Below are 56,066 nucleotides of genomic sequence, written 5' to 3'. Positions count from 1 at the left end.
GACCTCGACCTGGTCGAATCCAACGAGGCCTTCGCCGCCCAGAGCCTGTGCGTGCTTCGCGAACTGGGGCTCGATCCCGACAAGGTCAACGTCAACGGCGGCGCCATCGCCATCGGTCACCCCATCGGGGCTTCGGGCGCCCGCATCCTGACCACCCTGCTTCATGAGATGAAGCGGCGCGGCGCGAACAAGGGGCTGGCGACCCTGTGCATCGGCGGCGGCATGGGCGTGGCCATGTGCGTCCAGCGCGACTGACCCGGAGACAGGAGGCCGCGCGCGGGAATCATCGGGTGAGACTGCGCCGGTCCGGCGACGGGTTCCATCGCTGAGTTCAGGCGCGGCGTTCGGGCGGTCGTCTAGCGGTAGGCGCCGTCCCGGAGATTGATTCCGTATTCGACATGAGCCTTCAGCGCCGACAGCATCTGCGACCATCCCATGCAGTTGCCGTAGGAGGCCCTCAGGCCGGCCGGAGTCTGTCGCCACCCGTCCTCTGCGATACGGACAAGCGTGCGCGCACCATCATCCAGCGGCTGGAAGGTCATGGTGACCGTCGTCAGATAACCCGCGTCCACGGCCGGATCGCCGACCTCTGACGCCCCTTCGCTGGCCGCCCAGCGCAATACGATACGGTCGTCCTGGACCACCTCGACCACCTCCACCGGAAAGGTCTCCGGGAATTCCGCGAACGCCCACTGGACCATCGCGCCCGTCTCCAGCCGGCCGACGGCTCCGCCGGTGGTGAAATAGGCGGACAGTTCGGCGGGATCGGCGACCGCCGCGAACACCTCATGCACAGGCCGGGCGATGCGGGTCGCGACTTCGAATTTCAGCTCCACTGCTCCACTCCATGGTTGCCGGCGAGCTTTATATGTTATAGAAATACAACATGTCAAATGACGACGATCTGGACGGTGTTTTCAAGGCCCTGGCCAATCCGGTAAGGCGACGACTGCTGGATGCGATGAAGGGCGGGCCGCGCACCACGGGCCAGCTGTGCGAAGCGGAGCGCGCCCTGGACCGCTGCACGGTGATGCAACATCTGAAGAGCCTGGAAGCGGCCGGGCTGATCATCGTCCGGCGCGAGGGCCGCGAGCGCTGGAACCATCTCAACGCCATGCCGATCAAGGCCGTCCACGACCGCTGGATCGCCCCATACGCCCGCGGGGCGGTGGCCATGCTGGCGGACCTGAAAGACCGTGTAGAGGGTTAGCCCGCCGCCTTCACCGCCGCGACCACATCGGCGACCACAGACTTCACCAGCCTGGCGTCATCCCCCTCGGCCATAACCCGGATCAGCTTCTCGGTCCCCGAGGGTCGCACCAGCAGGCGCCCGGCGCCGACCAGACGCGCCTCTGCGGCGGCGATCGCGGCCTTGACCCCCGCGTCCTGCAGCGGCTTGCCCGCGGTGAAGCGAACATTCTCCAGCAACTGCGGCACCGGTTCGAACTGACGCGCCAGATCGCTCATGGCGCGGCCGCTCTCGACCAGGACCGCCAGCACCTGCAGGGCCGACATCAGGCCGTCGCCCGTGGTGGCGTAGTCATGCAGGATGATGTGGCCGGACTGTTCGCCGCCCATGTTGAACCCGCCCTGGCGCATCCGCTCCATGACGTAGCGGTCGCCGACCTGGGTCCGCTCCAGCGTCAGTCCGGCGGCGTTCAGGGCGCGCTCCATCCCGAGGTTGGACATGACGGTGGCGACCACGCCGCCCCCGACCAGCAGCCCCCGCCTGGCCCAGTCCAGAGCCACCATGGTCATGATCTGGTCGCCGTCGACGACCTGACCCTTCTCGTCGCAGATGATGACCCGGTCGGCGTCGCCGTCCAGGGCGATGCCGATGTGGGCCTTGTGGCGCCTGACCGCCTCGGCCAGGGTCTGCGGATAGGTCGAGCCGCAGTCGGCGTTGATGTTCAGGCCGTTCGGCTCCACGCCGACGGAAAACACCTCGGCGCCCAGCTCGTACAGCGTCGTCGGCGCGACCTTGTAGCCGGCGCCGTTGGCGCAATCGATGGCGATGCGCAGGCCCTGCAGGCTCAGGCCCTTGGGGAAGCTGGCCTTGGCGATCTCGATGTAGCGGGCCTGACTGTCGTCGATCCGCTTGACCCGGCCCAGCTTGTCCGGCGCGGCGAGGCCTGCATCCAGGGCCTCGTCCATCATGGATTCGATCTTCAGCTCGACCTCGTCCGACAGCTTGTAGCCGTCGGGGCCGAACAGCTTGATGCCGTTGTCGAGATAGGCGTTGTGCGAGGCCGAGATCATCACCCCGATGTCGGCCCGCATCGAACGGGTCATCATGGCCACGCCGGGCGTCGGCAGGGGTCCGAAGGTCAGCACGTCCATGCCGGCGGAGGCGAAGCCCGCGACCAGCGCCGGCTCGATCATATAGCCCGACAGGCGGGTGTCCTTGCCGATCACCACAAGGTGCCGGCGGTCGTCGGACGACATGAACATCCGTCCCGCCGCCAGCCCGACGCGCAGGGCCACTTCGGGCGTCATGGGATGGGTGTTGGCGCGGCCGCGAATGCCGTCTGTCCCGAAATAGCGTCTCTCGCCCAAGCGTCTTCTTCCTCTCGTCGCGGTCGCAGAAACCTTGCGAAACCGCTTTTTAGGTGCAAACCGGGGCGCCTGTCGCCTACATCGGCGCCAGACAGCCGGGCTCGGCTTAGACCGTTACCCGTCCGCGCGCAAAGCGTGGAAAGGCAGACTTCCGAGGGACTTATTCATGTGCGGCATCATCGGTGTGACGGGCGTCGGCCCGGCGGTTCCCCGTTTGATCGACAGCCTGAAGCGGCTCGAATACCGGGGTTATGACTCCGCGGGCGTGGCGGCCCTGGTCGACGGGCGCATCGAACGGCGCCGCGCCAAGGGCAAGATTCGCGAGCTGGAAGCGGTGCTGGCCGCCGAGCCGCTGAACGCCACGATCGGCATCGGCCACACGCGCTGGGCCACTCACGGCGCGCCCACCACCGCCAACGCCCACCCGCACAAGGCCGGCCGCGTCGTGCTCGTGCACAACGGCATCATCGAGAATTTCGCCGAGCTGAAGGCGGAACTGGCCGAGGACGGCCGCGTGTTCGAAAGCCAGACCGACACGGAGATCGTCGCCCACCTGCTGGACCGCGAACTGGGCCGGGGCAATGATCCGCTGATCGCCTTCAAGACCGTCCTGGACCGGCTGACCGGCGCCTATGCGCTGGCGGTTCTGATCGAGGGCGAGGACGGCCTGATCATGGGCGCCCGGCGCGGCAGTCCGCTGGTCGTCGGCTGGGGCGAGGGCGAGATGTATCTGGGCTCGGACGCGCTGGCGGTCGGACCCTTCACCCAGAAGATCAGTTATCTGGAAGAGGGCGACTACGTCGGCGTCGACCGGGGCGGCGCGCGAATGTTCGACGTCCATGGCGCTGCGGTCGAACGGCCGATCGTTCAGGTCTCGGCCTCGTCGGCCCTGGTCGAAAAGGGCGAGTACCGGCACTTCATGGAGAAGGAGATCCATGAGCAGCCCGACAGCGTCCAGCACACCCTGTCCCACTACCTGGACTTCGTGAACGGCAGGGCCAGGACCGATTCCGCCGACTTCGCCGCTATCGACCGCATCCAGATCGTGGCCTGCGGCACCGCCTTCTACGCCGGCCAGATCGGCCGCTATGCGTTCGAGAAGCTGGCCAACCTGCCATGCGACGTCGAGATCGCCTCGGAGTTCCGTTACCGCAACCCGGCCCTGACGCCGGGGACGCTGGCCGTCGCCGTCAGCCAGTCGGGCGAGACCGCCGACACCCTGGCCAGCCTGTCATGGTGCAAGGCCAAAGGATTGAAGACCGCCGCCCTCGTCAATGTGCATTCCTCCTCCATGGCCCGCGAGGCCGGCCACCTGTGGCCGACGCATGCGGGTCCCGAGATCGGCGTCGCCTCGACCAAGGCCTTCACCGCCCAGGTCGCGGCCCTGCTGGCCCTGGCCGTCGCAGCGGGCGTCCAGCGCGGCCATATCGATGCGGTGCGCGAGGCCGAACTGGTCAAGGCCCTGTTCGAGGCCCCGCGTCTGATCGCCGAGGCCATGAGTATGGAAGACGATCTGAAGGCCGTCGCCCATGACATCGCGAAGGCGACAGACGTCCTGTTCCTCGGCCGCGGGACCATGTTCCCCCTGGCCATGGAAGGCGCGTTGAAGCTGAAGGAGATCAGCTATATCCACGCCGAGGGCTATGCCGCGGGCGAGCTGAAGCACGGGCCGATCGCCCTGGTCGACGAGTACACGCCGATCGTGGCCCTCGCGCCGCTGGACGAGGTGTTCGAGAAGACCGCCTCCAATCTGCAGGAAGTCGCCGCGCGAGGCGGACCGGTGATCATGATCGCGCCGAAGTCTGCGCCCGACCCGCATGGCGCCGGCATCCGCCGCGTCGACGCGCCGGAGTGCCACTCTCTCATCGCGCCCCTGATCTACGCCGTCCCGGTGCAACTGCTGGCCTACTACACGGCGGTGCAGAAGGGTACGGACGTGGATCAACCGCGCAATCTGGCCAAGTCCGTCACTGTCGAGTGATCGCTTAGGCTGAGAATGCGTTAGGCTGCCCGACCCCGCCGTTCAGGAAACCGCATGACCGCTCACCCCCGCCGCCTCCGCAAGGCCGTTCTGCCCGTCGCCGGCCTTGGCACGCGGGTCCTGCCCGGCACCAAGACTACGCCCAAGGAACTGCTGAACGTCGTCGACCGGCCGATCCTGAGCTATATCGTCGAAGAAGCGCGCGAGGCCGGGATCGAGCACATCGTCTTCGTCACCGGCCGGTCCAAGGGCGCCATCGAGGACTATTTCGATCACCAGATCGAGCTGGAGGCCCAGCTCCTGGCCAAGGGCAAGACCGACATTCTCGACGCCATGATCGCCGAACTGGCGACCGCCGGGGAAATGAGCTTCACGCGGCAGATGCAGCCGCTGGGCCTTGGCCATGCGGTCTGGTGCGCGCGCGACATCATCGGCGACGAGCCGTTCGCCGTCCTGCTGCCCGACGTGATCGTGGATTCCCAGCCCGGCGCGCTGAAACAGCTGGCCGATGTCTATGCCGAGGTCGGCGGCAACGTCATCGGCGTGGAGGCTGTGCCCGAGACCGAGACTCACAAATACGGCATCGTCGATCCCGAAAACCGCGACGGCCGCCACATCCGCATGAAGGGGATGGTCGAAAAGCCGCCGCGCGGCGAAGCCCCCTCCAATCTGTCGATCTCGGGTCGCTACATCCTGCAGCCGGAAATCTTCGGCATCCTCGAAAACCAGCCCCGCGGCGCGGGCGGCGAGATCCAGCTGACCGACGGCATGGCGCGGTTGATGAAGGATCAGGCCTTCACCGCCGTCGAATATGACGGCGTCACCCACGACTGCGGCGACAAGATCGGCCTGCTGCGCGCGAATGTGGCCCTGGCGCTGAAGCGTCCGGATCTTGGCGAAGCCGCCCGCGCGGCTATCACCGCGCTGCTTTGATCACAGACGGCGGGATCAGCCGCCCTGCGGCAGACGCGAGGCCCCTCCGGTGATCTTGCAGACGTTATCGGTGTTGGGGCGCCCGGACTGCTGGCCGGTGGGGGACAGAATCCCGCCCCGGGCGGCGCAGTCTTCACTGAGACGCTGCAACTCGTCATTGTAGCTGTTGGTTGTGGCCGTCGAGGCGCAGCCCGCGGCGGCCAGCAGAAGCAGGGCGGGGGCGAGGATCAGGACGCGCATGGGAGTCTCCTTGCGATGCGTTCCTCTATTTAAGCGCTCAATGCCGCATCCGTTCAATGACATCGATCAGCCGCGCCAGGTCCGCCGGAGCCGACAGACGGTGGTCGCCGCCTTCGATCAGGTCCAGCCGGACGTCGCCGCCCGTCAGGCGCTCGACCAGACGGATGGCATGCGGCCACGGCACCACGTCGTCGGCCCGGCCCTGAAGGATGTGCACCGGCGCGGCGACCGGTATGGCCGCGTCCAGCACCAGCCAGTCGCGCGCCTCCTCGAACATGGCCAGGGTCAGGACGTATGCGCCCAGTCCTTCCTCGTCGATCACCGTCTCCCCGTCGCGCAGGATGGCCTGACGCTCATGGTCAGCCAGGCCTGGCCACATCAGCCGTTCGGTGAAATCCTGCGCCGGATTGAGCAGCACCAGCCCCGCCATCCGCTCGGGCCGCGCCAGCGCCAGCAGCAGGGCGACCCAGCCGCCCATCGACGAACCCACCGGGATGACCGGTCCTTCCAGGCTGTCGATCAGGGCGATGGCGTCCTCGCGCCAGCGGCCGACGGTGGCCTGTCGCCAGTCTCCGCTCGACTGACCGTGGGCGAAGTGGTCGTAGCGCACGAAGGCCCAGCCCCGGTCCCGCGCCGCCGCGTGCAGCGCCAGGGCCTTGGTCCCCTCCATGTCGGAGCGGAAGCCGCCGATCCAGACCACGGTCGGAGCCTCGCCCTCGATCCGGCGGAAGGCGAGCGTCTCGCCGTCCGGACGTTGAAGCCGCTGGATGCCGTCGCTCATGATCCGCCTCTCGCGAAAACCGTCGCGGACTGATAGCGAACCCGGCGTAACGAAGCGAAGGCCAAAGCGCGTGCCCGATCCCAAGACCGCCCCGAAGGTTCTGTTCGTCACGTCCAATCGCATCGGCGACTGCGTCATCTCGTCGGGCGTGATCCGCGAGATCGGCCGTCAGCTTCCCGGCGCCCGGATCACGGTCGCCAGCGGCCGTCCGCCCGCACCCCTGTTCCGCGCCGCGCCCGGCGTAGAGCGGGTCATCATCCTCGACAAGAAGAAGATGGCCGGACACTGGCTCGATCTGTGGAAACAGGTGGTCGGAACGCGCTGGGATCTGGTCGTCGACATCCGCGGCTCGGCGCTCAGCTATCTGGTCCCGGCGAAGCGGCGCGTGGTCTACAACCGGTCGTGGGAGACCGGGGTGCGCAAGGTCGAAATGGTGTCGCGCCTGATGGGTTCGTCAGCGCCGCTGGACCCGGAAATCTTCCTCGACGACCAGGCCCGCACCGAGGCGGCCGCCGTAATCGACCCGCAACTGGCGACGGCCCCGGGACCGATCATCGCCATGGCGCCCATCGCGCATCAGCCGGGCAAGAGCTGGCCGGCCGATCGCTGGGGCGGGCTGGTCGAGATGCTCAAGGCCGAGGCGCGGTTCGACGGCTGGCGCTTCATGCTGGTGGGCGGGCCAGGCGATCATCCGCCTGCGGCCCCCGCCCTGGCGGCGGCGGGAGAGCGCGGCATCGACTTCGTCGGCAAGGGCGACATCCTGGCCTCGGCCGCCGCGATCGACCGGGCGGCGCTGTTCGTCGGCAACGATTCCGGCCTGATGCATGTGGCGGCGGCCGCCGGTCGCCCGACGCTGGGCCTGTTCGGTCCGACCGAGTGGTGGCTGTACGGGCCGTGGGGGCCAAAGACCCGCACCGCCGCCTCCAACGAGACGCGCGGTGAGTTCGCGCCGATCGAGGCCCTGACCACCGAGCGTGTCTTCGACGCCGTGATCGATCTGCATACGGCCTTCATCGGCGCCCGCGACCCCGCCGAACCTTGAAGAGAAGGGCGTTCGCGGTCATATAGGGCCGCTGGAGGGGAACGCGGCGGGCCGTCGCGTGCTCCCACCTGTCAGAACTCCGCTTTTTCTTCCACGCAAGGAACCGACGCTCATTCGCCGTCCGATGAACCAGCCGCCCGTCAAGGACGGGCCCCCCATGAACCAGGATATCCGCGCGCCGCGCGTTCTGTTGATTGATCAGAACGGCGAGAAACAGGGCGTCATGCCGACGTCCGCCGCGCTGGAAGCCGCCGAAGAGGCCGGCATGGACCTGGTTCAGATCGTCTCGACGTCAGAGCCGCCGGTCTGCAAGATTCTCGACTACGGCAAATTCCGCTTCCAGGAGCAGAAGAAGAAGGCCGAGGCCCGCAAGCGTCAGAAGGTCGTCGAGCTGAAAGAGATCAAGCTTCGTCCCAACATCGACACCCACGACTACGAGGTGAAGGCCAAGGCCATGCACCGCTTCTTCGACGAGGGCGACAAGGTCAAGGTGACGCTGCGCTTCCGCGGCCGGGAAATGGCGCACCCGGAACTGGGCATGAAGCTGCTGAACAAGGTCCAGGCCGACTTCGACGAGATCGCCAAGGTCGAATACGCCCCGCGTATGGAAGGCCGCCAGATGATCATGATCCTGGCCCCGAAATAGCGGCCTCAACCCGCTGAACTGGAAACGCCCCGGCTGGAAACGGCGGGGGCTTTCTTGTTTTCGGGCCGGTCGCCCCCCCTTGCCACCGGGACGCCGGGCGATCGATAAAGATGCCGGCAGGGGGAGACTGTGTGCCGTGTTCAAGTCAGGGATGAAGGCGTTCGCACTCGCGATCGCCGTGTGGTGTTGCCTGGGTAACGCGGGCGCGTGGGCTCAAGCCCCGGTTCCTGCATCGGCGCCCCTCGAAGCCTATGGCGCGACGCCCGCCATCGAACATATCCAGCTGTCGCCCAGCGGCGAACTGATCGCCCGCATCATCGTAACGGGCGAAACACGCGCCATCGCCGTCACCCGGATCGCGACCGGCGAGCAACTCTTCGTCGGCGATATCAGCGTCATCAAGGTTCGCGACCTGCGCTGGATTGGCGAAAGCCGGGTCCTGGTGGTCACGTCGCAGACGCGCAACATCACCTCGCTGGGCGTATCGCGGTCAGAACTGTTCTTCGGCCAGGTGCTCGATCTGGAGAGACAGAGGGTGGTCCAGGTGCTGGATCGCACGCCGGATGTGCTGGCGGTGCTGTACGGGCCCGCCTCGGTCCGCAACACCAGCGACGGCGACACCCTGTTCGTGCGCGGCGTCAGCGTCTCGCAGGACCAGGCCAATCTGCACCGCATCGACCTCAGAACCGGGCGTGGCCGCTCGGTGGCCTATATGGACCACACGACCGATGACTATGTGCTGGACGGCGAAGGCAAGATCATCGCCCTGGCCCGCTATAACGAGCGTTCCGGCCGTTGGTCGCTGCACCTGCCCGAGGGGCAGGGCGACCGCGAGGTCTGGGCCGTCGACGCGCCGGTGGACACGCCGACGTTCCATGGCATGGGCCGGACGCCCCGCACCATCGTCATCGCCGCCGATCGGCCGGACCTTGGGTCGGAGGAGGACGGGTCCGGGATTTTGGACACCGTGTTCGAGGTCGACGTGGACACCGGCGTCTGGAGCCGCCTGCCGTTCGACCATCACCCGGACTCCCTCGTGCATCATCCGCAGACCCGCCTGCTGATCGGCGGCAGCCGTATCGAGGAAGACGGCGTGCGGTACGAGTTTCTGGACCCGCAGGCCTCGCAACGGTGGCAGGCCGTCGAACAGGCCTTCAGGGACAAGGCCCCGAGACTGGTGTCCTGGAGCGATGCGATGAACCGGGTCATCATCTTCACCGACACGGCCGAGGCGGGCCAGTATCATCTGGTCGATTTCGATCTTGGCGCCTCCGGCGTCCTGGCGGACGCCTATCCCGCCATTGCGCCCGAACAGGTGGGCGCCGTGCGGTCCATCCATTTCGCTGCAGAAGACGGGTTGGGTATCCCCGGTTACCTGACGCTGCCGCCGGGCGAATCCGAACCTTCTGGTCTGCCGCTGGTGGTCCTGGCGCACGGAGGGCCGGCGTCCCGGGACGTGGCGGGCTTCGACTGGTGGGCCCAGGCGCTGGCCTCGCGGGGCTATGCGGTGCTGCAGGCCAATTTCCGTGGCTCGACCGGTTACGGCCGCGCCTTCCTCGAGGCGGGCTACGGCGAATGGGGCCGCAAGATGCAGACGGATCTGTCCGACGGCGTGCGCTGGCTGGCGGCTGAGGGCGTCATCGACCCCGCCCGTGTCTGTATCGTCGGCGCCAGCTACGGCGGCTATGCGGCGATGGCCGGTCTCACCCTCGAAGGCGACGTCTATCGCTGCGGCGTATCGGTCGGCGGCGTGTCGGACCTTCGCCGCATGGTCAACCGGGAGGCGCGGTATGAGCGCTATAGCGACAGCCAGACCGTACGCTACTGGAACCGGTTCATGGGCGCGGCGCGCCTTAATGATCGAGGCCTCGACGACCTGTCCCCGGCCTACCTCGCGGATTCGGTCGACGGCCCCCTGCTGTTGATCCACGGCAAGGACGATACGGTGGTGCCCATCGAACAGAGCCGTGTCATGGCCGAGGCCCTGCGTCGGGCCGGCAAGCCTTTCGAGTTCGTGGAACTGCCGGGGGAGGATCATTGGCTTTCGCGGTCCGAGACCCGTCGGCAGATGCTGGTCGAGACAGTGCGGTTCCTTGAGGCGAACAATCCGCCGGGCCGGGCTGACTGACAGTTGGCGACAGCGGGACATCGCCTCCCGCGCTTGGGGCCGGGGCGTTTTCGTATCCGCCGCAACAGGCTAAGGCTTGGGCATGAGCCAGACCGAGCCGTCATACGTGAAGCCCCGCGCCCCCGCCCTGATGGTGCTGTTCCTGACCGTCTTCATCAATCTGGTCGGCTTTGGCCTGGTCGTGCCGCTGCTGCCCTTCTTCGCCCAGACACTCGACGCCGAGGCCTGGCAGATCACCCTGATGTTCTCCGCCTATTCGCTGGGCCAGTTCTTCGCCGAGCCGTTCTGGGGGCGGCTGTCGGACCGGATCGGGCGAAAGCCGGTCCTGCTGATGACCCTTGTGGCCAACGCCGTCGGCTATCTGGCGCTGGCTTTCGTGCCCAACATCTGGCTGGCCATCGCGGTGCGGCTGTTCACCGGGCTGGGCGCCGGGAACATCTCGACGGTTCAGGGCTATGTCGCCGACGTGACGCCGCCGGCCGAGCGGGCCGGCCGCATGGGCATGATCGGCGCCGCCTTCGGCCTCGGCTTCATCGTCGGGCCGGGACTGGGCGGGATCCTGACCCAGCCGCAACTGGGCCGTCTCGGCTATCAGCTGCCGATCTTTGCGGCCTCGGGTTTGGCGGTGCTGGCCGCGGTCGGCGTGGTCCTGTTCCTCAAGGAGAGCCGGGCGAAGGCCGATCCTGCCGCGCCGCGTCCCGCCTTCCTCGCGGGCCTGCACGACGCGCGGGTCAATCCGGTGGTGTCCCGGGTCCTGCTGGTGACCCTGATCTATATGGCCGGCTTCTCCGCCATGGAGAGCGTGTTCGGGCTGTGGGCCGAGAGCCGCTACGCCTGGGGCGCCCGCGAAGTGGGGCTCAGCTTCATGGTCGTCGGCATCGTCTCGGCGCTGAACCAGGGGATCCTGACCGGACGACTGGCCCGCCGGTTTGGCGAGACCCGCGTGCTGGCGACGGGAATGCTGTTGTTCGGCGCCTCGCTGATCGCCCAGGTGCTGGCGCCCGTCGCCTGGTTCCCGGCCTTCACCCTCGACCTTGGCGCCGTCACCCTGCCGATCGTTCAGGGCTGGATCATTCCGATGCTCATGGCGATCGGCGCCTGCGGCATGTCGCTGGCCATGCCGAACATCTCGGCCATGATCAGCCGCGCCACGCCGCCGGATCGGCAGGGCGCGATGCTGGGGCTGAACATGGCTTCGGGCTCGATCGCGCGGATCTTCGGGCCGATGTTCGCCGGTGCGCTGTTTTCAGGGGTCGGCCATGACTGGCCGTTCCTGGTCGGGGCGGCGCTGACGGTTCCGGCGGCGGTCATGGCCGTCAATGCCGGTCGGGCGCTCCGCAGGCGTCAGGCCGAGCTGGTTCCCGCCCCCGCCGGGTAAGGTCGCGCTTGCCGCCACGCCGGCCCGATCCTATTGGTTGAAGGCAATAGGGCGGGGGCCGCGCACCGATGATTCTTCGACACATTTCCTGCTGCATCGTCGCGGCGGGGCTCCTCCTCACGGCCGGAGCGGCCCGGGGACAGGAGACCGCGCCCCTGGCGGCGTACGGCGCCCTTCCGTCGCTGGAGTTGGTGCAGCTTTCGCCGTCGGGCGATCGTCTGGCCTTTATCACTGTGGTCGGCGAACAGCGGACCCTGGCCGTTGTGGACCTGACCACCAACACCTCGCTGGGCGCAGTGGGAGTCGGCGTGATCAAGGTCCGCGACCTTGAATGGATCGACCAGCAGCGCGTGCTCATCACGACCTCGAGCACCGAGAGCCTGCCCCAGATCGGCCTGGACAAGAGCGAACTGTTTCTGGGCCAGGTGTTCAATGTCGCGACCGGGCGGGTGGTCCGGATGCTCAATCCGACCCCCGGCCTTTTTCCCGTGCTGATGAGCGCTGTTCACATCAGGACGGACGATGATCGGTCCGACCTTTTCGTGCGGGCCTTCTCATTCGAGAATTACGGCGCGCTGGATTTGTATCGCGTCGATCCGGACACCGGAGTTGCGCGTCGCGCCGAAGGCATGCCGCACAATGTCGACGACTTTATCCTGGATCCATCGGGGCGCTCGATTGTCCGCAGCACCTATGAAGAACGCGGGAAGACCTGGGGCCTGCTGATCCGACAGGGCGGGCAGTTTCGGGAGGCGTGGCGCGTAGCGGCTCCTCTGGACCCGCCGGGCCTCATGGGGCTGGGCATGGCCGGCGACAGCGTGATCGTCGCTGCGGAACGGCCGGATATGCGTCGCGAGGGCCGCGAGGACGCGGAGTATTTCGACGTCAATCTCGCCAGCGGAGCCTGGCGGCCGGTGCGTTTCGAGTTCGACCCTGACGCCCTGTTGTTCCACCCAGTTACGCAGCGCCTGATAGGGGCCAGCCGCCTGGATGAAGGGGGCCGACGCTATGTTTTTGCGGAGGACACGTCCGCCGCCCTGTGGAGCAGCGTCCAGCGATCCCTGCCGAACGTCGCCCCTTCGATCGTGAGCTGGAGCGACGACCTGCGCACGGTTGTCGTCTTCACCAGCGGGCCCGGCGATTCCGGATCGTACAGATTGATCGATCTGGAAACGGCGGAGATGCGGTCGGTGGGCCGCGCCTACTCGGGCATCGGGCCGAGCCAGGTGGCGCCGGTCCAGTCCATCAGTTTTGAGGCCGCGGACGGGCTGACGTTGCATGGCTACCTGACCACGCCGCCAGGCCGCGACGCCCGCAACCTGCCCTTGGTCGTCCTGGCGCATGGGGGACCGGCGGGGCGCGACGAACCTGGTTTCGACTGGTGGGCGCAGGCTCTGGCGTCCCGCGGCTATGGCGTCCTGCAGGTGAATTTCCGAGGTTCAACGGGTTACGGCCGCGCCTTTACTGAGGCCGGCTACGGGGAGTGGGGCCGCAAGATGCAGACGGACCTGTCCGACGGCGTGCGCCATCTGGCCAGTCAGGGCGTGATCGACCCGGGACGGGTTTGCATCGTGGGCGGCAGCTACGGCGGCTATGCGGCGCTGGCGGGGCCGACTCTCGATCAGGGTGTCTATCGCTGCGCCGTCTCGGTCGCCGGGGTGGCGGACCTCCGGACCATGATCGAATACGCCGCTGATCGAGGCGAACGCCGCGACAACAGCGCGGTGCGATACTGGAACCGGTTCATGGGCGGCGACGGGCCCGGCGATCGGTCACTGGACGCCCGGTCTCCGGCGCGCCTGGCCGACAAGGCCGATGCGCCGATCCTTCTGATCCATGGACGCGACGACAGCGTCGTTCCGATCGCCCAGAGCCGCCAGATGGCGCAGGCCCTGCGACGCGCCGGCAAGCCCGTTTCCTTCATCGAACTGGATGGAGAGGACCACTGGCTTTCTCGCGCGGAGACCCGCACGCGGATGCTGACTGAAACGGTCGCGTTTCTGGAGGCGAACAACCCGGTCGAGTAATCGCGGCGACGCACGACGCGACTTGCATTGGGGTCTGGACGACCAGGATCGCCAGACTCCGCTTGCGTTTGAGGCCCAGCTGGCATAGAAGCCGCGCCTTCGCGTACCGAACTGCCGGGCGAACAGGCATGCCTGGGCAGTTCTCATCAGGGTCTTCCCAACTTCGGGCTCAAGCAGCCCAAAGGGCGGTAACCCACTCAAAAAGAGAGTGAAAATGCCGAAACTTAAGACGAAGTCGGGCGCCAAGAAGCGCTTCAAATTCACGGCCACTGGCAAGGTCAAGGCCGGCGTGGCGGGCAAGCGGCACCGCTTGATCAGCCACAACAGCAAATACATCCGCCAGAACCGCGGCACCTCGGTCATGGCCGACGCCGACGCCAAAAAGATCAAATCCTACATGCCGTACGCCTGATCGGCGCGCGACATCACGATCTGATCCTTTCACCGCATCGAATTTGAACATCGTCCCTCAAGCAGCGAGGCCCCGCGGGCCGAGCGATAGGGACATCCGAGGAAAAACATCATGGCTCGCGTCAAACGGGGCGTAGTTTCCCACGCCAGGCACAAGAAGGTTCTCAAGCAGGCCAAGGGTTTCTACGGCCGCCGCAAGAACACCATCCGCACCGCCAAGGCCGCGGTCGACCGCGCCGGGCAATACGCCTACCGCGACCGCCGCAACAAGAAGCGCTCGTTCCGCGCCCTGTGGATCCAGCGCATCAACGCCGCGGCGCGTCTGGAAGGCTTCACCTATTCGCAGTTCATCCACGGCCTTGGCGAAGCCGGCATCGAGCTGGACCGCAAGGTCCTGGCCTCGATGGCCGCCGACGAAGCCGCCTTCAAGGCGATCGCCGACAAGGTCCGCGACGCGCTGAAGGCCTGAGGTTTCCGGTAACGGAAACCGCAAAAGCCCTCCGGTTCGCGCCGGGGGGCTTTTTGCTTTGCGCCCCAACCGCTAGACGAAGCGCGACATGACCGACCTGAACCAGCTTGAACTCGACCTCATCAACGCCATCGGCTCGGCGGAGACCGCCGCGGCGGTCGAGGAACTGCGCGTGGCGGCGCTGGGCAAGTCCGGCTCCATCTCGGGCCTGCTGAAGGGCATGGGCGCGCTGAGCCCCGACGAGCGGCGCGAACAGGGCCCGGTCATCAACGGCCTGCGCGACCGGGTGTCGTCGGCCCTGACTGCCCGCAAGGCCGAGCTGGAAGCCGCCGAACTGGACATCCGGCTGCAGGCCGAGCGGATCGACCTGACCCTGCCGGCGCGTCCGCGCCGCAAGGGTTCGGTGCATCCCACCATGCAGGTGATGGACGAGATGATCGCCCTGTTCGCCGACATGGGGTTCGCGGTCGCCGAAGGCCCGGACATCGAGGACGACTTCCACAATTTCACGGCCCTCAACTTCCCGCCCAAACACCCGGCGCGGGAGATGCACGACACCTTCTTCCTCAGGCCCGATCCGGACACCGGCGAGCGCAAGGTGCTGCGCACCCACACCAGCCCGGTGCAGGTGCGGACCATGATGACGCAGAAGCCGCCGATCCGGATCATCGCCCCCGGCCGCACCTTCCGTAAGGACAGCGACGCAACCCACACGCCGATGTTCCATCAGGTCGAGGGGCTGGTCATCGACCGCGACATCCACATGGGCCACCTGAAGTGGACGCTCGAGACCTTCGTCGCCCGCTTCTTCGAGGTGGACGGCGTCGACGCGCGCTTCCGCCCGCACCATTTCCCGTTCACCGAACCATCGGCCGAGATGGACATCCGCTGCGATCGCTCGGGCGGCGAGCTGAAGCTGAACACCGGCGACAGCTGGATGGAGATTCTCGGCTGCGGGATGGTGCATCCCAATGTGCTGCGAAACTGCGGCATTGATCCGGACGAATACCAGGGCTTCGCCTTCGGCATGGGCGTGGATCGCCTGGCCATGCTGAAGTACGGCATTCCGGATCTGCGCCCGATGTTCGACTCCGACACGCGGTGGCTGGCCCATTACGGCTTCTCCGCCTTCGCCGCCCCCAACTCCGCAACCGGACTGTCCTGATGACCGACCAGCCTTTTTCCCCCACGGCGCCGACCCGCACGCTCGACCCGCTGGCGACCGCCTTCACCGGCGCCACTTTCGCGCTGTTCGATCTCTATCGCGCCAGTGTCCAGGCCGGCGGCGGGGTGATGATCGAGGGCCGGACCTTCACGGACTGCGTGTTCGAAGGGCCGGCGCTGATGCTTGTCCTGGAAGGCGTCCATTTCGAAAGCACCAATTTCGGGCCGACCGGAGGCGACATGCGCAACATGCTGTTCAAGCCGATGGGCAATGTGGGGATCGGCGCAATTCCGGTGCGCAACTGCACCTTCACCAACTGCCGCTTCAACACGCTGGGGATCACGGGGAACGAGGATCTGCTTCAGATGCTGATCGATAACGTCCCCACGGTCGGCTAGCGGCCAGACCTGAAATCGAGAGACATGAACGCATGACCGACCAGACCCCGACCATGTCCGCCGAGGAAGCCGCTGGCCGCGCCCTGGTGGCGCGCACCAGCTTCGAAAAGGAAGCCGTCTGGCTGCCCCAGCTGGCGGTCCAGCACTGGAACGCAGGCCAGATGATGATCGACGGCAAGACCTTCACCGACTGCATCATCGAAGGACCGGCGGTGATGGCCGTGATGAACGGGACCGTGTTCGACAACTGCGCCATGGGAACGACGACGGACGTCCGCAATCTTCTGTACCGGCCCCTCAGCGTCAGCAAGCTGGCGGGCGTGATCGGCATGTCCAACTGCCGCTTCCTGCGCTGCCGCTTCGTCCAGGTGGGCTTCACCGGGTCAGACGAACTGCTGGAAGAGCTCCAGGGCGGCGTGAAAACCCTGTCTGACATCTCGACGCCTTCCGGAAGTCTCGCGTGAAATTCACCCTCTCCTGGCTGAAGGAGCATCTCGACACGGACGCCGACATCGCGGCCGTGGCCGAAGCCATGACCATGGCCGGTCTGGAGGTCGAGGAGGTCCACGACCCGATCGCCGCCCTGGCGCCCTTCACGGTCGCACGGATCGTTTCGGCCGAACGCCATCCCAACGCCGACCGCCTACAGGTCTGTCAGGTCGAGACGGTCGACGGGGTGAAGGAGATCGTCTGCGGCGCGCCGAACGCGCGCGCGGGCCTGACCACCATCTATGCGCCGATCGGCGCCTTCGTGCCGGGGCTGGGCGTGACCCTTGTCGAGAAGCCGGTGCGCGGCGTGGTCTCGAACGGCATGCTGTGTTCGGCCTCGGAGCTGGAGCTGGCGGACGAGAGCGACGGCATTCTGGAACTGTCCGACGATCTGACCGTCGGAACGCCCGCGGCTGGCGTCTTCGGCGCCGAGCCGGTGATCGATTTCGAAGTGACGCCGAACCGGCCCGACTGGCTGGGCGTGGCGGGCATTGCGCGCGATCTGGCTGCGGCCAGTCTGGGTCAGCTGAGGACGCCGCCAGTGGTCCCGGTGGCGGGCCGCTATCCCTCGCCGATCACCGTGCGCATCGAGGCGCCGGAGATGTGCCCGACCTTCTCCGGACGGATGATCCGCGGCGTGAAGAACGGTCCGTCGCCCGAGTGGCTGCAGCAGCGGCTGACGGCCATCGGCCTGCGCTCGATCAACCGGCTGGTCGATGTCACCAATCTGATCGCCTACGACCGCTGCCGGCCTCTACACGTTTATGACGCCGCCAAGCTGGTCGGCGGCGAGATCGTGGTCCGCGGCGGCCAGGTCGCGAAAGACAGCGGCGAGCACGAGCACCTGATCGCGCTGGACGGCAAGACCTATACGATTGATCCGGCGATCTGCGTCATCGCCGATGCGGGCGGCGAACGACCCATCGGTCTGGGCGGCGTCATGGGCGGCGAATCGACCGGCTGTTCGGACGACACCGTCGATGTCTTCCTCGAGAGCGCCTGGTTCGATCCGATCCTGACGGCCCAGACGGGCCGCACGCTGGCGATCAGCTCCGACGCCCAGTACCGGTTCGCGCGCGGCGTGGATCCGGCCTTCATGGTCCCCGGGCTGGAACTGGCCACGCGCCTGATCCTGGACCTGTGCGGCGGCGAGCCCTCCGAGGTGGTCGTGGCGGGGCAGGCGCTGGCTGATCCGGCGCCATTCGCCTTCGACCCGGCCCGGGTCGGCCAGCTGACCGGCCTGTCTCTGGACGAGGACCGCATCGCTGAAATCCTGACCCGGCTGGGCTTCGAGATCGCTCGCGGCGCTTCGTGGAGGGTGACGCCGCCGTCGTGGCGCCGCGACGTCGAGGGTCCCGCCGATCTGGTCGAGGAAGTCGCGCGCATCCAGGGCTATGACGATCTGCCGTCGACCCCGCTTCCCGATCAGGGCGCGCCGTCGCGCGGGGTCCTGAACCCGCGTCAGGCTCGCGTTCGCCGCGCCCGCCGGGCCCTGGCCGCCATGGGCTATGCCGAGGCCGTCACCTGGTCCTTCACCAAACAGTCGACCGCGGCCCTGTTCGGCGGCGGTGACGACCGACTGCTGGTCGAGAACCCGATCGCGGCGGATCTGGACTGCATGCGGCCCTCGGCCCTGCCCAATCTGATCCAGGCCGCCGCCCGCAACGCCGCGCGCGGCCACGCCGACGCCGCCCTGTTCGAGATCGGCCCCGTCTATCTGGACGACAGCCCGACCGGCCAGCGCACGGTCATCGCCGGCCTGATCGCGCCGCGATCGGCTCGCCATTGGGGCGGCGGCGCCGAGGAGGCCCTGTTCGGCCTCAAAGGGGACCTGATGGCGCTGCTGGAGGAGCTTGGCGCGCCGGTCGGCTCGCTGCAGCTGGTTCAGGGGCAGAACCGCGACTGGTGGCACCCCGGCCGTTCGGCGCGCCTGCAACTGGGCCCGAAGACCGTAATCGTCGAATTCGGCGCCCTGCACCCGCGCGTGCTCAAGGCGCTGGACGCCGACGGGCCGATGCTGGCGTTCGAGATCGTGCTGGATGCTGTTCCCGAACCGCGTGGCGCGAAGTCCAAGGCGCGCGGTCCCGCCAATCTCGCCAATCTGATGCCGCTGACCCGCGACTTCGCCTTCGTGGTCGAGGATGGCAAGGCCGTGGGCGATCTGGTCCGGGCGGCCGCCGGGGTCGACAAGACCCTGATCGCCGAGGTGCGGGTGTTCGACGTGTACCGCGGCCCCGGCGTGCCCGAGGGCATGAAATCGGTGGCGCTGGAGGTCGTGATCCAGCCCGTCGAGGCGACCCTGACCGAGGCCGGGATCGAGGCCCTGTCGGCCCGGATCGTCGCGGCGGCGGGCAAGCTGGGCGCGACACTACGGACCTGAGCCGACGCGGCGGCAATCTCTCGTTAACCTTGCCGCCGCAAGGCTGACGCAAAAGGCGGCGACGGTGGTTCGTCCCGCCTCGCGCTGAGAGATTCGCCATGCATCGCCGCCAACTGATCCTGTCCGGCCTCGCCGCCACCGCCGGCGCCGCGGGCCTGTCCGCCTGCGCCACCAACGGTCAGCCGGGCGACCCCGCCTATCCGATCGCCTCGGACCAGCAGGCTCCGGCCTATACGGCCGACGAACTGATCGCCGCCGGCTCGCGCGAACTGGGCATCGCCGCCGAGGCCCTGGGCAGCGCCATCGAGCGCATCTTCGCGGAACAGGGCGACCGCCCGACCGCCTATATCGCTGGCGAGGAAGCGTCCGGCGCAGCGGGCATCGGCGCCCGCTACGGCCGCGGCGCCCTGCATATGAAGGACCTGTCGGCCTCGCAGGAGGTGTTCTGGCAGGGCATTTCCATCGGCTGGGACGTCGGCGGCAACGCCAGCCGCGTCTTCACCCTGGTCTACGGCCTCTACCACCCGGACATGATCTATCGCCGCTATCCCGGCGTGGAGGGCTCGGCCTATCTGGTCGGCGGCCTGGGCGTGAACTACCAGCGCGCCGACGGCATCGTCCTGGCCCCGATCCGCACCGGCGTCGGCCTGCGCCTCGGCGCCAACGTCGGCACCATGGCCTACAGCCGCCAGCGGAACCTGCTGCCGTTCTAGGTCGCTACCGCCCGGTCTCACTTTCGATGAGGGCGTCGAGTCCCTCGCGCCAGGTCGCATAGCGCGGCCGCCAGCCCAGCTCGGCCTTGGCGCGGGCGTTCGAGAGCCGTTTGCTGTCCAGATAGAAGCGGCGCATCGCGTCGCTGACGGACGGGTCGTGCCAGTCGACCTCGGGCGGGACCGGCAGGCCCAGCCGACGCGCGGCTCCCTCGATCACCACGTCGGCCGGCGCGGGCTCGTCGTCGCATAGAATATAGGCAGCGCCGGGCCGGGGCCGCGCCATAGAGGCGAACAGGCCCGAGACTGCGTCATCGACATGGATGCGGTTGAACACCTGACCCGGCTTTCTCACCAGCCGGGCCGTGCCGTCGCGCAAACGGTCCAGCGGCGAGCGGCCAGGGCCGTAGAGGGCAGGCAGGCGGAAAATCTGCACCGTCAGCCCCATGCCCTGGGCCGCGTCCAGCCAGTCGCGTTCCGCCCGCACCCGCCGCGCACCTTCCAGGCTGGCGGCGTTCAGCTCGCTGTCCTCCAGCGCCCAGCCCCCGCCCCGGTCGCCATAGACGGCCGTGGAGGAGACATAGCCGATCCAGTCGGGCCACGATCCCGACGCGGTGATCGCGGGCGCGAGCGCCTTCAGGCCCGGGCAGCCGTTGGGCTCGGGCGGGGCGGTGACAAGGATGGACGATGCCCGGGCGACCGCCGCTGTCAGGGCTGCGGCGTCGGCCGGATCGATGGCGACGAAGCCTTCCGTCATCAGGGTGTCGCGGGTTTCGGGGTCGCGGCTGGTCAGAATCGCCCTGCCGCCGCGCCGAACCGCCTCACGCGCCGCCGCCTGGCCCAACCAGCCGCCGCCGAAGACCAGCAGGGATGAGGGGTCGTCCGACATGGAGGCGTCTCAGGCCGACCGGGCTTGAACCGGCGCCCTGGGCGGGGCGGTCAGGGTGAGTTCGGTCTGCACCGCCCTGGCCCGCTTGCTGTTCCAGCTGGACACGCAGGGGACCTTGCTGAGGTCGGCCCGGTCGGCGTAGCGGCGGGCGATTTCGGTCACGTCCTGCATCAGGCCCTCGGCGAGGGTGATCGGCTTGAGGCCGAGTTCGCGGAACTGGTCGTTGGCGACGACCAGTTCGTTCTCGTCGGCTTCCTGGCGCGGATTGGGGACGTTGTGGATTTCAGCGCCGGTCATGTCAGCGATCATGGCGGCCAGGTCGCGCACCCGGCGGCTTTCGGTCATCTGGTTCAGAATCTTGACCCGCTCTCCCGATTTGGGCGGATTGGCCAGGGCCAGTTCGACACAGCGCACCGTGTCCTGAATGTGGATGAACGCCCGCGTCTGCCCGCCCGTGCCGTGCACGGTCAGCGGATAGCCGACCGCCGCCTGCATCAGGAAGCGGTTCAGCACCGTGCCGTAGTCGCCGTCGTAGTCGAACCGGTTGATCAGCCGCTCGTCCTGTCGGGTCTCCTCGGTCTGGGCGCCCCAGACGATGCCCTGGTGCAGGTCGGTGATCCGTACGCCGTCGTTCTTGGCGTAGAACTGGAACAGCAGGGCGTCCTGGGTCTTGGTCATGTGGTAGATCGAGCCCGGGTTCGGCGGGAACAGGATCTCCTGCTCTGCCGGGCCGAAGTCCGTGTCGACGGTGACCTTCAGATAGCCCTCGGGGATGCGCAGGCCGGCCGTGGTGTAGCCATAGACGCCCATGGTGCCCAGGTGGGCCAGGTGGACGTCCTGCCCGCTCTCGACGATGGCGGCGAGCAGATGGTTGGTGGCGTTCAGATTGTTGTCGACCGTGTACAATTTATGCCGGGCCGACTTCATCGAATAGGGCGCGGCCCGCTGTTCGGCGAAATGGACGACACTGTCGGGCTTCCAGTCGCGGATCAGCGCGACGAGGCGGTCGAACTCCTTGCCGACCGTCATGTTGACGAACTCGATCGTCTTGCCGCTGACGTCCTTCCAGGCGGCGATGCGTTCGCCCATCGTCCGGATCGGGGTCAGGGACTGGACCTCCAGTTCGTTGTCGATATTGCGCCGGCTCAGGTTGTCGACGATGCAGACGTCCCAGCCGCGCGCGGACAGATGCAAGGCTGTCGGCCAACCGCAGAAACCGTCGCCGCCCAGAACAAGAACCCGCATTCGACCATCCCTCGTGATTTCGACATCCTGCCTACCGGATGGCGGCGCGGGGTCAAAGCTTGACCTTGTAACGCGCGAACGGGCGGATCGGCCTCAACCGCTCCGGCGCGCCCGCCAGTTCTCGCGGCTCTGGCCCCAGCGGTCCATGGTCAGTTCGTGGAACGGCGGCGGCAGCCGCGTCGGGCCGAGGTTGCGGGAGCCGACGCGGTTGGCCAGCCGTTGCGACGGGATGTTGTCCGGATCGATGCAGTGGATGACCTCGGTCCAGCCCAGCACGTCGAAGGCGTAGTCCAGAGCCGCCGTAGCCGCCTCGACGCCGTAGCCCTTGCCCTGTGCGTCGGGATGCAGACCCCAGCCCACCTCGGTTCCCGGCCAGCCATGAGGCTGCCAGGGTCCGATCCGGCCCAGCCACAGGCCCGTGCGGCGCTCTATCAGCGAGAACATCGAGACGCCCGTCAGGCTCCAGGCCCCGGCCATGGTCATGAAGCCGCGCCAGGCGACCGCCGCCGGCTGGGCCCCGCCGAGGAATTTCGCCGCCTCGGGATCGCCCATCATCTCGGCCCAGCGGGGAAAGTCCTCCAGGGCGATGGGACGCAGGGTCAGGCGTTCTGTTTCAAGCACTGGTCCGGTCAAAGCAGATATTCCCGTTCGAGTTCATAGTGGCTGCCGTCGTGGGTCAGGACGCTGGAGTAGAGACCGAACCGGTCGATCCGGATCGGTGGCGAACGCAGCAGATTGTGCCCCGCGATCCAGGCGCCGATCCGGTCCGGATTGGCGTGCGGTTTCAGGTAGGCCAGCGTCAGATGAGGGCGATAGTCGCGGCGCTCGACGGGGATATGGGCCCGTTCGGCGGCGCTGCGGGTGCGTCCGGCCAGCACCGACAGCCGTTCGTTGGGCTCTACCCCGGCCCAAAGGGTCTGGGTGCGATGGCCGTCGCCGAAAGCGCCGACGCCCTGCAGGGCGATCTCGAACGGTCCGCCCGTCGCCGCCCGCTCCAGCTCCACGGCCAGGTCGTCGGCGCGGCGGCCGTCCACCTCGCCATAGAAGGTCAGGGTGATGTGCAGCTGTTCGGCCGTCCGCCATCTCGCGCCGGGCAGGCCGGTCTGGCGGCGCGCCAGGGTTTCGGCCGCGTCGTCGGGAACGGACAGGGCGGTGAACAGGCGGATCATGCGACCCTTGGTAGCGGCTGGGAACGCCGGCCCCAAGTCCGGTTTTCCTTGCGGAAGGTGCGGGGCGGCCCGATATTTGTGCATCGGCCGGGATCGCCCGGTCAAATGGAGGATCGATTTCGCCATGAGCGATTTCAGAAACGGTTATACGGCGCCCGCGACAGCCGACATGTCTGTGGACGCCGGTCTGCGCAGCTTCATGCTGGGCGTCTACAACAAGGTGGCCGTCGGCCTGCTGGTGTCGGCCGTGCTGGCCTTCATCACCGGCTCGTACCCGCCCGTTCGCGACCTGATGTATCAGATCACGCCGGACGGACGTCTGGCCGGCTTCACCCTGCTGGGCATGATCGTGGCCTTCGCGCCGCTGGTGGTCCTGCTGGGCTCCAATTTCGTGATGAAGAACCCGACGTCCGGCGGCGCCAGCGCGCTGTACTGGCTGATCGTGGCACTGATCGGCGCCTCGATGGGCACGGTGGTTCTGGTCTATACGGGCGCGTCCGTGGTCCAGACCTTCCTGATCACGGCCGCCGCCTTCGGCGCGCTCAGCCTGTTCGGCTACACGACCAAAAAGGACCTGACGGGTTTCGGCAGCTTCCTGATCATGGGCGTGATCGGCCTGATCATCGCCATGGTCGTCAACATGTTCCTGCAGAACTCGATGATGCAGCTGATCATCAGCGTTCTGGGCGTGCTGATCTTCGCGGGCCTGACCGCCTACGACACCCAGCGGCTGAAGATGACCTACTACGCCCTCGGCGGTAATCAGAACGCCATGGGCGTGGCCACCAGCTACGGCGCGCTGAGCCTGTACATCAACTTCATCAACATGTTCCAGTTCCTGCTGGCGCTGTTCGGCGGCCGCCGCTGATGTAGCGGTTGTCGCGGGTGTATCGCCCCGGCGGCTTTCGGCGTGAAACCTCGATAGCCGCGACAATCAAGGAAAAGGCCCCGGTGCGAGCCGGGGCCTTTTTCAATCGACGATCGTGAATTTCCGGCTGTCGAAGACCCGCAGCACCTGGGCCAGCTCCCGCCCCCGGCGCAACACATGGCCGCCTTCTCCGATGACCGCCCACTGGCCCTGTTTCAGGCGCAGGGCCGGCCGTTTCTCGATGCGGTAGAGAGGCGCGTCCCCCGACCTCCGAAAGACGGCGAATTCGGCCACGTCGCGGTGGCCGACCATGGCGTAGTCGCGCCATTCGGCGGCGGCGACCATCCGGCCATAGACCCTGAGAATCAGGTCCAGTTCCTTGCGGTCGAAGAAGACCGGACCGGGCAGGGACTGCAAATCAGCTGCGTCGCTCATCAGCATCAGGTTACGCTGACATTCGCGAAACGCCAGACTCCCCCTGGCCGTGCACCAGCGTCTTCAACGAACACTGTGTCGGCAAGAGCAGCCTGCCGCACAAATCGCACCGAACATGAAATCGCCTCGCTTCCGCCCATCGCCCGCCGCCTTGCGGGGTGAAGTCTGGGTCATCGGCTCGCTGGAGTTCGGAGCAGTTCCGGATCCTGAACAGCCCCCCCAGCCCCTCCTGGATTTCTCCACCAAGGGCTCCGGCGGGCCGATGCTTCCTCCAAAGCGAGACGCCCGCTCCGCCACCCTCCCCCCTCCGGCAGAGCGGGCGTTTTGCTGTCCGGCGTCGGGTTGGATCAGGGCAGGCGGATCTCGACCGTGTCCTCGCCGCGTGTGACCGACAGGGTCCGTTCCCCCGTTCCGTCCATCGCCTGCGCCAGCGCAGCCAGGTCCGCGATGGGCTGACCGCCGATCGAGCGAATCATGTCTCCGGCCTGCAGATCGGCGGCCGCCGCGACCGACCCGCCCTCGACGGAAAACACCTGCAGCCCGTCGCTTGCCAGACGAACCGCCGCCCCGCGAGCGATCACGGCGTCGGCCCCCGCGATGACCGGACGGTCGCCCGGCGCCTCGACGGTGATGGTTGTGCGGCCCTCGCGGCCGTCCCGCAGATAGACGATCTCGACCTGGGTTCCCGGAGCGGCAATGCCCACCGTGGCGGCCACCGTACCGGCGTTCGACACGGGACGATTCTGGATTCGGGTGATCACGTCGTCGCGGCGCAGGCCGCCCCGCTCGGCCGAAGAGCCCGGGGCGATGTCCTCGACCACGGCGCCGCGCACGATGCCCAGACCGAAGGCGCGCGACCGCTCGGCGTTCAGCGAGCCGAGGATGACGCCGGTGGTCCCCCGTTTGACCTCGCCGCTCTCGCGCAACTGGGCCACGACATACATCAGGATGCGGCTGGGCACGGCGAAGGCGATGCCGTCGTTGCCGCCGCCGCCGCCCGACAGGATGGAGGTGTTGATGCCGATCAGCCGGCCCCGGCTGTCCAGCAGCGGCCCGCCCGAATTGCCCGAGTTCACGGCCGCGTCGGTCTGGATATAGTCCTCGATCCGGTCGCCCATGCCCGAACGGCCCAGACCCGAGATCACGCCCATGGTCAGGGTCTGGTCCAGGCCCAGCGGATAGCCGACCGCGAAGGCCAGGTCGCCGGTGCGCAGCGAATCGGAATTGACCACCTCGATCTGCGACAGGCCCAGCGTCCTGTCTCCGGCCTCGATCTTCAGCACGGCCAGGTCGGTGGCCTTGTCGGTGCCGATCAGGATGGCGTCGAAGATGCGGCCGTCAGTCATGTCGACGGTGAATTTCCGCCCCCCCTCGACCACGTGATTGTTGGTGACGACAATGCCTTCGCGCGCGTCGATGATGGCCCCGGACCCGCTGGACACCGGCTTGGGTTCGTTTTCGCCCGAGCTGGGGCCTTCGGACTGGCCCAGTGTCGTGACCTGGACGACGGCGGGCAGGGCGCGCTCGAGGCCGGTGGCGAAGGTGAAGACCCCGCGCACGGCGTCGAACGGCACCGGCGACTGCTGGGCCGCGGCGGGCGAGGCCGCCAGCAGCGGAATCGCCGCGGCGAGCGCCAACATGGACAGTCCGCCGGCCCGAAGATTGAAACGCCGCATCGCTGGATCCCCCGTCATGGCCCGACCCTAGCGCGGGAAACGGCGGGTTGTCGAAGCCAAACCTAGAAGGCGCTTTCGCCCGTGATGGCCCGGCCCAGGATCAGGGCGTGAACGTCGTGCGCGCCCTCGTAGGTGTTGACCGTCTCCAGATTCATGGCGTGGCGCATGACGTGCATCTCGCCGGTGATGCCCGCGCCGCCGTGCATGTCGCGGGCCTCGCGGGCGATGGCCAGGGCCTTGCCGCAGTTGTTGCGCTTCATCATCGAGATGGCCTCGGGAACCCATGCGCCCTGATCCAGCAGCCGGCCCAGCGCCAGCGCGCCCTCGAAGCCGAGGAAGATCTCGGTCTGCATGTCGGCCAGCTTCTTCTGCACGAGCTGGCGCGACGACAGCGGGCGGCCGAACAGCATGCGCTCGCCGACATAGTCGCGGGTCAGGTGGAAACAGGCCTCGGCGGCGCCCATGGCCCCCCAGGCGATGCCGTAGCGGGCCTTGTTCAGGCAGGAGAACGGGCCGCGCAGCCCTTTGACGCCCGGCAGCAGGTTCTCTTCCGGCACGAAGACGTCGTTCAGGCCGATATCGCCGGTGATCGAGGCGCGCAGGCTCAGCTTGTCGCCGATCTTGTCGGTGGTGAAGCCGTCCATGCCGCGCTCGACGATGAAGCCGCGGATCACGTCGTCCAGCTTGGCCCAGACCACGGCCAGGTCGCTGATCGGGGAGTTGGTGATCCAGTATTTGGCCCCGTTGAGCCTGTAGCCGCCCTCGACCTTGACCGCCTTGGTCTTCATCGAGGCCGGGTCGGAGCCGCCGTCGGCCTCGGTCAGGCCGAAGCAGCCGACCAGTTCGCCGGCGGCCATGCGGGGCAGGAAACGCATCTTCTGCTCTTCCGAGCCGAAGGCGTAGATGGGGTACATGGCCAGCGAGGACTGGACCGACATGGCCGAGCGGTAGCCGCTGTCGACCGCCTCGATCTCGCGCGCGATCAGGCCGTAGGCGACGTGGCTGACCGAGGAGCCGCCGTACTGTTCCGGCAGCATGGCGCCGAGGAAGCCCATCTCGCCCAGCTCCGTCATGATGGCCCGGTCGAAGGTCTCGTCGCGGAAGGCCTCGACCACGCGGGGCAGCAGCTTCTCGCGGGCGTAGGACCGCGCCGCGTCCTGGATCATCCGCTCGTCGTCGGTCAGCCGGCCCGACAGGTCCAGCGGGTCGTCCCAGCGGAAGGTCTTGTGCGAAGCGGAGGCGCCGTCGGCCATGGGTCGTCTTTCCTGAGCGGGTTTCGGGACCTTGCGCGATCGTGAGCGGAATTGACCGCCGGCCCCCTGTTCTGACGCGCGGTTTAGGCCAGAATGGCGCCGACGGGTAGTGGGCCGGCTCGTCGCAAGCTAGACTGTCGCCATGATCCGCACCTTGAATCGCCTGTTCCTCGAACACCCGCGCGAAGTGGAGGAGAGCTATCTCCACCACATGGCTGCCTCTTCGCGTTTCGGCTTCCGCCTGCTGAAGCTGGCCGGCTGCGCCTTCATGCACGCGCTGGTGCCCGGTGTTCACAAGGCGACCGTGTCCAGGGCGGTCTGCTGCATGGCCGAGGAGCTGGACGGACGGGCCCGCGAGGCGCGCGAGTGCCGCATGCGCGACGCCGGGGTCTGGGACCCGGGCCTCTGACCAACCCCGCTGTGACCTACGGCCCCCTCTACGGCGTTCGCGTCCTGGATCTGTCACGCGTGCTGGCCGGGCCGTGGGCGACCCAGATGCTGGCCGACCTCGGGGCCGAGGTGATCAAGATCGAGCGGCCCGGCGTCGGCGACGACACCCGCCATTGGGGCCCGCCCTTCACCACGAAGACGGACGGATCGAAGGGCGACGCGGCCTACTTCCTGTGCGCCAACCGGGGCAAGAAGTCCGTCGAGCTGGACCTCGCGACGCCCGAGGGCGCGGCGGCCATCCGCGAGCTGGCGAAGACCTGCGACGTGGTGGTCGAGAATTTCAAGACCGGCGGGCTGAAGAAGTACGGCCTCGACCAAGCGGCCCTGTCGGCGGTCAATCCGAAGCTGGTCTATTGCTCGATCACCGGCTTCGGCCAGGACGGGCCGGACGCGCACCGCGCCGGCTACGACTATATGATCCAGGCCATGGGCGGGCTGATGTCGATCACGGGCCAGCCGGACGGGGCGCCGGGCGCCGAGCCGATGAAGGTCGGGGTGGCGGTCGTGGACCTGTTCACCGGCCTGTACGCCTCCAACGCCATTCTGGCGGCCCTGATGCATGCGCGGGCGACGGGGCAGGGCCAGCATGTCGACATCGCCCTGTTCGACGTTCAGGCCGCCATGCTGGCCAATCAGGCGACCAATTTCTTCGTCTCGGGCAAGGCGCCGACGCGGATGGGCAATGCGCATCCGAACCTGGCCCCCTATCAGCCCTTCCCCTGCGCCGACGGCATGGTGGTCATCGCCGTGGGCAATGACGGCCAGTTCCGGGCGCTTTGCGGGGCGCTGGGGGCCGAGGGGATGGGCGCCGATCCGCGCTTCCTGACCAACGCCCTGCGCATCGAGCACCGCGCGGCCTTGACGGCCGAGCTGTCGGCGCTGACAGCGGGCCAGACCATGCACGGGCTGATGGCGTCGCTGGAGGCGGCGGGGGTGCCCTGCGGACCGGTCAATACGGTCGATCAGGTGTTCGACGAGCCGCAGGCGAAGCATCGCGGGCTGGAGGTGACGCAGGCGCGCGCCGATCTGGCCGGGCCGGTGCGGACGGTGGCCTCGCCGATCCGGATGTCGGCGACGCCGGTCGTCTATGACCGGGCCCCGCCGGCGCTGGGACAGGATACGGAGCAGGTTTTGCGCGGACTGCGGAAAACATAGTCCGGATGGTCCGGATAGTCCGGCTGACGGGTCGGCGCTGCTGCTGAATTCGATTGTCAAAGACCGACCCGAAGAGGTGCGGCCATCGAACCATACGGCTACGTCAAATCTGGACGCAGGCTCTATGAGCCAACGAGAAATCCCAGGCCGATGGCCGCGAGGAGCGCGAGCGGGCCCGCCTTGCGAACGGGTTTCGGGTTGACAGGATCGGCGTCCTCGATCCGTTCGGCTCCGCCCCGCAGCCGTTCCAGCAGCGTCCGCGCGGCGGCCGCCTGATCGTTCGGCACGGACATGTTCACCCCGCCGAGGGCCTGCAGCACCAGAGGATTGGTCTTCACATGCTCGGCCCCGCCCAGCACGGGATCGTAGCCGTCGGCGCGCAGGCGGGACGCCGCGATCTCGGCCTCGTAGACATCGGCGAAACGGGCGATCTCGATCATCGTCATCATTCCCAGATAGGGATGATTCACGGTCGGGCCAGCACCGGGTCAGCCGGCGATGCGGCGGAGCAGCGCCTCGACAAGCGGGTAAAACAGCATCGCCCCCGCGATCAACACGATCGGCAGGATGTCCAGCCAGGCGGGATTGGCGCCCTTGTACCCGGATCCGTGAAGGCTGCGGGTCAACTCGATCGCAAGCTGGGATTGCTCGTCGGACCCGCCGGGATATCCCTCGGCGAACGCGCCGTCATAGGCCTGCTTCAGAAGCGCATAGGCCCTGGCGGCCTGACCCCTCTTCACAAGCAGCTTGGTGTAGGTCGGCGCCTTGTAGCCGCTGCAATCCAGCGTCGCGGGGGACATCCGGTGCAGCCTGAGAAAATCGGCGGCGAGCGCCGCACATTCCGGATCGAAAAAGCGTGCGACCTCGATCCGCAACCCGATCGCTCTCCTACAGGTCCAGCAGCGCCCGGGCCGGGTCTTCCAGCAGTTCCTTGACGCGGACGAGGAAGGTCACCGCCTCCTTGCCGTCGACGATGCGGTGATCATAGCTGAGGGCCAGGTACATCATCGGGCGGATCAGCACCTCGCCGTTCACCGCCATCGGGCGCTGGACGATGTTGTGCATCCCCAGGATGCCCGACTGCGGCGCGTTCAGGATCGGCGTCGACATCAGCGAGCCGTACGTGCCGCCGTTGGTGATGGTGAAGGTGCCGCCCTGCAGCTGGTCCAGGGTCAGGTCGCCGTCGCGGGCCGCCTTGCCGAGGGCCGCGATGCCCTTCTCGATGCCCGCCAGCGACAGTTGGTCCGCGTCGCGCAGGACGGGAACGACCAGCCCCTTCTCGGTGCCGACGGCGACGCCGATGTCGTAGTGGTTCTTGTAGATGATGTCCGTGCCGTCGATCTCGGCGTTGACGGCCGGGATCTCCTTCAGGGCCGCGACGATGGCCTTGGTGAAGAAGGACATGAAGCCCAGCTTCACGCCGTGGCGTTTCTCGAACGCTTCCTTGTACTGCGCGCGCAGGGCCATGACGTTGGTCATGTCCACCTCGTTGAAGGTGGTCAGCTGGGCTGCGGTGTTCTGCGATTCCTTCAGGCGGCGCGCGATGGTCTGGCGCAGGCGGGTCATCCTGACCCGCTCCTCGCGCGGCTGGTCGGGGCGCGGGGCGGCCGGCGCGGCCTGGGCCGGGGCCTGAGCGGCCGGAGCCGGAGCGGCGCCGATGGCGGCGACGGCGTCGGCCTTGGTGATGTTGCCCTTGGGCCCGGTGGCGGCCAGCGCCTTCGGGTCGAGGTTGTTCTCGGTCACCACGCGCTGGACGGCGGGCGACAAATGCGGCGCGTCGCCGGCCTTGATCTGGGCCGAGCCGGCGTTGGCCGAGCCGCCGGAAGCGGGGGCGGCGGCGGGCGCGGCGGCCGGGGCGGCGCCCTCGCCTGAGGCGGCAATGCTGCCGATCTGCTGGCCGGGGGTCACGGTCGAACCGGCCTCGGCGACGATGGTCAGGACGCCGGCGGCGGGAGCGGAAACCTCGACGGCGACCTTGTCGGTTTCGATCTCGACCAGCATCTCGTCCTTGGCGACCGTGTCGCCCGACTTCTTCAGCCAGGTTCCCATCGAGCCCTCGGCGACGCTCTCGCCCATGGTCGGGGTCATGATCGGGACCGCGCCGCCCGGGGCGGCGGCCGGAGCCGGGGCTGCCGGGGCGGCCGGCGCGGGCTCGGCGGCGGGGGCCGGAGCCGCTTCAGCCTTCGCGGCCGGCGCGGCCTTCGCCTCGGGCTTCGGAGCCTCGGCGGCGGGCGCCGCGGCGGCGCCTTCGGTGACCACGCCCAGCACGGCCCCGGGGGTCACGGTCTCGCCGTCGGGGGCCTTGATCTCGGACAGGACGCCGTCGGCGGGCGAGACGACCTCCAGCGAGACCTTGTCGGTTTCCAGCTCGACCAGGACCTCGTCCTTCTTCACCGGATCTCCGGCCTTCTTCGTCCATTTGCCGATGGTGGCTTCGGTGACGGATTCGCCGAGGGCGGGGGTCAGGATGTCGGCCATGGGACGGGCTCTCTCAGGTTCGTTCGTTTGTCATCCCGGAAACCGTCAGGTTATCCGGGGCGGGTTCAGGCGAAGGCGTCGGTCAGGAAGGCGTCGAGTTCTTTCAGGTGCCGGCTCATCAGGCCGGCGGCGGTCGAGGCCGAGGCCGGCCGACCGACGTAGCGGGCGCGCTTCGACTTCACGGAAAGCTTCTCCAGCGTCAGTTCGATCCACGGATCGACGAAGGTCCAGCCGCCCATGTTCCTGGGCTCTTCCTGGCACCACACCAGTTCGGCGTTGGGGAAGCGGGCCAGTTCGGTCATCAGCGACTTCATCGGCCACGGATAGAACTGCTCGAGACGCATCAGATAGACGTCCTCGCCGCCCTTGCCGTCGGCGACGTTCTTCTCGCGGCGGTCCAGCAGGTCGTAATAGACCTTGCCCGAGCACAGGACGACGCGGCGGATGTCCTTGTCGGCCTTGATCTTGATGCCGGAGACTTCGGGCCGTGTCTGGGCGTCGTCGTGCAGCACGCGGTGGAAGGAGCTGCCCTCGGCCATGTCGGCGATGGTCGAGACCGCCTTCTTGTGCCGCAGCAGGCTCTTGGGCGTCATGATGATCAGCGGCTTGCGGAACGGCCGGTGCATCTGGCGGCGCAGGATGTGGAAATAGTTGGCCGGGGTGGTGCAGTTGGCGACCTGGATGTTGTCCTCGGCGCACTGCTGCAGGAAGCGTTCGAGACGGGCCGAGGAGTGTTCCGGGCCCTGCCCCTCGTAGCCGTGCGGCAGCAGCATGGTCAGGCCGCACATGCGCAACCATTTGCGCTCGCCCGAGGTGATGAACTGGTCGATCACGACCTGGGCGCCGTTCACGAAGTCGCCGAACTGGGCCTCCCACATGACCAGGGTGTTGGGGTCGGTCAGGGCGTAGCCGTATTCGAAGCCGAGGACGGCCTCTTCCGACAGGGCGGAGTCGATGACCTCGAACTCGGCCTGGCCTTCGCGCAGGTGGTTCAGCGGGACGTAGCGGGCCTCGGTGGTCTGGTCGACGATGCCCGAGTGGCGCTGGGAGAAGGTGCCACGCACCGAGTCCTGACCCGACAGGCGGACCGGGAAGCCTTCGTCCAGCAGCGAGCCGAAGGCCAGGCTCTCGGCCGTGGCCCAGTCGATGTTCTGGCCGGTGGTGATCATTTCCCGGCGGCCGTCGATGACGCGTTTCAGCGTCTTGTGCATGTCGACGTCGTTGGGGATCTGGGTCAGGCGGTGGCCGAGATCGGCCAGCTTCGCCGCGGGCACGGAGGTCTCGCCGCGGCGCTCGTCGCCCTCGGGCAGGCCGATGCCCTGCCACTGGCCGTCCATCCAGTCGGCCTTCTTCGCCTCGAACGCCTTGCCGGCCTCGAACTCGGCGTCGAGGAAGGCCTCGAAGCGGGCGACCTCGGCGTCGACGGCGGCCTGATCGATGACCCCCTCGGCCACCAGACGCTTCGAATAGATCTCGCGCGTCGAGGGCAGGGCGCGGATCTTCGAATACATCAGCGGCTGGGTGAAGGTCGGATCGTCGCCTTCGTTGTGGCCGAAGCGGCGGTAGCAGAACATGTCCACCACCACGTCCTTGTGGAATTTCTGGCGGAACTCGGTGGCCACCTTGGCGGCGAAGACCACGGCTTCGGGGTCGTCGCCGTTGACGTGGAAGATCGGCGCCTGAACCATCAGGGCCACGTCCGACGGATAGGGCGAGCTGCGCGAGTTGCGCGGGCTGGTGGTGAAGCCGATCTGGTTGTTGACGACGAAATGCATCGTCCCGCCGGTGCGGTAGCCCTTCAGCCCCATCAGGGCGAAGCATTCGGCCACGACGCCCTGACCGGCGAAGGCGGCGTCGCCGTGGATCAGCAGGGGCATCACCTTCGACCGGTCCAGCGCCTTCTCGGCAGCGGCGTCGCCGCCTTCGGCGCGGGCCTCGCGGATGTCGAAGGCCTGTTTGGCGCGCGCCTTGCCCAGCACCACCGGATTGACGATCTCGAGGTGCGACGGGTTGGCGGTCAGGGACAGGTGGACGGTGTTGCCGTCGAACTCGCGGTCCGATGAGGCGCCCATGTGGTATTTGACGTCGCCCGAACCCTCGATGTCCGAAGGCACGGTCGAGCCGCCCTGGAACTCGTGGAAGATGGCGCGGTAGGGCTTGCCCATGACGGCGGCGAGGGTGTTCAGCCGCCCGCGGTGGGCCATGCCGAAGACGACCTCGTCGACACCCAGGGCGCCGCCGCGCTTGATGATCTGCTCCAACGCAGGAACCATGGCCTCGCCGCCGTCCAGACCGAAGCGCTTGGTGCCGGGGAAGCGTTTGTGCAGGAAGCGTTCGAAGCCCTCGGCCTCGATCAGCTTGTTGAGGATGGCCAGCTTGCCTTCCCGGGTGAACGCGTTCTGCTCGAACTTGTCCGGGCCTTCGAAGCGCGCCTGAAGCCAGGATTTCTCCTCGGGCTCGGCGATGTGCATGAACTGGATGCCGATGTTGCCGCAGTAGGTGCGGCGCAGGATGGACAGCACCTCGCGGATGCTGCCGGTCTGCAGGCCCAGGACGCCGTCCAGATAGATGGGGCGATCCAGATCGGCCTCGCTGAAGCCGTAGAATTCGGGCGTCAGTTCGGGGTTGTTGGTGGCCTGTTCGATGCCCAGCGGGTCGAGCGTCGCCTGCAGGTGGCCGCGCACGCGGTAGCTGCGGATCAGCATCAGGGCGCGGATCGAATCGTGAGCGGCGGCGCGGATCGCCTCGGCCGAGACGGCGGGGGCGGGGGCCGCGGTCGGAGCAGGCGCGGGCGCGACGCCGGGCTTCTTCGGATCGGGTTTCGGCCCAACCTTGGTCTCTGGCCAGCGGCCGTCGAAGACGGCGGAGGCTTCCGTCGGCTCCTGAACGACCGAACGGCCCCACGAGCCGGCGGCGCCCGAGGCGCGAACGCTCTCGGCGTTGTCCCGCAACTGGTCGAAGAAGGCGCGCCACTCGGCGGAAACGGACGCCGGATCGGCGGCCCATTTCTCGTGCAGGTCCTCGATGAACGAGGCGTTCGAGCCATAAAGGAAGCTGGTCTCGGCAAAGACCTGGTTCAGCCGACCGGCATCGTCCGCCATCGTATCGTCACGTCCCTTGGAGCGGTGCGCGCACGCCTGCGTACAACCGGCGCCGCTGATATAGGCGCTGTTTCCTTATCGGTCATGACCGAATGGGGGCGAAAGGGTCGAAATTCGCCCAATTCGGGTGAAATTCGTACATTCATTGTCCCGCCACTGAGACACGAATTCAGCCCTTGAGGACCTCCACCAGGGTCGTTCCGAGGCGCGCGGGCGAGGGCGAGACACGAATGCCCGCCGCCTCCATGGCCGCGATCTTGGACTCGGCGTCGCCCTTGCCGCCCGAGACGACGGCGCCGGCGTGGCCCATGGTGCGGCCCTTGGGCGCCGTGCGGCCGGCGATGAAACCGACCATCGGCTTGCGGCGTCCGCGCTTCGCCTCGTCGATCAGGAACTGGGCCGCGTCCTCTTCGGCCGCGCCGCCGATCTCGCCGATCATGACGATGGACTGGGTCTCGTCGTCGGCCAGGAACAGCTCCAGCACGTCGATGAATTCGGTGCCCTTGACCGGATCGCCGCCGATGCCGACGGCCGTGGTCTGGCCGAGGCCCTCGTTGGTGGTCTGGAACACCGCCTCATAGGTCAGGGTGCCCGAGCGCGAGACGATGCCGACATTGCCCTTCTTGAAGATCGAGCCCGGCATGATGCCGATCTTGCACTCTTCGGGGGTCAGGATGCCGGGGCAGTTGGGGCCCAGCAGCCGCGACTTCGACCGATCCAGCCGCGCCTTGACCCGAACCATGTCCAGCACCGGGATGCCCTCGGTGATGCAGGTGATGAAGGGCACCTCGGCCTCGATGGCCTCGAGGATGGCGTCGGCCGCGCCCGCCGGCGGGACATAGATCACCGAGGCGTCGGCGCCCGTGGCTTCCCTGGCCTCGGCGACCGAGGCGTAGATCGGCAGGCTCTCGCCCTCGGACCCGTGCCAGATCTCGCCGCCCTTCTTCGGGTGGACGCCGCCGACCATTTTCGTGCCGTAGTAGCGCAGCGCCTGTTCGGTGTGGAAGGTGCCGGTCTTGCCGGTCAGGCCCTGGACGATGACCTTGGTGTTCTTGTCGACGAGGATGGACATTGCGCTCTATTCGTTTGTCGAAGGGAGGAGGCGGATTTCCGGATCAGTGATCCGCACGAGTGCGACATTGAGAACCCCAGTCGCAGGATTGTAGACCATTCGCAGAAGACCTTTGCCGTTCCTGCTCCATTCGCGACCCTCACGGGGATCGCCTTCCGAGAGCGCCGGTCCGAGATCAGCGGAATAGTCGAGATCTGCGGCCAAGGCCGCGATTTCGGCTCGCCAATCCCCCTCAGGATTTCCGAGTTCCACCGAACAGGCCCGCTGAGCGGGGCGAAGTACTGGTCGGTCGCTTTCCGACCGCTGCTCCGAAGTGCTGTCTGTGCCTGTCAGCATCACCCTGGCAGCACCCACGCCGTAGCCCACGCCCCATTGCGGGCCGTCGGCGGTCGCGCGAAACAAAAGCTCGGACCATCCCTTTTCGGCCGCCAATGAGGCAAGGGCGGCCCGATCCATGTCGGTGTCTACGCAAGCAACTCTGGCCAAGCTTGCTGCCGTGCCGGATCGCGCCTGCGGCTCTGCGCACGCAGCCGTCGCGAGCCCGCACATTGCAATGGCCAGCAGCAACCGCATCACCCCACCGCCGCGACGATCTTCTGGGCGGCGTCGTCGAGGTCGTCGGCGGCGGTGATGGCCAGGCCCGACTGATTGAGGATGGCCTTGCCTTCCTTGACGTTGGTGCCCTCAAGGCGGACGACCAGCGGCACCTTCAGGCCCACTTCCTTCACCGCCGCGACCACGCCCTCGGCGATGACGTCGCAGCGCATGATGCCGCCGAAGATGTTGACCAGGATGCCCTTCACCGCCGGATCGGCGGTGATGATCTTGAAGGCCGCCGCGACCTTTTCCTTCGACGCGCCGCCGCCGACGTCGCAGAAGTTGGCGGGCTCGGCGCCGTACAGCTTGATGATGTCCATCGTCGCCATGGCCAGGCCGGCGCCGTTGACCATGCAGCCGATGTTGCCGTCGAGGGCGACATAGGCGAGGTCCCATTGCGAGGCCTCGATCTCCTTGGCGTCTTCCTCGGTCTCGTCGCGCAGTTCCTTGATGTCCGGGTGGCGGAACAGGGCGTTGCCGTCGAAGCTGACCTTGGCGTCCAGCACCCGCAGGTGACCGTCGGTCATGACGATCAGCGGATTGACCTCCAGCATCGACATGTCGGTGTCGACGAAGGCCTTGTAGAGGATGGGGAACAGGGTCTTGCCGTCCTCGGCCGCCGCGCCGGTCAGGCCGTAGGCGCCGTTGATCTCGGCCACGTTGGCGGCGGTGACGCCGGCTTCCGGGTCGATGTCGATGGTGACGATCTTCTCGGGGGTGTCGTGGGCCACCGCCTCGATGTCCATGCCGCCCTCGGTCGAGACGACGAACGAGACGCGCCCCGTGCCGCGGTCGACCAGCAGGGAGCAGTAGAGCTCGCGGTCGATGTCGGCGCCGTCCTCGATATAGAGGCGGTTGACCTGTTTGCCGGCGTCGCCGGTCTGGGCGGTCACCAGGGTGTTGCCCAGCATTTCCTTCGCATTGGCCACGACCTCTTCGATCGAGCGGGCCAGGCGCACGCCGCCCTTGGCGTCGGGGCCCAGTTCCTTGAACTTGCCCTTGCCGCGGCCGCCAGCGTGGATTTGCGATTTCACGACATACAGCGGGCCGGGCAGCTGGCGGGCCGCGGCCTCGGCCTGATCGACCGAGGTGATCGCCACGCCCTCGGCGACCGGCGCGCCAAAGCCCTTCAGGACCTGCTTGGCCTGGTATTCGTGAATGTTCATGGGAGGAGCCGCCGCAACGCTGGGGAAGAGTTGCGGCGCTTATAGGGGCTGCGCCTTCGCAGGCGCAACCGTGGTCTCGTTCCCTTACTCCACCCAGTCCTTCTTCAGCGTCCGTGAGGCGCCGATCAGCAGCAGGGACGCCAGCAGATAAAAGCCCATGCCGGTGTAGATGGCCCAGCGCAGGCTCTCGTCGCCGAAGCGCGGCGCCAGCAGGTCGCTCATCCAGCCGAAATAGTAGAAGCCGACGGCGATGCCGAGCAGGTTGTTGATCAGCAGGAACAGGGCCGAGGCCGTGGTCCGCATCGGCGCGGGCACCAGATGCTGCACCGCCGCCGTGATCGGGCCCAGCCACACCAGGTTCAGCCCGGTCGGAATGAGGAAGATCAGGAAGGCCATGGTCAGCGCCGCGACGCTGTTGCCGCCGCCGCCGGGCAGGACCTGCTCGATCACCCAGCCCGAGTTCATGGCGAGGATGAAACAGGGCGCCGAGATCAGGAAGGCGATGGCCGGCACCAGCGGATAGGCGCCCTTCGACCGTTTGCCCATCTTGTCGGCGACCATGCCGCCCAGCCAGATGCCGGCGATGCCGCCGACCAGGGCGATGCCGGAATAGTACCAGCTGACCTGGGTCAGGGTCAGGCCGAAGCTGCGCATGAAGAACAGCGGCAGCCAGCCGGCGACCCCATAGCCGCACACCGACGATGACGCGGCGCCCAGCGCCAGCAGCCAGAAGCTCTTCTTCTTCATCACCACCGAGGCGGTGGATCGGGAGATGAAGACCGACAGGCCGATCACCGCCAGCAGGCCGCCGGCGAAGAGCCAGACCGCGGCCGGCCCGGCGAGGCCGGCGCCGAGGCCCAGCTTCACCGCCCAGGCGGCGGCGGCTCCGGCGAGGATGAACAGGGCGAGGGCGACGTAAAGCCCGACCTTGCGCGAGGCGGCCGGGCCGGCGGCGGCGGCGGCGATCGCCGCGTGGGCGGCGGCGCTTTCCATGCCGCCCCGCTTCGGATCGCGCACGGTCAGGCGCAGCACCGGCGCCAGCAGCAGGCCAAGCAGGCCCACGACGATGAAGGCCGTCTGCCAGCCGAATTTCGCGGCCAGCAGGCCGCCGACCAAGGTGCCCGCAGCCGTGCCCAGCGGAATGCCGAAGGCGAAGCCGGCCAGGGCGCGCGCCCGCTGATGCGGCGGGAAATAGTCGGCCACCAGCGAATAGGACGGCGCCACGCCGCCCGCCTCGCCGATCCCGACGCCCATGCGGCACAGGAACAGCTGGGTGAACGATCCGGCTACGCCGCACAGGGCGGTGAAGCCGCTCCAGATGGTCAGGGCTGCGGTCATGATCCAGACCCGGCTGAACCGGTCGGCCAGCCAGGCGATCGGGATGGCCAGCGTCGAATAGACCGAGGCGAAGGCGATGCCGCCCAGCAGGCCGAACTGCTGGTCGCTGAGCTGGAAATGGGCCTTCAGGGGCGCGGCCAGGATGCCGATGATCTGCCGGTCCAGGAAGTTCAGCATGTAGACCAAGATCAGGATGGCCAGCACATAGTAGCGATAACCGGGCCGGATCGAGCTCTCGGCGGTATCCGTGGTCGTCATTGATCTTCCCCCGACGGTCTTCTTGTTGGCTGGGACGGTAGCGGCGCTTTCGGACAGCGCCAAAGAAAAAGGGCGGCGGCTCAGGAGAACCGCCGCCCGTGATCACATGCGATCAGGCTTCAGGATACGTGGCGATCAGAATTTGACCTTCAGCGAGGCGGTAACCGTCTGCGGCGGACCATAGTAGCCGATCAGCGAGTTATCGAAGAGCGCGCCGGGGAAGTTGTAGCCGCCGACCCGATACTCCTCGTCGGTCAGGTTCTTGCCGTACAGGCCCAGGGTGAAGCGGTCGGTCGGGTCGGTCCAGACGATCGACAGGTCAACCAGGGTGTAGGCCTGCTGGTCCAGCACCGGGTTCGGGAATTCGAACTGGCTGTAGTCGCCGCGATAGCTGACCGACGGGGTTACCGCCAGGTCGCCGCCCGCCACGTCGCCAACCCAGGTGAAGCCGAGGTAGCCGGTCCATTCCGGCGCATTCTGCAGCACCACCTGGTCGGAAATGTCCTCATATACGCCAAGCGCCAGGTTGTAGCGCAGGAACTCCTCGAAGTCGGAGTTCAGATAGCCGACCGCGAAGCTGGCCGAAAGGTTGTCGAGGATGCGCAGCTGGCCTTCGAACTCGGCGCCGTAGAAGGTCGAGGAACCCACGTTGTCGACGAAGCTGGCGATGCTGGCGCCGGCCGGCACCTGGGTGGTGACCTGCTGGTCCTGATATTCGTTGTAGAAGATCGAAGCGGCGAACGACAGACGGTCGAGGGCGCCCTTCAGGCCGATCTCATAGGAGTCGACCGTTTCCGGATCGTAGCCGTTGACGGTGTCCGGGGTCAGGATGGCGTCGCCCCGCATGTCGAAGCCGCCTGACTTGAAGCCCTGCGAGTACGAGGCGTAGGTCGTCATGTCGTCCGTCAGGTCGAAGGACAGGGCGATACGCGGCGTGAACTGGGTGAAGTCCTTGGAGTTGGTGTAGTTGGTTCGCAGCAGGGTCGGCGCGCGCGGCGTACCCCCCAGCAGCGGGCTGGCGACGGCGCCGGCGTAGTTGGCGCGGAACACCGTGCCGCGCTTGTCGTCCAGCGTATAGCGGAGGCCGAGGCCAAGGTGCAGGCGCTCGGTCAGGTCGAGGTTGACGTCGGCGAAACCTGCCCAGCTTTCGGTGTTGACCTCGCCGGCGGTGCCGATGACGAAGCCCGCGCCGCCGAGGATGGTGTCGAAGGCGCCTTCCGCATGACCGTCCAGATAGAAGAAGCCCATCACGCCCTGAATCCGGTCGTAATCGAACAGAAACTGGAACTCCTGGGTCAGCTGGTCGTCGGCGTAGTAGGCCGGGATATCCAGCGTCGGCGCCGGCGTGTTGTCGAAGTCGATGACCGTGTCGGTGTCGCCTTCGCGCCAGGCCGTGATCGACTTGAAGGTCCAGTGGTCGTTGAGGTTCAGCTGGAGGGTCGCCGAGGCGCCCTGGTTCATCACCGAGTTGTCGTCGCCGATGCCGGCGTTGGTGTCGTAAACGCTGGGCAGGACAGCGCCGGCCGGCGTCGCGCCCGCCACTTCGCGGTGACCGTGACGGGGGTTGGAATCGTCCTGGACACGATCATAGGCGAGGCGGATCGACATATCGTCGCGGGGTTCCCACTCGGCGCTGACGCGACCGGCCAGGACGTCCTTGTTGTAGTGCTCGGCGCCGGTGTTCAGGTTCGAGCCGTATCCGTCGCGCTGATACGAGGCGATGGCGCCGCCGACGCGGAAATTGTCGGCCAGCGGAACGCTGCCGGAGGCCATCAGGTCGATCTGGTTATAGCTGCCGTAGGCGCCGCGCAGCGTCAGTTCCGGGTCGCTCGACAGGCGGTTGGTGACGTATTTGACCGCGCCGCCGACGGTGTTGCGCCCATACAGCGAGCCCTGCGGGCCGCGCAGGACTTCGATGCGCTGGACGTCGTAGATGTCCAGCACGGCGCCCTGCGGGCGGGCGACGTAGACGTCGTCAACGTACAGGCCGACGCCGGGCTCGAAGCCCCAGAGCGGGTCCTGCTGGCCGACCCCGCGGATGAAGGAGATGAGGGTTGAGTTCGAGCCGCGGGCGACCTGAACGGTCGCGTTCGGGGTCTGCTGCTGCAAGGCGGTGATGTCCGCGGCGCCGGTCTGTTCCAGGCGTTCCTCACCAATGGCCGAGACCGAGATCGGCACGTCCTTCAGCAGTTCGTCGCGACGGCGCGCGGTGACGATGACGTCGTCGACCGAGGTCGCTCCTTCCTGAGGAACGGCGTCCTGCGCCATGGCGAAGGTGGAGAGCGCGCTCCAGGCGGCCCCGGCCAGCAAGGCCGTCTTGACGTAGCGATTCATGATTAGCCCCAATCCTGTGATTTCCAGCCGAGACGCTTTTATTCAGCGTTCAATGATTTTCGGGGAACGTAATCTTTTTCAGCCGCCTGTCAAACGGCGCAGCTTGACCGGCGTCAGCCGTGTGCCGACCTGTGGCGCCGTTGCACAGGCGGGCGAATGGGGCCTAGCTTCAGCATCATGACCAAGCTCGAAGCCCCCGCCGCCAGACGTGGACGCCCTCCCAAGGCCAAGGCGGCCGGTTCGGCCGACACCCGCGACCTGATCCTGGACGCGGCCGAGGACCTGTTCTCCAAACACGGCTTCTATGGCGTGACCATTCGGGAGGTGGCGCGCGAGGCGGGGGTCGATACGGCGCTGGTCCACTACTACTTCGGGGCCAAGCGGGGCCTGTTCGACGCCGTGTTCCTGAGGCGGGCCGAGGTCTGGAACAACGAACGGGTCGACGCCATCAACCGCTACGCCCGCGACGCCGGCGAGGGGGGGATGACGCTGGAAGGGCTGCTGGAGGCCTTCCTGCGCCCGCCGTTCCAGTGGTCGCTGAAGGGCGGGCCAGGGTGGAAACACTATTCCGCCCTGGTGGCCCAGACCAACGCCAACCCGACCTTCGGCGGCGAGACCATGGCGCGGTATTTCGATCCCGCGATCCGGCGGCTGATCGAACTGGTCAAGGTGATCATGCCCGGCGCGCGCGAGGTGGACCTGTACTGGGCCTACCATAACCTGTCGGGGGCCCTGACCCTGACCCTGGGCGAGACCGGGCGGCTGGACCGGCTGTCGGGCGGACTGTGCCGGTCGGGGGATCTGGAGAGCGCCTGCGACTATATGGTGCGGTTCGCGGCGGCCGGGTTCCGGGCGGTGTGTCTGTCCGAATGAGCGTGGGCGAAATCCGTTCTGACGTGGTGCGGTTCTCGATCGACCGGGGACTGTTGCGCGGCCTGGGCGTGGCGCTGTCCGCGGGCGTGGTGCTGGCGCTGACAGGGGCGTTCGGCATGGACGGGACGTCGCTGCAGTTCCGGCTGGGGTACTGGCTGCCGGTGATGGTGGGCGGCGCCCTGTGGGGTCATCTGTGTTCACGGCTCGTCGAGCGTTATCTGGATATGGACCGGCGGCCGTGGCTGGCGGTTATCGCTTTGACCCTCGTCATGTCCGGGCCGCTGGCGATCATGGTCTGGATCGTCACGGGCCTGTTCTTCGACGACGACCGGTCGGTGACGCTGGCGCGGCTGCCCGACTTCCTGGGGCCCGTGCTGATCGTGACCGGAGCGTTGAGCGCGTTGAACGTCTTTCTGGCGCGGACGCCGGTGCAGACCCATGCCGCGGCGGCGGGCGCCAGACCTGCGCGCTTTCTCGACCGCCTGCCGTTCAAGCTGAAGGGTTCGGTCATCCGGGCCGTCCAGTCCGAGGACCACTATCTGCGCATCCACACCGATCGGGGCTCGGACCTGATCCTGATGCGGCTGTCCGACGCCCTGACCGAGCTGGAGGGGCTGGAAGGGGCGCAGACGCACCGCAGTTGGTGGGTGGCGAAGGACGCCGTCCGGGGCGTGAGCCGGGGGGACGGCCGGGCCACCCTGACGCTGGAAGGCGGGCTCGAGGCGCCGGTGAGCCGCCGCTACGCCAGGGCCCTGCGCGAAGCCGGCTGGTACTAGCCCTGCCCATGCCAGATTCCGTGGAAGCTGACCGGCAGGGCCGTGTCGGCGCGCCAGCTGGCGATGGGGCCGTCCTCGATCCGGGCGGCGTCCAGCACATGCAGTTCTGATGCGCGGGCGGGCAGGTTGAGGGTCGGCCCGACCAGCCAGCCGTCGTCCTCGGCTGTGCCGCCGGGGCGCGGCACGAAGACCATCTCATCCATCACATGGTCGGCGCCGAAGTCGAACACCCGGGTCCGGCCGGCGCGCCAGTCGGTGATGCCGATGCCGCTGGCGAAGGGCCGGCCCGGGGTTTCCTCGGCCGTGTGCAGGGTGAAGCGGCGCGGAAGCCCGGCGCGGCGCGGGTCGCTGCGCGGAAACTCCGCCACATGATCCGTGCGCTGAAGGTCGGCGGAACCGTCGGCCTTGAGATGCGCCAGCGCCAGCCGGGCCGGCTCGCCGTTCAGCGGCACGCCGTTGAGCATCTCGCTGGCGCCGCGGGCGGCGAAGTCCATGTCGCGGTGGGCGCAGAGGTCGAAACGGATGTCGTCGCCGTCCGACCATGCGTCGCCGAGGTGGAAGAAGCCGAAGGCCGGCAATTCGAAGACGCGGCGTTTCGACAGGTCATCCTTGTCGATCACCAGCACCTGCGTCCCTTCATCAGGCCGCCAGTCGAAGCCCTCGGAGAAGGGCATGGTCATCCGCGCCTGCACCCAGGGCTGGAGCACGATCACCAGGTGGCGAGCGGTGGCGGTGAAGTCGTGGATATAGCTGGCGCGCGGCAGGTCGATCATGGTGGCGGCCTCGAGCTCGCCCGAGGGCGAGAGGCGCCAGACCATGGCCTGCGACCGGCCCATGCCGAGGTTCCAGACGCGGCCGTCCGGCTCGCGGCGCGGATGGGCGAGGAAGGGCATGCCCTTGAGGTCGGGCCGGTGGGTGACCATGCCGCGCGTCGCCAGCGTTTCCGGATCCATGGCCACGGCGGAGCCGCCTTCCCACAGGGCCCACAGGGCGTCGCCAGCCATCAGGACCGAGGTGTTGGCGGCGTTGACGTCGTCGTTGGAGCCGATCTCGGCGCGTGGGTCGCCGACGGTGCCGAAGCCGGGCATGACCATGGCGTCCAGCCGCGTCTCCTGCCGCCGTTTCGGGGTGTCGACGAATCGGGCGGCCAGCTCGGCCCGACCGTCCTGAATGCGGAAGCGTCGGACAAGGCCGTCGCCGTCGAACCAGTGGGCGGCCGACCGGCCGGGCCGGCGGAATTTGGCCGGCCCGTTGCGGTACAGGGCCCCCTCGAGCCCGACCGGCGCCCGGCCGTGGATCAGGCGCATGGCGGTCGGGGCGAGATCGGTCTCGACATCGGCGGTGGCGAGGCCCCAGTCGGTCGCGATCCGCATCGCGGTCATGGCGCGGACCGTTTCGGGGGTGATGACGGCGGCTGACAGGGCCGCGGCGCCCATCAGGAAACTTCTGCGGGAGGCTTGCATCACAGATCTCCGATCAGCGGATGACGATCGTCTGGGCCGTCTCGCCCGAGACGGGGAAGCGGGCGCGGGCCCAGCGGGCAGGGCCCATGTTGCCGACGGCGTTGTTGGAGAAGGCGTAGGGCTCGGTGGGCATGCCGAACGGGTTCTGGTCCATCTCGCCATTGCCGTTGACGTCGTGGAAGGCCTTCACGGCGTAGTCGCCGGCGGGCAGGTTTTCGAACCGGGCCACGACCTCGCCCGAGGCGGGGACGGCCATTCGGGCGACAGCGGGGCCGCCTTCGTATGCGGCCTCCGAGTCGTAGAGAGCGACCATGACGGAGCCGGTTTGGGCGCCGGTCTCGAAGGTCAGGACGACGCTGGACCCGGCGGGGCCGGTCTGGGTCAGGAGCAGCAGGGCGGAGGCGAAAGCGATCATCGCGAGGTCCTTTCAAACGGGGCCCGACGACCGGGCCGTTTCGATGGACCGACCCTGAGGCGGGCCAGGCGGCCTCGCCATGCGGATTGCGGGTTCGGGCGGCCCGCCTTCGCGAACGACAGCAGGTGTTCGTTCACGAAGCGCGGGCGCCCACGCGTCTCAGACCTTGTCCAGCGCCCCCCATCCGAAATGCAGCAGCGGGGTCATGTCGGCGATGAAGCCGGCGAGGGTTTCGGGCAGATCGGGACTCGAAATCTCGGCGCCGGTCAGGGGACGGCGGGCGTACCACTGGGTGCGTTTGAGGGCGCCTTCCAGCGGGCCGCCGGCGTGGTCCTCATACCCCTTGGGCATGCGTTTGACGGCGAGGCCGGGGGCGAGGCGCAGGCCCTTCGACGACAGGTGTTTCTCGATCGCCAGCCAGGCGTCCGGATCGGCGACCATGGCGCGGCGGACGCGCTCGCTGTTCCTGCGGTCGTAGAGGAAGAAGCCGGCCGAGACATAGGGGCCGCGGCCGTGGGCGTCCTCGACGTCGGGAATGCCCGCCGCTCCCGCGGTCGGGTCGGGCGCGGCCTCGGGGGCCAGCCGCGCGCCCGGATGGGTCGAGGGATCCAGCGGGTCGATGGAGTCGTAGTCGAAACTGTCGGCGGTGACGCGCGACCCGCCCTCGGGCTCGATATGGATATAGGCCATGCCGGGCGACATCTTCAGCCCGTCGCGGGTCAGGACGGCCGACAGGTGGGTCTTGTACGGCGCCTTGTTCTTCGAGAAGCGGACGTCGCGGTGGATGCGGAACTGGCTCCGGTTCGGGTCCCCGCCCAGCGCCAGGCCGCGCGCGGCGCAGGCGGTCGAGGCGTCGGCGATCAGGGCGCCCAGGGCGGGCTTGAGCACATCGTCATAGACGGCGCGGTTGGCGGTGAACCAGTCGCGGTCGTTGTGCGCGGCGAGGTTCGACAGAAAGGCCAGGTCGGCGGGGGCGAAGCCGGGGAAGGCGGCGGGCGAGGCGTCAGGCATGGGCCGCACCCTGACCGGTCGCGGCGGCGCGGCGCAAGCCCCGGCGGCGGTCATGGCCGTGTCGGCGCAAAACACGGTCCGGATGGTCCGGATGGTCCGGATCGACGGCCTCGACGGGCGGACGCGAGGCCGTCGCTGCGGGGGTCCGGGGACGGCTTCGGCGGTCATGGCCGTGTCGGCGCAAAACACGGTCCGGATGGTCCGGATGGTCCGGATCACCGGGCCGCGTCACTGGCCGCGTCACTGGCCGCCTCACTGGTTGCGCGCCCGGAAGGCGGCGTTCATGGCCAGCCGCTCGTTGAAGATCCGCCGCGCCTCGGCCTCTCCGATCTCGGCGTGCAGGGCCGCGCGCACGCGCCGCCAGCGCAGGGACTCCATGGCGTCGCCGCGCAGGATGGCGCGGATCATCCGCCGCCCGGCCAGGTCGCGCAGCTGTTCGTTGGACAGCCGCGCCACGTCGCCGCCGACGCTGTCCGACAGGGCCGCGCCCTCGTCGTCGGGGTCCAGCCGTCCGGGCGGCGGCCACGGCTGGTCGGCCCGCCGCCAGCCCTCCCTGGCCGCCCGGTCGCGCAGGGTGGACCGGCCGACCCGGTGCCGCCGGCAGGCCTCGGCGGCCGGCATGCCGGACAGATAGTCGGCGCGCACGGCGGCCCAGACGGAGTCGGGGGCCGAGCGGGTGGGGCGGGGTGTGGGTGCGTCAGGCATCCGTGGGCTTCTCCGCTGTGAGCGGGGAATCATACGGGCGGTCGGGGGCGTGCGAGGCTGGAGGGGGTGCGGGGCGGCGGAAGAGGCTGGATTCGTTGGGGCGGAGCGGTTTTTCAGGGGTGAGGGAAAAAGTTCGCGCTCTATTTTTTGTCGTCATCCCGGGGCGCGCAGCGACCCCGGGACCCAGCGGCGCGCGCGAGCGCGATGTCGAGAGCGCGGCTGCGTCCGGCATCGCCTTCGGCGCCGCTGGGTCCCGGCCTTCGCCGGGATGACGACAGAAAGAGGCGCGCTTCGTTCGCCGCCCTCACTCCGCCCCTTCGACCCGCCCCACGCGCAGGACGCCGACGGTCAGGCGGTCGATGTGGAGGCGGCGGATGCGGGCCTTGCCGATCGCCAGCGCGCCGATGGCCACCGCCCCGATCGCGAGCGAGCCCACCATCAGCGCGCCCAGCGCCAGGGCGCCGACCGCGACCGCCCCGCCGGCGCCCGCGCCGACGGCGGCCTTGTCGACCTTGAGCGCGCGGGGGGCGGGATGGGCAGGGTGGTGGAAGCGTTTCATTGTGTGCTCCAGACCCGGGAAACCTATCCCTTCTCCCCTTGCGGGAGAAGGTGGCCGAGCGGAGCGAGGTCGGATGAGGGGTACGAGGACGCGTCAACCTCTGTTCAACCGGGCGTGGCGCCGCACAGCCTCGAACAACAGCGCGGGATTGGTCAGTACGGCTTCATTCGCGAAACGCAGGACCGTCCAGCCGTTCGCCGTCAGCCACGCATTCCGCTCCGCGTCGCGTTCAAGGCGCAGCGCATGAACGCCGCCATCCCGTTCGACGACCCACCGGATCGAGGGGCAGGCGAAGTCGGCGATGTAAGGCCCCAGGGGCCGCCGAAACTTCAGCCCTTCCAGCCGTCGATCCCGGAGGAATTTCCAGAAGACCGCCTCGGGCAGAGTGGGATCGCTGCGGCCGCGACGGGCGTTCGGTGGGCTTGAGCATAGAGCAAGCTTAACCGTTCGGGATCGGTGTTTCACCCCTCATCCGACCTCGCTCCGCTCGGCCACCTTCTCCCGCAAGGGGAGAAGGGACCTATATGCGGACTCCATCCCCGGAGCCCCGCCATGACCCGCACCCTCCACATCGACTTCGTCTCCGACGTCGTCTGCCCCTGGTGCGTCGTCGGCCTGGGCGGGCTGGAGACGGCGCTGGCGAAGCTGAAGGCCGAGGGGATCGAGGCGGAGGTGCATTTCCAGCCGTTCGAGCTGAACCCGCAGATGGCGCCCGAGGGCGAGAACATCGTCGAACACATCGGCCGGAAGTACGGCTCGACCCCCGAACAGTCGGCGGCCAACCGGGCGATGATCACCGAGCGGGCGGCGGAGGCGTGGCCGGGGTTCGAGATGCGGATGGGGCCGGACAGCCGCATCTGGAACACCTTCGACGCCCACCGGCTGCTGCACTGGGCGGGGACGGTCGGGGCGGCGGAGCAGCGGGCGCTGAAGGCGGCGCTGTTCACGGCCCATTTCACCGAGGGGCGGGTGATGACGGACGCCGGGGTGCTGGCCGACGCGGCCGCGGCCGCGGGGCTGGACCGGGACAAGGCGGTCGAGGTGCTGGCCGACGACCTCTATGCGGAGGAGGTGCGGGCGGCGGAGGACCTGTGGAGGTCGCGGGGGATCAATGCGGTGCCGGCGGTGGTGGTGGAGGGGAAGTGGTTGATCTCGGGCGGACAGCCGGCGGGGGTGTTCGAGGAGGCGTTGAGGGGGATGGCGGGGGAGGGGTGAGGGTGATCAGAGGATGGCGATATTTGCTGCAGCGATTAGGCGATCCGACCAATAGCGATATGCAAACTCGCCGGTAATGGGCTCTTCCCAAAACATGACATCGCTTGGTGCCTCGAACCGCCCTGATCGATAGACCAGCGCCAAATTCCTCGCCTCATCGAGATTCTCGGAGTTAACGTGGGCGGTTGCATTTCGGACGATCTGGAGATGCCGGGCTTCGTCGCTCGCTAACAGCAGTCCTGACGATAGTTGGGCTTCATTAGTCATGGCTAACGCCATTGAAATAAGCCCGATCTTATTTGGGTCCCCCCATGTCGGCTCAAGATGGGAACCGGCAAGCGGTTGAACATTTACCGTGTTCTGATTTCTAGCTGCCCTACTTGCGATCCACGCAATCTCCGCGTCGGACAACGCGGAGTGCGGACTCGTCGTCACTACGCCTCCTTGCGTTTGCGCCCCTGTGACGGAGTGGATAAGCGCAGCGCGGCAAAAGCCGCACCATGACTGCCATTTCTGCGATAGGAATCCTTCTTGTAGGGCCCAACGCTCCCTGCGACCCAAGAATCGGGCCCCCAAGAGGGAGTCATCGGTTTCAGCATCGATAGCTCGCAAGCGTCTCTCCAGAGCCAGCGAAAGCCGTCTCAACCTCACTATGCTAACTGCAAGGCAGTCAGGACATGAGTGAACCGTTGAGTCCGCTGAGTGACCCGGTTCGTGCCGCCCAAGCAACCAAGAACATACTCACGGTAAGGTCCGTCAGTTTCCTTGGCCTCGTGCGATAGGGCTAAAAGCAGCAACCGCTCTTGAGAAGCCCGAGGATTTACCGCGAAGGCGCCTGCGCTTCGAACGCCGTCAACGTTCAATGGAGTCGCGTACCGATTATAAATCAGGGCCGTCACGAGCGTGTAGAAGGCGTAGGGCTTCATCATGAAGCTTCGGCGGAGGTTGGGGAAGTTTTCAGCGATATAACGGATAGCGTCCGTTATCTGAGTTCTGAATTCGTCAGCTTGTGGGAAATTCACATCGTTCGTCGCGTATATTGCTTTAAGAACGGACGGGGAGCTGCTGGTAATTCCATCTTGGGTAAACTGATAAACTTCCGTGATGAGTTCTTGATCTCCCATACGCACGAGCTGTCTATTCGTGAATACCCCAAACTGGATCAGGAATTCTCCGAGATCGTCGGAAAGCCGGTTAGAAAACCACTTGAACGCACCTTGGTAAGCCGAATGACGCTTTTCGGCATCGTTCAATGGCAGTGTGTAAGCGTTCATACGCCTAAACATCTCGACTATTTCGGCTTGGGTCGCATCCCTTATAACGTCTACACTCACGGTGTAAGATAGAAAGGCGCGTTGAACATCATCTTCTAATTGTGTAAATTTCTTTCCGCCATTGCTATGGCCCGGCAGCAAAGCGAATTCATCATTTATGAAGTCAACGATTGTTGTTACACGCTGCTGTCCGTCGACAATCTCTCTTCGCAATCTCATAGGTGCACCATCTTCTCTAGGAAGATGTTCGTAGAAATATATCTTCGGGAAGGGAAATCCACCAAGTATTGTGTCGATGAAGTAGCTACGAGGAGCGCTTGGCCAAAGACCTGCGCCTCTTTGATAATCCCTGTTTACATGCAAATCCCGCCGATCAATCATATCTTTGATTTCGGCGATGCTATAGTTGTTGTCTCGAATTTGCATCTATCGATTCAATCACGTTGAGTTGGCGGTTCTGATGCATCTGCGAGCCGCATCTTCGCGGAGTTTTAGCCCACAAATCTAGTGGCTCAAACCTTCACCTCCACCACCCCGCCCCCGGCCCGGAACTTGGCGCTCATCTCCGCCATCCCGGCCTCCGCTTCCGCCAGCGAACCCCCGGCATCGTTCTGCGCCTGCGCGTCCCGGCGGATGTCCTGGCTGATCTTCATCGAGCAGAATTTCGGGCCGCACATGCTGCAGAAATGGGCGGTCTTGTGGGCCTCCTTGGGCAGGGTGGCGTCGTGGTATTTGCGGGCCGTTTCGGGGTCGAGGCCGAGGTTGAACTGGTCCTCCCAGCGGAACTCGAAGCGGGCGCGGCTGAGGGCGTCGTCGTGCATCCGGGCCGCCGGGTGGCCCTTGGCCAGGTCGGCGGCGTGGGCGGCGATCTTGTAGGTGATGACGCCGTCCTTGACGTCCTGACGGTCGGGCAGGCCCAGATGCTCCTTGGGCGTGACGTAGCAGAGCATGGCCGTGCCGAACCAGCCGATCATGGCCGCGCCGATGGCGCTGGTGATGTGGTCATAGCCGGGGGCGATGTCGGTGGTCAGGGGCCCGAGCGTGTAGAAGGGCGCCTCGTGGCAGTGTTTCAGCTGCTCATCCATATTGGCCTTGATCTTGTGCATCGGCACATGGCCGGGGCCCTCGATCATGACCTGGCAGCCCTTGGCCCAGGCGATCTTCGTCAGCTCGCCGAGGGTGCGCAGCTCGGCGAACTGGGCCTCGTCATTGGCGTCGGCGATGGAGCCGGGGCGCAGGCCGTCGCCGAGGGAGAAGGAGACGTCGTAGGCCCGCACGATGTCGCAGATGTCCTCGAAATGCTCGTAGAGGAAGGACTCGCGGTGATGCGACAGGCACCACTTCGCCATGATGGAGCCGCCGCGGCTGACGATGCCGGTGACGCGGTTGGCGGTCAGCGGCACGAAGGGCAGGCGGACGCCGGCGTGGATGGTGAAATAGTCGACGCCCTGTTCGGCCTGTTCGATCAGGGTGTCGCGATAGACCTCCCAGGTCAGATCCTCGGCGACGCCGTTGACCTTCTCCAGCGCCTGGTAGATCGGCACGGTGCCGATGGGGACCGAGCTGTTGCGGATGATCCAATCGCGTATGTTGTGGATGTTGCGGCCGGTCGACAGGTCCATGACGTTGTCGGCGCCCCAGCGGGTGGCCCAGACCAGTTTGTCGACCTCGTCGTCGACGCTGGAGAGGACGGCCGAGTTGCCGATGTTGGCGTTGATCTTCACCAGGAAGTTGCGGCCGATGATCATCGGCTCGACCTCGGGGTGGTTGATGTTGTGCGGGATGATGGCGCGGCCGCGGGCGATCTCCTGACGCACGAACTCCGGGGTGACGAAGTCGGGGATGCTGGCGCCGAAATCCTCGCCGTCGCGGATGCAGGGGGCGGTCTGCTCGCGGCGCAGGTTCTCGCGGATGGCGACGTATTCCATTTCTGGCGTGATGATGCCGGCCTTGGCGTATTCGTACTGGGTGACGGGGCGGCCCTCGACGCCCTTGAAGACCCTGTGGTTGGAGGTGTCGAAGCGGGGGGCGAGGTTCTTGCCGCTGGCGTGGCCGTTGTCTTCGGGCTTGACCTCGCGCGGGTTCAGCACGGGGGCGATGTCGCCGCGGTCCAGCTGCCAGCTGGATTTGACCAGGGGCAGGCCGCGCTTGATGTCGATGGTCACGGTCGGGTCGGTGTAGGGGCCCGAGGAGTCATAGATGGTCACCGGCGGCTCATTGGCCGACGGGTGGACGGCGACCTCGCGGAAGGGGACGCGGATGTCGGGATAGATCTCGCCGGCGACATAGACCTTGCGCGAGCCGGCGCGTTCGCCGGTCGGGATGGTCCCCGTCTCCTTCATCACCGCCTCGCGGGCGTCTTTCAGGGCCAGATCCACAGTGGGTTCGGCGGGCGTGGCGGGCGGGGTGACGGCGATGTTCATGGCGGCCTCTGGCGTTGAGGTCCGCCGACGTCGGGCGAGGTGGTCCTGTGGCGTGGACCGGAAGCGTACTCATCCCTTCGCCGGCATGACCCGGATCAGGTTCGACGGGTCAGAGGAACACCTCAATCTCAGCCGCTTTGGCGCGACCCCCCGGAGAACGCGCGGAACCTGCGCCCGCCGACCGCGAGGGTCAAGCGGGCGCAGGGCCGTTGGCGTCAGAACCTGACGGAGATGGCGGCGCGGTACGACCGGGTCTCGACGTCGTCGCGGCCCACGGTGGTCTCGGCGGCGACGGTGAAGCGCCAGTCGTTCCGGATGGCTTCCAGGCCGACGCCGACCTCGGCCCAGTCCTTGTCGTCGCCGCCCAGGGCGAAGACCACGTCGGGGCCCACGCCGCCCACGAAATTGGCCCCGAAGCTGGAGGCCGTGTCCGCCCAGCCATGGACCCAGGCCGCGCTGCCGTAGGGGCGGAAGGTCGGCGACAGGCCGGAGACGGCGACGCCCACACGGCTCTCGATCGCCGTGGTGCTTTCGCGCTGGTAGGTCAGGGCCGGACCGCCGCCGGTTTCCGTGGTCGGACCGTAGTTGATCTTGCTGGCCCGCAGCGAGACGCCGGGGGTGACGGAGACCTGTTCGCCGACCGAGCGGAAGCCGAGGCCGAACTCGCCGCCCATGGCCCGGGCGCTGTCCTCGGTGCGCAGGGTGTAGGTGGTCGGGCCGACGGCGACGATCCGGGTGGTTTCGGTGTCGAATTCACCCATGGTGAACATGCCGTTGGCCAGCCAGCCGTTGTCCGCCTGGTGGTTGATGTAGACCGTGCCGAGGAACAGATCGCCTTCGGCGGCCTGGGGCGCGTTCGCCGTCGCGCCGTCCAGGTCGGTGGTCGAGACGCCGAAGCCCAGCATGGTCTGGCGGTTCAGCGCGGTCTCGAGACCGGCGGCGATGTAGAAGCCGTCGAACTCGTCCTCGCCGCCGCCGGGGAGGGCCGTGGTCATCGGCTCGCCCTTGCCGTCCAGATAACCGGCGGCGATGAAGCCGCGCATGTTCTCAGGCAGGACGTCGGGGATGACGATGTCGTCGCCGGGGTCGCCCATGGGCGAACTGACACCGCCGTCCAGAGAGTCCAGCGCGACCGAGGCGTAGTCGATCGGCCGGCCGAGAACCTGCAGCGAACCATCCATCTCGGAGGCCGAGCCGGTCAGGCGGTCGCGATAGAAGCTGGCCATGCCGTCCATGGCCGCGACGCCCATGGAGGTGCGCAGGGTTTCAGCCCTCGGGGCCCAGGATTCGAGCGTGGACTGGATGGAGGCGGCGGACTGGACGTCCAGCGGACCGTAGATGCCGGCGAACTGGGCGTAGGCGGACCGGTTGTCGTCCAGCAACCGGGCGTAGGCGGCCTGGACCGGCGTGCCGGCCACGACGCTGGCGTAGGAGGCGGCGTCGATCTGCACCTGGACCGCGGTCGGGGTGTAGGTGATGGTCGGCCGAAGGATGGCCGAGATCGGCGCGTTGGAGAAGGTTCCGGTGACGCCGCCGGTGGCCGTCACGAAGGTGTAGCTGTTTCCGTAGGCGACCGGGACGCCCGGCATCATGCCGAACGACACCAGGCCGCCGACATTGGCGGCGCCATTGACCACCAGACGGTCCGAGATTCCGTTGGCGCCGAGATTGATCAGCAGGGCGCCGCCCGAAGCCAGAATGACATTGCCGTTGAAGGTCAGGGTCCCGGTCGTGGTCGTCGTTCCCGGCGAGATCACGCCGGCCATGTTGGTGAAGAAGGGCGCGGTGATCGCCCCCGTGCCGCTGAGCCCGCCGGTCATCATGAAGAAGTCGCCGGGCGTGCGCAGCGCGCCGTCGACGTTGAGCGTGCCGGTCAGCTGGGTGATGTCGATATTGCTGAGCAGATCGCCCGTGGTGGTGATGTTCAGCCCGGCGCCCACGCCCGCCATGGTCAGGCGGTCGATGGTGACGGCGGTGTTGAGGGTGGTCGTGCCGTTGGCCGACAGGGTCACGTCGAAATAACGCGGCGGAGTGCTGGTCAGGCGGTCGCCGTCGGTGTTGACCGGCGTGAAATTGGTCGCGCCCGGGAGACCGTTGAGCAAGGTGGCCGCCGGGAGGGCCGCCGTTCCGACGCCGCCGGCGAGCCCGGCCTGGGATTCGGGCACGGCCCGGACGGTTTCATTGCCGCCCAGCCCGATCTGGGCCTCGACCGACGCGTCATCCTCGCCGCCCTCGGCGAGGGATTCGATCGAGACGACGGCGAGGCCGCTGGAGACGCCGGTGCCGATCGGCTTGACCTCGATCGAGGTCGTCCCCGTCGCCACGTCCCGACATTCGCTGACGCCGCCGCTCTGGAAGCACATCTGGCCGAAGCCGTTGGTATCCGGACCCGTGGGGCCCGCGCCGAGGTCGTTGGGCACGCCGTTCACCAACTGACCGTCGGGGCCGATGATCTGGTAGTTCGGGTCGAGGTTGGTCACCCAGTGGGTGGCGTCCGTCCAGTTGGCGTCGCCCGCCAGCGAGGACACATAGTGGTAGGGATTATTGGCCGCGATCCAGTCCCAGTAGAGATAGAGGGGCTGATAGAAGGAGGCGGTGCCGTAACTGTTGGCGGGCTGGCCGTTGAAGAAGCGGGTGTAGCCGCCCGACAGGACGCCGATCACCACGGGTTTGGCGAAGGTGTTGTCCAGGATCAGCGGGCCGCCGGAGTCGCCGCTGGCGGTGATTCCCTCTCGCGGCATGGCGTTGTCGCGCCAGGCGTTGAAGTCGAACGGGCTGGCCTGGGCGGTGCCGCGGCGAGGATCGTCGAAATCGATCCAGTACAGGTTCTGGGGCAGGCCGGAGGGACTGCCGAACAGGAAGCCCTCGAAATCATCCAGGGAGGCCAGGCCGCCCAGCATGTTCTCGGCGATGCGGCGGCGGAAATCGATGCCGCCCGTCGAGCCGGTCGTGCCGGCGCCGTTGTTGCCATAGCCGGAGAGGTTGACGTGATAGCCGGCGCCTGCGGCCGTGATCGCCGGCGCGGGCAGGGCCGAGAACAGCAGCGACCAGCTGGGGATGTCCCTGGCCACGGTGTCCAGCGAGGCCACGGCGATGTCGCCGTACAGGAAGTCGTTGCCCGGCTGGAGGGTGACCGGATTGTAGGCGACAAAGTTCGAATTGTAGATGAAGCGCGAGGTGTTGGTCTGGTGATTGCCCAGCCAGCCAAGGATGGCGCTGTTGCCGGCGGCGTGGTTGTTGTTGGAGAAGCCGAACGAGATGGGGGTTCCGCCCGCGCCATAGGCGTTGGCCGCCCGGTCGTTCACGCAGTGGGCGGCGAAGATCACGGTGCGCGGGTTGATCAGGGTGGCGGTGCACAGGCCAACGAAGCCGCCGCCCTGGTCGATGACCATCTGGCCGACCCCCGTGATGTTCACCGGATCGCGCGCCGTGGTCGGGGTGCCGGGGCCGGCGATCACGATCTGGGGCGCGAGCTCGACCGCGCCGAAGTTCAGAAACCCGCCGGCTGCGGGATCCGGTTCACCGGACCGGGCCAGGGCGGGCGCCGCCGCGGCCGCCAGGCACAGGCCCGCTACGGAGCCGCACAGCAAGCCCTTGAGACCACGCGCGGCGGATAATTGGTTAATCCCGGTGTGCATATCGACCTCCCCCGTCCGATTGAGGCTGAAATGTGCCCACATCCATGCGTCACAAATCAAGAACTTTCGTGGTCATCCATCCCAAGGTTGCATCGAGGGCCGCAGTTCGCGGTCTCACAATTCCGCGTTCTCAGTCCGGGAAGGCGACCAGGAGGCGGTCCAGCGCGGTCTCGGCGCGAGGCCAGCCGTCCGCGTCCAGGATCAGGCCGGCCACGGCGCCGCGGCGCTCGGCCGAGAGGGCCAGCGCCTGGACGGCGGCCAGCAGGACGGCGTTGAGGGCGACGGGATCGCCCTCGGGCGGAACGCGCAGCCGGGGGCGGCGTTCGCGCATCCAGTTCTGCAGCACGGCGGCGCGGTCGGCCTCGATCCGGCGCAGCAGGTCGGAGTCCTCGACCAGGGCCCAGGCCATCAGCCGCAGGCTCAGCGGACTGGCGCGCAGGGCGGCCAGCCAGGTCAGCAGGCTGATGCGGGCGAAGGTGCGCAGGGAGGCGGTTTC

General features: G+C 67.5%; 53 protein-coding genes and 1 riboswitch (2 of these 54 only partly in view). Of the genes, 22 read left to right on the top strand and 31 right to left on the bottom strand.

The genetic code is table 11. From position 1 onward, the window contains the following. Positions 1 to 255, top strand: the final stretch of a protein-coding gene (locus BrevBR_RS05820) for an acetyl-CoA C-acetyltransferase (RefSeq protein WP_340000268.1). The gene continues 924 nt to the left of window position 1, outside the view; 255 of the gene's 1,179 nt are visible here — the last part of the coding sequence; its start codon lies off the left edge, out of view; its stop codon occupies positions 253 to 255. A 101-nt stretch (positions 256 to 356) separates the two neighbouring features. On the opposite strand, the gene BrevBR_RS05815 is transcribed toward BrevBR_RS05820, so the two are convergent. Next, positions 357 to 836 (bottom strand): SRPBCC domain-containing protein, encoded by a 480-nt coding sequence (locus BrevBR_RS05815; RefSeq protein WP_340000267.1) that lies wholly within the window; start codon positions 834 to 836, stop codon positions 357 to 359. Between the two features lie 50 nt (positions 837 to 886). Here BrevBR_RS05815 and BrevBR_RS05810 point away from each other — a divergent pair, with 50 nt between their 5' ends. Continuing rightward, complete coding sequence (locus BrevBR_RS05810) at positions 887 to 1,210, top strand: ArsR/SmtB family transcription factor (RefSeq protein WP_332641579.1); 324 nt, start codon at positions 887 to 889, stop codon at positions 1,208 to 1,210. On the opposite strand, the gene glmM is transcribed toward BrevBR_RS05810, so the two are convergent. Then, positions 1,207 to 2,556, bottom strand: coding sequence for a phosphoglucosamine mutase (glmM, locus tag BrevBR_RS05805; RefSeq protein WP_340000266.1), 1,350 nt, complete (start codon positions 2,554 to 2,556; stop codon positions 1,207 to 1,209). The genes BrevBR_RS05810 and glmM overlap by 4 nt on opposite strands. Positions 2,557 to 2,722: 166 nt before the next feature. On the opposite strand from glmM, the gene glmS reads away from it, so the two are divergent. Then, the gene (gene glmS / locus BrevBR_RS05800) at positions 2,723 to 4,537 is read left to right on the top strand and encodes a glutamine--fructose-6-phosphate transaminase (isomerizing) (protein ID WP_340000265.1); all 1,815 of its coding nucleotides are present in this window, start codon (positions 2,723 to 2,725) and stop codon (positions 4,535 to 4,537) included. A 54-nt stretch (positions 4,538 to 4,591) separates the two neighbouring features. After that, positions 4,592 to 5,470 carry a UTP--glucose-1-phosphate uridylyltransferase GalU gene (gene galU / locus BrevBR_RS05795; protein ID WP_332641576.1) on the top strand — a complete coding sequence of 293 codons (879 nt, stop codon included), beginning with the start codon at positions 4,592 to 4,594 and terminating at the stop codon, positions 5,468 to 5,470. A 15-nt stretch (positions 5,471 to 5,485) separates the two neighbouring features. Here the strand turns inward: galU and BrevBR_RS05790 are convergent, their stop codons facing one another. Both BrevBR_RS05790 and BrevBR_RS05785 read right to left on the bottom strand, forming a co-directional pair. Further along, entirely contained in the window at positions 5,486 to 5,710 is a 225-nt protein-coding gene (locus tag BrevBR_RS05790) for a hypothetical protein (protein ID WP_340000264.1), read from the bottom strand. A gap of 37 nt (positions 5,711 to 5,747) precedes the next feature. After that, entirely contained in the window at positions 5,748 to 6,491 is a 744-nt protein-coding gene (locus tag BrevBR_RS05785) for an alpha/beta fold hydrolase (RefSeq protein ID WP_340000263.1), read from the bottom strand. A gap of 70 nt (positions 6,492 to 6,561) precedes the next feature. Between BrevBR_RS05785 and BrevBR_RS05780 the strand changes: the two genes are divergently transcribed. The 12 genes from BrevBR_RS05780 (at position 6,562) to BrevBR_RS05725 (ending at position 19,737) form a co-directional block, all read left to right on the top strand. Beyond that, positions 6,562 to 7,533, top strand: coding sequence for a glycosyltransferase family 9 protein (locus tag BrevBR_RS05780; protein WP_332641573.1), 972 nt, complete (start codon positions 6,562 to 6,564; stop codon positions 7,531 to 7,533). A gap of 124 nt (positions 7,534 to 7,657) precedes the next feature. Then, positions 7,658 to 8,179, top strand: coding sequence for a translation initiation factor IF-3 (infC, locus tag BrevBR_RS05775; RefSeq protein ID WP_332641572.1), 522 nt, complete (start codon positions 7,658 to 7,660; stop codon positions 8,177 to 8,179). A gap of 136 nt (positions 8,180 to 8,315) precedes the next feature. After that, positions 8,316 to 10,307 carry an alpha/beta hydrolase family protein gene (locus BrevBR_RS05770; protein ID WP_340000262.1) on the top strand — a complete coding sequence of 664 codons (1,992 nt, stop codon included), beginning with the start codon at positions 8,316 to 8,318 and terminating at the stop codon, positions 10,305 to 10,307. 82 nt (positions 10,308 to 10,389) lie between these two features. Next, the gene (locus BrevBR_RS05765; protein WP_332641570.1) at positions 10,390 to 11,685 is read left to right on the top strand and encodes an MFS transporter; all 1,296 of its coding nucleotides are present in this window, start codon (positions 10,390 to 10,392) and stop codon (positions 11,683 to 11,685) included. Positions 11,686 to 11,753: 68 nt separating this feature from the next. Then, positions 11,754 to 13,712 (top strand): alpha/beta hydrolase family protein, encoded by a 1,959-nt coding sequence (locus tag BrevBR_RS05760; RefSeq protein WP_340000261.1) that lies wholly within the window; start codon positions 11,754 to 11,756, stop codon positions 13,710 to 13,712. A gap of 214 nt (positions 13,713 to 13,926) precedes the next feature. Then, positions 13,927 to 14,124 (top strand): 50S ribosomal protein L35, encoded by a 198-nt coding sequence (gene rpmI / locus BrevBR_RS05755; RefSeq protein ID WP_003166435.1) that lies wholly within the window; start codon positions 13,927 to 13,929, stop codon positions 14,122 to 14,124. A 111-nt stretch (positions 14,125 to 14,235) separates the two neighbouring features. Further along, positions 14,236 to 14,592, top strand: a complete 357-nt coding sequence (gene rplT / locus BrevBR_RS05750) for a 50S ribosomal protein L20 (protein ID WP_332641568.1) — start codon at positions 14,236 to 14,238, stop codon at positions 14,590 to 14,592. A gap of 88 nt (positions 14,593 to 14,680) precedes the next feature. Continuing rightward, entirely contained in the window at positions 14,681 to 15,757 is a 1,077-nt protein-coding gene (gene pheS / locus BrevBR_RS05745) for a phenylalanine--tRNA ligase subunit alpha (RefSeq protein ID WP_340000260.1), read from the top strand. Beyond that, entirely contained in the window at positions 15,757 to 16,155 is a 399-nt protein-coding gene (locus BrevBR_RS05740; protein WP_332641566.1) for a hypothetical protein, read from the top strand. The genes pheS and BrevBR_RS05740 overlap by 1 nt, the downstream gene beginning before the upstream one ends. A gap of 32 nt (positions 16,156 to 16,187) precedes the next feature. Then, positions 16,188 to 16,619 (top strand): hypothetical protein, encoded by a 432-nt coding sequence (locus BrevBR_RS05735; protein ID WP_332641565.1) that lies wholly within the window; start codon positions 16,188 to 16,190, stop codon positions 16,617 to 16,619. Further along, positions 16,616 to 19,024 (top strand): phenylalanine--tRNA ligase subunit beta, encoded by a 2,409-nt coding sequence (gene pheT / locus BrevBR_RS05730; RefSeq protein ID WP_340000259.1) that lies wholly within the window; start codon positions 16,616 to 16,618, stop codon positions 19,022 to 19,024. The genes BrevBR_RS05735 and pheT overlap by 4 nt, the downstream gene beginning before the upstream one ends. Positions 19,025 to 19,122: 98 nt before the next feature. After that, a complete protein-coding gene (locus BrevBR_RS05725) occupies positions 19,123 to 19,737 on the top strand; it encodes a DUF1134 domain-containing protein (RefSeq protein WP_332641563.1) in 615 nt (204 codons plus the stop codon). A 4-nt stretch (positions 19,738 to 19,741) separates the two neighbouring features. Here BrevBR_RS05725 and BrevBR_RS05720 read toward each other — a convergent pair whose 3' ends face one another. The 4 genes from BrevBR_RS05720 to thpR form a co-directional block, all read right to left on the bottom strand. Then, a complete protein-coding gene (locus BrevBR_RS05720; RefSeq protein WP_340000258.1) occupies positions 19,742 to 20,623 on the bottom strand; it encodes an SDR family NAD(P)-dependent oxidoreductase in 882 nt (293 codons plus the stop codon). 9 nt (positions 20,624 to 20,632) lie between these two features. Beyond that, positions 20,633 to 21,868 carry an NAD-dependent epimerase/dehydratase family protein gene (locus BrevBR_RS05715; protein ID WP_332641561.1) on the bottom strand — a complete coding sequence of 412 codons (1,236 nt, stop codon included), beginning with the start codon at positions 21,866 to 21,868 and terminating at the stop codon, positions 20,633 to 20,635. A gap of 93 nt (positions 21,869 to 21,961) precedes the next feature. Beyond that, positions 21,962 to 22,489, bottom strand: a complete 528-nt coding sequence (locus BrevBR_RS05710) for a GNAT family N-acetyltransferase (protein ID WP_340000257.1) — start codon at positions 22,487 to 22,489, stop codon at positions 21,962 to 21,964. Positions 22,490 to 22,497: 8 nt separating this feature from the next. Then, on the bottom strand, positions 22,498 to 23,037 hold the full coding sequence (gene thpR / locus BrevBR_RS05705) for an RNA 2',3'-cyclic phosphodiesterase (RefSeq protein WP_332641559.1): 540 nt from the start codon (positions 23,035 to 23,037) through the stop codon (positions 22,498 to 22,500). A 124-nt stretch (positions 23,038 to 23,161) separates the two neighbouring features. On the opposite strand from thpR, the gene BrevBR_RS05700 reads away from it, so the two are divergent. Beyond that, on the top strand, positions 23,162 to 23,905 hold the full coding sequence (locus BrevBR_RS05700) for a Bax inhibitor-1/YccA family protein (RefSeq protein WP_340000256.1): 744 nt from the start codon (positions 23,162 to 23,164) through the stop codon (positions 23,903 to 23,905). 102 nt (positions 23,906 to 24,007) lie between these two features. On the opposite strand, the gene BrevBR_RS05695 is transcribed toward BrevBR_RS05700, so the two are convergent. From BrevBR_RS05695 to BrevBR_RS05685, 3 genes are all read right to left on the bottom strand, one after another. After that, positions 24,008 to 24,340, bottom strand: a complete 333-nt coding sequence (locus BrevBR_RS05695; protein WP_332641557.1) for a DUF2794 domain-containing protein — start codon at positions 24,338 to 24,340, stop codon at positions 24,008 to 24,010. 347 nt (positions 24,341 to 24,687) lie between these two features. Continuing rightward, positions 24,688 to 26,016 (bottom strand): trypsin-like peptidase domain-containing protein, encoded by a 1,329-nt coding sequence (locus BrevBR_RS05690; RefSeq protein ID WP_340000255.1) that lies wholly within the window; start codon positions 26,014 to 26,016, stop codon positions 24,688 to 24,690. 62 nt (positions 26,017 to 26,078) lie between these two features. Then, positions 26,079 to 27,269 (bottom strand): acyl-CoA dehydrogenase, encoded by a 1,191-nt coding sequence (locus BrevBR_RS05685; protein ID WP_340000254.1) that lies wholly within the window; start codon positions 27,267 to 27,269, stop codon positions 26,079 to 26,081. A 142-nt stretch (positions 27,270 to 27,411) separates the two neighbouring features. Here BrevBR_RS05685 and BrevBR_RS05680 point away from each other — a divergent pair, with 142 nt between their 5' ends. Further along, positions 27,412 to 27,678, top strand: a complete 267-nt coding sequence (locus tag BrevBR_RS05680; RefSeq protein WP_332641554.1) for a DUF6356 family protein — start codon at positions 27,412 to 27,414, stop codon at positions 27,676 to 27,678. Positions 27,679 to 27,689: 11 nt separating this feature from the next. Next, positions 27,690 to 28,874: a CaiB/BaiF CoA transferase family protein gene (locus BrevBR_RS05675; protein WP_340000253.1), complete on the top strand. Its 1,185-nt coding sequence runs from the start codon at positions 27,690 to 27,692 to the stop codon at positions 28,872 to 28,874. A gap of 122 nt (positions 28,875 to 28,996) precedes the next feature. Here the strand turns inward: BrevBR_RS05675 and BrevBR_RS05670 are convergent, their stop codons facing one another. From BrevBR_RS05670 to BrevBR_RS05625, 9 genes are all read right to left on the bottom strand, one after another. Next, positions 28,997 to 29,314, bottom strand: a complete 318-nt coding sequence (locus BrevBR_RS05670) for a hypothetical protein (RefSeq protein ID WP_340000252.1) — start codon at positions 29,312 to 29,314, stop codon at positions 28,997 to 28,999. A 48-nt stretch (positions 29,315 to 29,362) separates the two neighbouring features. Beyond that, positions 29,363 to 29,749, bottom strand: coding sequence for a hypothetical protein (locus BrevBR_RS05665; protein ID WP_340000251.1), 387 nt, complete (start codon positions 29,747 to 29,749; stop codon positions 29,363 to 29,365). A 13-nt stretch (positions 29,750 to 29,762) separates the two neighbouring features. After that, entirely contained in the window at positions 29,763 to 31,352 is a 1,590-nt protein-coding gene (odhB, locus tag BrevBR_RS05660) for a 2-oxoglutarate dehydrogenase complex dihydrolipoyllysine-residue succinyltransferase (protein WP_445214743.1), read from the bottom strand. Positions 31,353 to 31,417: 65 nt separating this feature from the next. Continuing rightward, positions 31,418 to 34,453 carry a 2-oxoglutarate dehydrogenase E1 component gene (locus tag BrevBR_RS05650; RefSeq protein WP_340000250.1) on the bottom strand — a complete coding sequence of 1,012 codons (3,036 nt, stop codon included), beginning with the start codon at positions 34,451 to 34,453 and terminating at the stop codon, positions 31,418 to 31,420. 169 nt (positions 34,454 to 34,622) lie between these two features. Continuing rightward, positions 34,623 to 35,525 carry a succinate--CoA ligase subunit alpha gene (sucD, locus tag BrevBR_RS05645; RefSeq protein ID WP_332638933.1) on the bottom strand — a complete coding sequence of 301 codons (903 nt, stop codon included), beginning with the start codon at positions 35,523 to 35,525 and terminating at the stop codon, positions 34,623 to 34,625. A gap of 6 nt (positions 35,526 to 35,531) precedes the next feature. Beyond that, on the bottom strand, positions 35,532 to 36,098 hold the full coding sequence (locus BrevBR_RS05640) for a hypothetical protein (RefSeq protein ID WP_340000249.1): 567 nt from the start codon (positions 36,096 to 36,098) through the stop codon (positions 35,532 to 35,534). Next, positions 36,098 to 37,288: an ADP-forming succinate--CoA ligase subunit beta gene (gene sucC / locus BrevBR_RS05635; RefSeq protein WP_332638931.1), complete on the bottom strand. Its 1,191-nt coding sequence runs from the start codon at positions 37,286 to 37,288 to the stop codon at positions 36,098 to 36,100. Before sucC ends, BrevBR_RS05640 begins: the two co-directional genes overlap by 1 nt. 84 nt (positions 37,289 to 37,372) lie before the next feature. Continuing rightward, positions 37,373 to 38,884 carry a spinster family MFS transporter gene (locus tag BrevBR_RS05630; protein WP_340000248.1) on the bottom strand — a complete coding sequence of 504 codons (1,512 nt, stop codon included), beginning with the start codon at positions 38,882 to 38,884 and terminating at the stop codon, positions 37,373 to 37,375. Between the two features lie 135 nt (positions 38,885 to 39,019). Next, positions 39,020 to 41,218 (bottom strand): TonB-dependent receptor, encoded by a 2,199-nt coding sequence (locus BrevBR_RS05625; protein WP_340000247.1) that lies wholly within the window; start codon positions 41,216 to 41,218, stop codon positions 39,020 to 39,022. 177 nt (positions 41,219 to 41,395) lie between these two features. Between BrevBR_RS05625 and BrevBR_RS05620 the strand changes: the two genes are divergently transcribed. Next, on the top strand, positions 41,396 to 42,091 hold the full coding sequence (locus tag BrevBR_RS05620; RefSeq protein WP_340000246.1) for a TetR/AcrR family transcriptional regulator: 696 nt from the start codon (positions 41,396 to 41,398) through the stop codon (positions 42,089 to 42,091). Then, positions 42,088 to 42,867 (top strand): LytTR family DNA-binding domain-containing protein, encoded by a 780-nt coding sequence (locus tag BrevBR_RS05615; protein WP_332638927.1) that lies wholly within the window; start codon positions 42,088 to 42,090, stop codon positions 42,865 to 42,867. Before BrevBR_RS05620 ends, BrevBR_RS05615 begins: the two co-directional genes overlap by 4 nt. Here BrevBR_RS05615 and BrevBR_RS05610 read toward each other — a convergent pair. The 6 genes from BrevBR_RS05610 to BrevBR_RS05585 all read right to left on the bottom strand — a co-directional run bounded on the left by BrevBR_RS05610 (position 42,864) and on the right by BrevBR_RS05585 (position 47,485). Beyond that, positions 42,864 to 44,330: a carotenoid oxygenase family protein gene (locus tag BrevBR_RS05610; protein WP_340000245.1), complete on the bottom strand. Its 1,467-nt coding sequence runs from the start codon at positions 44,328 to 44,330 to the stop codon at positions 42,864 to 42,866. The two genes, BrevBR_RS05615 and BrevBR_RS05610, sit on opposite strands and share 4 nt — an antisense overlap. 13 nt (positions 44,331 to 44,343) lie before the next feature. Further along, complete coding sequence (locus BrevBR_RS05605) at positions 44,344 to 44,745, bottom strand: DUF2141 domain-containing protein (RefSeq protein WP_340000244.1); 402 nt, start codon at positions 44,743 to 44,745, stop codon at positions 44,344 to 44,346. A gap of 159 nt (positions 44,746 to 44,904) precedes the next feature. Continuing rightward, positions 44,905 to 45,756 (bottom strand): DUF2461 domain-containing protein, encoded by an 852-nt coding sequence (locus BrevBR_RS05600; RefSeq protein WP_340000243.1) that lies wholly within the window; start codon positions 45,754 to 45,756, stop codon positions 44,905 to 44,907. A gap of 252 nt (positions 45,757 to 46,008) precedes the next feature. Further along, positions 46,009 to 46,461: a hypothetical protein gene (locus BrevBR_RS05595; RefSeq protein WP_340000242.1), complete on the bottom strand. Its 453-nt coding sequence runs from the start codon at positions 46,459 to 46,461 to the stop codon at positions 46,009 to 46,011. A gap of 304 nt (positions 46,462 to 46,765) precedes the next feature. Then, the gene (locus BrevBR_RS05590; protein WP_332638921.1) at positions 46,766 to 47,020 is read right to left on the bottom strand and encodes a hypothetical protein; all 255 of its coding nucleotides are present in this window, start codon (positions 47,018 to 47,020) and stop codon (positions 46,766 to 46,768) included. Between the two features lie 93 nt (positions 47,021 to 47,113). Beyond that, positions 47,114 to 47,485, bottom strand: coding sequence for an endonuclease domain-containing protein (locus tag BrevBR_RS05585; protein ID WP_340000241.1), 372 nt, complete (start codon positions 47,483 to 47,485; stop codon positions 47,114 to 47,116). Between the two features lie 87 nt (positions 47,486 to 47,572). On the opposite strand from BrevBR_RS05585, the gene BrevBR_RS05580 reads away from it, so the two are divergent. Next, positions 47,573 to 48,235 (top strand): DsbA family oxidoreductase, encoded by a 663-nt coding sequence (locus BrevBR_RS05580; RefSeq protein ID WP_340000240.1) that lies wholly within the window; start codon positions 47,573 to 47,575, stop codon positions 48,233 to 48,235. Positions 48,236 to 48,241: 6 nt separating this feature from the next. Here BrevBR_RS05580 and BrevBR_RS05575 read toward each other — a convergent pair whose 3' ends face one another. The 5 genes from BrevBR_RS05575 to BrevBR_RS05555 all read right to left on the bottom strand — a co-directional run. Further along, positions 48,242 to 48,502, bottom strand: coding sequence for a hypothetical protein (locus BrevBR_RS05575; protein WP_340000239.1), 261 nt, complete (start codon positions 48,500 to 48,502; stop codon positions 48,242 to 48,244). Between the two features lie 383 nt (positions 48,503 to 48,885). Next, the gene (locus tag BrevBR_RS05570) at positions 48,886 to 49,935 is read right to left on the bottom strand and encodes a DUF262 domain-containing protein (protein ID WP_340000238.1); all 1,050 of its coding nucleotides are present in this window, start codon (positions 49,933 to 49,935) and stop codon (positions 48,886 to 48,888) included. A gap of 86 nt (positions 49,936 to 50,021) precedes the next feature. Then, positions 50,022 to 51,851 (bottom strand): phosphomethylpyrimidine synthase ThiC, encoded by a 1,830-nt coding sequence (gene thiC / locus BrevBR_RS05565; RefSeq protein ID WP_340000763.1) that lies wholly within the window; start codon positions 51,849 to 51,851, stop codon positions 50,022 to 50,024. A gap of 135 nt (positions 51,852 to 51,986) precedes the next feature. Next, positions 51,987 to 52,095: riboswitch (TPP riboswitch) on the bottom strand. Between the two features lie 52 nt (positions 52,096 to 52,147). Further along, a complete protein-coding gene (locus BrevBR_RS05560) occupies positions 52,148 to 55,570 on the bottom strand; it encodes an autotransporter domain-containing protein (RefSeq protein WP_340000237.1) in 3,423 nt (1,140 codons plus the stop codon). Positions 55,571 to 55,700: 130 nt separating this feature from the next. Further along, positions 55,701 to 56,066 carry the 3' portion of a TetR/AcrR family transcriptional regulator gene (locus BrevBR_RS05555; RefSeq protein ID WP_332639780.1) on the bottom strand. 258 nt of this gene lie beyond the right edge of the window, so only the last 366 of its 624 coding nucleotides appear in the window; its start codon lies beyond the right edge, outside the window — the gene reads right to left on this strand; it ends in the stop codon at positions 55,701 to 55,703.

It is taken from the genome of Brevundimonas sp. BR2-1, assembly GCF_037626195.1.
Lineage (GTDB): Bacteria > Pseudomonadota > Alphaproteobacteria > Caulobacterales > Caulobacteraceae > Brevundimonas.
Note: the sequence above shows the minus strand (reverse complement) of the source record. Positions and strands in the feature narration are given on the sequence as shown.

Bases quoted from the DNA above. Each gene is read 5' to 3' on its own strand.
- BrevBR_RS05685 (WP_340000254.1), bottom strand. From the start codon at position 27,269: ATGGCCGACGGCGCCTCCGCTTCGCACAAGACCTTCCGCTGGGACGAC.
- BrevBR_RS05590 (WP_332638921.1), bottom strand. From the start codon at position 47,020: ATGAAACGCTTCCACCACCCTGCCCATCCCGCCCCCCGCGCGCTCAAG.
- BrevBR_RS05810 (WP_332641579.1), top strand. From the start codon at position 887: ATGTCAAATGACGACGATCTGGACGGTGTTTTCAAGGCCCTGGCCAAT.
- BrevBR_RS05580 (WP_340000240.1), top strand. From the start codon at position 47,573: ATGACCCGCACCCTCCACATCGACTTCGTCTCCGACGTCGTCTGCCCC.
- BrevBR_RS05765 (WP_332641570.1), top strand. From the start codon at position 10,390: ATGAGCCAGACCGAGCCGTCATACGTGAAGCCCCGCGCCCCCGCCCTG.
- BrevBR_RS05740 (WP_332641566.1), top strand. From the start codon at position 15,757: ATGACCGACCAGCCTTTTTCCCCCACGGCGCCGACCCGCACGCTCGAC.
- BrevBR_RS05575 (WP_340000239.1), bottom strand. From the start codon at position 48,502: ATGACTAATGAAGCCCAACTATCGTCAGGACTGCTGTTAGCGAGCGAC.
- glmS (WP_340000265.1), top strand. From the start codon at position 2,723: ATGTGCGGCATCATCGGTGTGACGGGCGTCGGCCCGGCGGTTCCCCGT.
- BrevBR_RS05600 (WP_340000243.1), bottom strand. From the start codon at position 45,756: ATGCCTGACGCCTCGCCCGCCGCCTTCCCCGGCTTCGCCCCCGCCGAC.
- BrevBR_RS05720 (WP_340000258.1), bottom strand. From the start codon at position 20,623: ATGTCGGACGACCCCTCATCCCTGCTGGTCTTCGGCGGCGGCTGGTTG.
- sucD (WP_332638933.1), bottom strand. From the start codon at position 35,525: ATGTCCATCCTCGTCGACAAGAACACCAAGGTCATCGTCCAGGGCCTG.
- BrevBR_RS05695 (WP_332641557.1), bottom strand. From the start codon at position 24,340: ATGAGCGACGCAGCTGATTTGCAGTCCCTGCCCGGTCCGGTCTTCTTC.
- BrevBR_RS05690 (WP_340000255.1), bottom strand. From the start codon at position 26,016: ATGCGGCGTTTCAATCTTCGGGCCGGCGGACTGTCCATGTTGGCGCTC.
- BrevBR_RS05620 (WP_340000246.1), top strand. From the start codon at position 41,396: ATGACCAAGCTCGAAGCCCCCGCCGCCAGACGTGGACGCCCTCCCAAG.
- BrevBR_RS05670 (WP_340000252.1), bottom strand. From the start codon at position 29,314: ATGATCGAGATCGCCCGTTTCGCCGATGTCTACGAGGCCGAGATCGCG.
- BrevBR_RS05700 (WP_340000256.1), top strand. From the start codon at position 23,162: ATGAGCGATTTCAGAAACGGTTATACGGCGCCCGCGACAGCCGACATG.
- thpR (WP_332641559.1), bottom strand. From the start codon at position 23,037: ATGATCCGCCTGTTCACCGCCCTGTCCGTTCCCGACGACGCGGCCGAA.
- infC (WP_332641572.1), top strand. From the start codon at position 7,658: ATGAACCAGCCGCCCGTCAAGGACGGGCCCCCCATGAACCAGGATATC.
- BrevBR_RS05760 (WP_340000261.1), top strand. From the start codon at position 11,754: ATGATTCTTCGACACATTTCCTGCTGCATCGTCGCGGCGGGGCTCCTC.
- BrevBR_RS05715 (WP_332641561.1), bottom strand. From the start codon at position 21,868: ATGCGGGTTCTTGTTCTGGGCGGCGACGGTTTCTGCGGTTGGCCGACA.
- BrevBR_RS05605 (WP_340000244.1), bottom strand. From the start codon at position 44,745: ATGATCGCTTTCGCCTCCGCCCTGCTGCTCCTGACCCAGACCGGCCCC.
- BrevBR_RS05570 (WP_340000238.1), bottom strand. From the start codon at position 49,935: ATGCAAATTCGAGACAACAACTATAGCATCGCCGAAATCAAAGATATG.
- BrevBR_RS05595 (WP_340000242.1), bottom strand. From the start codon at position 46,461: ATGCCTGACGCACCCACACCCCGCCCCACCCGCTCGGCCCCCGACTCC.
- BrevBR_RS05625 (WP_340000247.1), bottom strand. From the start codon at position 41,218: ATGAATCGCTACGTCAAGACGGCCTTGCTGGCCGGGGCCGCCTGGAGC.
- BrevBR_RS05610 (WP_340000245.1), bottom strand. From the start codon at position 44,330: ATGCAAGCCTCCCGCAGAAGTTTCCTGATGGGCGCCGCGGCCCTGTCA.
- BrevBR_RS05680 (WP_332641554.1), top strand. From the start codon at position 27,412: ATGATCCGCACCTTGAATCGCCTGTTCCTCGAACACCCGCGCGAAGTG.
- odhB (WP_445214743.1), bottom strand. From the start codon at position 31,352: ATGGCCGACATCCTGACCCCCGCCCTCGGCGAATCCGTCACCGAAGCC.
- galU (WP_332641576.1), top strand. From the start codon at position 4,592: ATGACCGCTCACCCCCGCCGCCTCCGCAAGGCCGTTCTGCCCGTCGCC.
- BrevBR_RS05650 (WP_340000250.1), bottom strand. From the start codon at position 34,453: ATGGCGGACGATGCCGGTCGGCTGAACCAGGTCTTTGCCGAGACCAGC.
- rpmI (WP_003166435.1), top strand. From the start codon at position 13,927: ATGCCGAAACTTAAGACGAAGTCGGGCGCCAAGAAGCGCTTCAAATTC.
- BrevBR_RS05735 (WP_332641565.1), top strand. From the start codon at position 16,188: ATGACCGACCAGACCCCGACCATGTCCGCCGAGGAAGCCGCTGGCCGC.
- sucC (WP_332638931.1), bottom strand. From the start codon at position 37,288: ATGAACATTCACGAATACCAGGCCAAGCAGGTCCTGAAGGGCTTTGGC.
- rplT (WP_332641568.1), top strand. From the start codon at position 14,236: ATGGCTCGCGTCAAACGGGGCGTAGTTTCCCACGCCAGGCACAAGAAG.
- pheS (WP_340000260.1), top strand. From the start codon at position 14,681: ATGACCGACCTGAACCAGCTTGAACTCGACCTCATCAACGCCATCGGC.
- BrevBR_RS05725 (WP_332641563.1), top strand. From the start codon at position 19,123: ATGCATCGCCGCCAACTGATCCTGTCCGGCCTCGCCGCCACCGCCGGC.
- BrevBR_RS05785 (WP_340000263.1), bottom strand. From the start codon at position 6,491: ATGAGCGACGGCATCCAGCGGCTTCAACGTCCGGACGGCGAGACGCTC.
- BrevBR_RS05560 (WP_340000237.1), bottom strand. From the start codon at position 55,570: ATGCACACCGGGATTAACCAATTATCCGCCGCGCGTGGTCTCAAGGGC.
- BrevBR_RS05790 (WP_340000264.1), bottom strand. From the start codon at position 5,710: ATGCGCGTCCTGATCCTCGCCCCCGCCCTGCTTCTGCTGGCCGCCGCG.
- thiC (WP_340000763.1), bottom strand. From the start codon at position 51,851: ATGAAGGAGACGGGGACCATCCCGACCGGCGAACGCGCCGGCTCGCGC.
- BrevBR_RS05640 (WP_340000249.1), bottom strand. From the start codon at position 36,098: ATGCGGTTGCTGCTGGCCATTGCAATGTGCGGGCTCGCGACGGCTGCG.
- BrevBR_RS05630 (WP_340000248.1), bottom strand. From the start codon at position 38,884: ATGACGACCACGGATACCGCCGAGAGCTCGATCCGGCCCGGTTATCGC.
- BrevBR_RS05615 (WP_332638927.1), top strand. From the start codon at position 42,088: ATGAGCGTGGGCGAAATCCGTTCTGACGTGGTGCGGTTCTCGATCGAC.